Below are 56,585 nucleotides of genomic sequence, written 5' to 3'. Positions count from 1 at the left end.
GGATTGAAGGCGCGGATCAGTGCTCTCGACCCGAACAAGCTGGATGCCAGCCTGGGTGGCCATGACTTTGACGAGGCACTGCTGGCGGCGCTGCCGGAGGGGGTCGATCCGTGCGGCGAGAACGGCGAGTTTCACACCCTGGCCTATGATGGCCCCATGTTCTCCCGTCCGCTCGGCATTCGGGTCGGCGAGACAGTGCTGCGCGACGGCTTCGTCTTTACCGATCTGCTGCCAATCGAAGATTAATTATCGGGCGTCAAATGCTCCCTTTTGCAGGAGCATTCACAGATTTGAGAGGCGGGATGGGGGCACTATTGGCCCCCTCTTTTGATTGAAGATGACAACCTGCCTTATGAAACACCTCTCTCGTCCGGTGCTGCTTGCCTCCTTGCTGGCTGCCGCCCTCTCTCTGCCTGCGGTAGCAGGTCAAGCCGCTACCGTTCAGCCAATCCCTGCCGGTGTCACCACCGTCACCTTGGCCCAGCAGGCGCCGATCCACTGGGTGTCGGTGGAGCAGATTGCCAAGAGCCTTGATGGATTGCCGCCGATGGCGGTCGGGTTTGATATCGACGATACCCTGCTCTTCTCCAGCCCGGGCTTCTATCGCGGCAAACAGGAGTTCTCGCCCAACGACGAGAGCTATCTGAAGAACCCCGCCTTCTGGGAGAAGATGAATAACGGCTGGGATGCGTTCAGCATGCCGAAAGAGGTGGGCAAGGCGCTCATCGCCATGCATCTCAAGCGCGGTGACCACATCTATTTCGTCACCGGCCGCTCGGCCACCAAGACTGAAACCGTGAGCCAGACTCTGCAGCAAACCATGAATATTCCGGCCGACCAGCTCAATCCGGTGATTTTTGCCGGTGATCAGCCGGGCCAGAACACCAAGGTGCAGTGGCTCAAGGATAAGCAGATGAAGCTCTTCTACGGAGACGCCGACGGGGATATCAAGGCGGCGCAGGAGGTCGGCATTCGCGGCATTCGTCTGCTGCGTGCCGCCAACTCCAGCTATCGGCCACTGCCGTTGGCAGGGGCGCTGGGGGAAGAGGTGATCGTCAACTCCCAGTTCTGATCCGGAGCGGATCCATGCAACAAGGGCGGGGCCATTGGCACCCGCCCTTTTGCATCCGTCATCCTGCTCGGGTCAGTCGTCTGCCCACGGCATCTCGGGCAGGCTGTCGAGGAACTCGCCGTAACGGGTGAGATTGAAGGGGCCCTGATCGGCCTCCATCGCCATCAGCTCGGCCCCGAGGGCGCAGGCGATATATTGCAGCGCCTCTTCCCGCGGGGTGCCCTTCATTACCAGCCGCATCAGGGTCGCCTTCACATGGGGCGGGTGACCGTCGTTGAGCTGGTTCTCCACCATCTCCAGCAGCGCGTCTTCATCAAAAAATTCCTGAGTGTCGTTCATGGGATATCCGCAACAGTGAATGTGGCGGCCAGTATAGCCTGAATGTGACTAACACCTTGAATGACCAGCGAATAAACAATCCGATGGGGAGGCCATTTGTTACCCATAATTAGGAGGAGTTTGCCAAGGCAAACAGGTTGGAACACAGATAACATGGATGGACACGCCTATGCCCACGATAGATTCCCTGCTGGCCGAGCCCAAGCTACTGCCCCAGATCCCGGAAGTGATGCGCGATTTGATCCAGACCTTCAATGAAAAGGATCCGGATCTGCTCAAGATCAGCAAGTTGATCAACAAGGACCCTGTCATCTCCGCCAAGTTGCTGCGCTTGGCCAACTCGGCCAAATTCGGCAGCAGTCGTCAGATCGGCACCGTCAATGAGGCCGCGGTGCGGCTTGGATTGGCGATGGTGCGCAACATGGTGCTGGCCTGCGGGCTCACCGAATCGGTCACTGCGGTGCCCGGCATTGACCTCAAACATTTCTGGGGTTGCGTCTTCAACGTGGCTGAGCTGGCGCGTCGTCTGGCGGTGAAGAAGGGGATGAAGGGGGATGAGGTCTTTACCTGCGCGCTGCTCTACGATCTTGGCCGACTGGTGATGCACGTAGGCCTGCCGGAAAACACAGTCCACCACATTCACGATCTGGAGTTGCACAAGGGACGGGCCAAGGCGGAAGAGCTGGTGGTCGGCTTCAACTATGCCCAGGTCGGGGCGGCCATGGCACGTTACTGGAAGTTTCCCGAGACCATCAGCAATGCGGTGGAGTATCACTACAACCCCATGCTGGCCAAGGAGTTCTCCGCCGAGGCCGGGTTGATCCATCTGGCGATCGTGCTGGCTGCGCAATCCGATGTGGGGGAAGAGGCGCCACCCGAGTGGCCCCACAAGGTGGCAGATGCATTGGGGCTGAGCTGGGCCGATTGCGCTGCCCAGTTCACTGCGCTGCGCGAGCAGGGTAATGGCTACGCCGGATTACTGGCTGCCTGAGCCCGTTTATCCCATCTCATCAGGGGCCAACATGGCCCCTTTTCATGGCCGATGGTGCCACAGGCTTGCCAGCCCGGGAGTGACGGGGCACTCTTTGCCCTTCACTTTCCGTTTGAGAGCTCTTGCCATGATTACCTCCTCCCGCCTGATCCTGCGCGAAATGATCGTCACCGACGCCCCCTTCATCCTTGAGCTGCTCAATGACGGCGACTTTTATCGCTACATCGGTGATCGGGGCATTCGCACCCTGGAGCAGGCGCAGGAGTATATCCAGCAGGGACCGGCGGTCAGCTATGCCCGCTATGGTCACGGGCTCTATCTGGTGGAGCGCAAGGAGGACGGTGCCAGCCTCGGTATCTGCGGCCTGATCAAGCGCGACGCCCTGGAGCAGGTCGATATCGGTTATGCCTTCCTGCCGCAATATCGCGGTCAGGGCTACGCCATCGAAGCGGCGCAGGCCGTCCTCGTCGATGGAAAAAGCCGGTTGGGGATCGGGCAGGTAGTTGCCATCGTCACTCCGGGCAACGAGCGATCCATCGGCCTGCTGGCCAAGCTGGGGTTGGTGCGCAGCCGACTGGTCAAGTTGAGCGAAGATGCTGATGAGTGCCTGCTGCTGGAGCAGTGATCAGGGTCAGAGAGCTGGAAAGCGAATGGCGAGGTGGCTGTCAGGCTGAGTGACAAGCAAGAGGCCGGGTCTAGCTAAAGGCGTGAGAGAGAAGCAAAGAGGCCGCCGTGAGTTGCGGCCTGTCTGCATCGGGCGCTGCCGGAGGGCAGGCAGGATCAGTTGAGGTCTTCGATGGAGAACTCGCCAGCGATACCATCACAGGAGATGGCGAAACCGCCGCTGAAGCGGGTGCTGAACTGGATCAGAAACGCATCATTGTCGTGCTCTTGCACAGGCAGGTTGATGGGCTTGCTGCGACGCAGGGGCTTGTGTGTTTGTACTGCTTTCATCATGGTATTTCTCTATATAAATTAGGTGTTTGCTCCTTGTATTGGCAAATGTCAGGTCAATGGGCGCGGTCGATTGGGTGAACGACAAGCGCGCAGGAATACCCAGCCCGGTTAAGGGGCGTCTGCACTTTCAAGGAATATGCTGATGCATAAATCAAATTGGGTGGGCAGATCGGGTCTGCACCGTGAGAGCCGGGCAACGCAGGCAGACAGCCTGACGGTTCTCAAGGCGAGTAAATCAGAAGAAGGTTATGCGGGTACTGGCAGGATTCATCGTGAGGTGAAGCATTGCAGGGTAAACATAAACAGGGCTGATTAACTAGCCGACGCGCATTCTCTCCTCGAAATGAATAAAAAGCAAACAATAATTTGCCGATGTTGAAGTAAATACGCTTTTCCTCTGTGTAATCAAGGTGCTATCAGCAGCAAATATTCGCAACTATCCGCCATAAAAAGAGGGCTCCCGACGGGAGCCCTCTCTCATTCTGCAATCAGCACAGTGGGCCGACTCAGTAGTCGCCACAGGCCTTCTTGGCAGCCGTGATCATCGGGGTGATGGTCATGCCTTGCACCACGATGGAGAACATCACCACCGAGTAGGTCATCACCAGGATGACCTGACGCAGGTCGACGCCATGTTCCGGTATCATCATGACGCCGGAGGGGAGTGCCAGTGCCATCGCCATCGCCAGGCCACCGCGCAGGCCACCCCAGGTGAGGATCCGCACCGAGAAGGTGTTGTAATTGCGGAATCGGCGGAAAGCCACATAGGGCAGCGACACGCTGATAAAGCGGGCACCCAGGCAGAGCGGCACCGCGATGACCAGCAGGATCCAGTCACGCCAGGCGAGATCCAGCAGTACCAGCGCCAGACCGATCAGCAGGAACAGCAGGGCGTTGAGGAACTGGTCCATCAACTCCCAGAAGTGATCCAGGTGATGGCTGCTCTGCTCGGAGAAGCCGGAGTGACGGGTCCAGTTGCCGATCATGATGCCGGTGACCACCATGGCCAGTGCGCCGGAGACGCCGATCATGTTGGCAAAGGCAAAGCCGGCGGTCGGGATGCAGAGGGTCAGCAGCAGCTCCAATGAACCGTCATCGGTGGCGCTGATCATCACGTGGGCGATGAGGCCCAGCACGGCACCGAACAGGATGCCGCCGAGGGCTTCGTGCAGGAACAGACCGGCTACGCTACCGAAGGTGGGCTCGACACCGCCAAAGGCGACGGCAAACACGGTAGCGAAGATGACGAGGCCAACACCGTCGTTGAACAGGGATTCCCCTTCGATCTGGATGGCGATCTGGGGTGGCGCTTTCATCTTCTTGACGATGGCCAGTACGGCAATCGGGTCAGTGGGGGAGATCAGCGCGCCGAACAGCATGCAGTAGACCAGCGGCAATTCCCAGCCCAGCAGCTTGGCAATAAACCAGAAGCCGTAGCCGATGAGGAAGGTCGAGAGCAGGGTGGCAATGATGGCCAGAATGGTGATCTCCCACTTCTGGCTACGCAGCGCCTTGAGGTTGATGCCAAGGCCACCGGCGAACAGCAGGAAGCCCAGAATCCCCTTCAGCAGGAAGTTCTGGAAGTCGATGCTCTCCATGGTCTTGACGGCAAGAGGTTCCAGGTTGAACCAGCCCAGTTTGCCAAACAGCACCAGCAGTGCGGAGATCAGCATGGAGCCCGCAGTAATGGCGATGGTGGTCTGGATCTTCACAACATACTGGTTGGCAAAGGCGATAAAAATCGCCAACGCTGCCAGAAAACAGAGTGTGTAGTAGACGCTCATAGTTATTTTTTTCTCGTTGGTAGACAGCAAGCACGTATCCCTATGCAGGACGGGCATAGGTTACTCTCGGGCCCTATGTTACTCATTACCCATAAATGAGTATATGGTGGCGCATTTGGACTGATAGACGGCTAGATTTCCATTTCATTTGTTTGCTGTTAGGATGCTGTTTACGCAGTTGCATGGATGTAAGAGGAACACGCGGTGTCGAACGTAATGTCGAGCAGAGAGCCGAGCAAGCAGTCGGACGTAACAAAGAAGCTGGAAGCCTGCCTCAGGGAGCGGATCCTGATCATCGACGGGGCCATGGGCACCATGATCCAGGGCTACAAGCTGGGGGAGGCGGATTATCGGGGTGAGCGGTTTGCCGACTGGCATACCGACATCAAGGGCAACAACGATCTGCTGGTGCTGACTCGTCCGGCGGTGATCCGCGAGATCCACGAGCAGTATTGTGCTGCCGGGGCTGACATTCTCGAGACCAACACCTTCAACGCCACTCGCATCGCCATGGCCGATTACGAGATGGAAGAGTTCTCGGCCGAGATCAACCGTGAAGCCGCCCGTCTGGCCCGCGCCGTGGCCGACGAGTGGACGGCAAAAGATCCCGCCAAGCCGCGCTTCGTGGCTGGGGTGTTGGGTCCCACCAACCGCACCGCCTCCATCTCGCCGGATGTGAACGATCCCGGCAAGCGCAACGTCACCTATGACCAGCTGGTGGCCGCCTACACCGAATCGACCCATGCCCTGATCGAGGGCGGCGCCGACATCATTCTGATCGAGACCATCTTCGATACCCTCAACGCCAAGGCCGCCGCCTTCGCGGTGGAAGGGGTGTTCGAGGCGCTGGGCTACAGCCTGCCGGTGATGATCTCCGGCACCATTACCGATGCCTCCGGCCGAACCCTCTCCGGCCAGACCACCGAAGCTTTCTATCACTCGTTGCGCCACGTCAAACCGGTGTCGTTCGGCCTCAACTGTGCGTTGGGACCCGATGAGCTGCGCCAGTATGTGGAGGAGCTGTCGCGCATCAGCGAATCCTGCGTCAGCGCCCACCCCAACGCCGGTCTGCCCAATGCGTTCGGTGAGTACGACCTCGATGCGGGTGAGATGGCTGAGCATATCCGCGAGTGGGCCCAAAGCGGCTTTCTCAACATGGTCGGTGGCTGCTGCGGCACCACCCCGACCCATATCCGCGCCATGGCCGACGCCGTGGCGGGCATCAAGCCGCGTGTGCTGCCCGAGCTGCCGGTGGCCTGCCGCCTGTCGGGTCTCGAGCCGCTGATTATCACCCCTGAATCCATGTTCGTGAACGTGGGTGAGCGCACCAACGTTACCGGTTCGGCCAAGTTCAAGCGGCTGATCAAGGAGGGGCTCTACGACGAGGCGCTCGATGTTGCCAAGCAGCAGGTGGAGAACGGCGCCCAGATCATCGACATCAACATGGACGAGGGGATGCTGGACGCCGAAGCGGCCATGGTGCGCTTCCTGAACCTCATCGCCGGTGAGCCGGACATCGCCCGGGTGCCTGTGATGATCGACTCCTCCAAGTGGGAGGTGCTGGAAGCGGGCCTCAAGTGCGTGCAGGGCAAGCCGGTGGTCAACTCCATCTCCATGAAAGAGGGGGAGGAGAAGTTCATCCAGCAGGCCAGATTGCTGCGCCGCTACGGCGCCGCCGTCATCGTGATGGCGTTCGATGAAGCGGGTCAGGCCGACACCCGCGCCCGCAAGTTCGAGATCTGCCAGCGTGCCTACCGGATCCTGGTGGATCAGGTCGGTTTCCCGCCGGAAGACATCATCTTCGACCCCAATATCTTCGCGGTAGCGACCGGCATCGACGAGCACAACAACTACGCGGTGGACTTCATCGAGGCGGTGAAGGACATCAAGACGCACCTGCCTCACGCCATGATCTCTGGCGGCGTCTCCAACGTCTCGTTTTCGTTTCGCGGCAACGAGCCGGTGCGCGAAGCCATTCACGCCGTCTTCCTCTACCACGCCATCAAGAACGGCATGGACATGGGGATTGTCAATGCGGGCCAGCTCGCCATCTATGAAGACATTCCGGCCGAGCTGAAAGAGAAGGTCGAGGCGGTGGTGCTCAACCTCAATGACAATGCCACCGAGGAGCTGCTGGCCATCGCCGAGAAGTATCGCGGTGCCGGTGCCCAGGCTGAGGATCCGCGGGATCAGGAGTGGCGCAGCTGGCCGGTGGGCAAGCGGCTGGAGCACGCGCTGGTCAAGGGGATCACCGACTTTATCGAAGAGGATACCGAAGAGGCGCGCGCTGGCGCCGAGAAGCCGCTGCACGTCATCGAAGGGCCGTTGATGGATGGCATGAACGTGGTCGGCGACCTGTTCGGCGCGGGCAAGATGTTCCTGCCGCAGGTGGTGAAATCAGCGCGGGTGATGAAGCGGGCGGTGGCCTATCTGCAGCCCTATATCGAGGCGGAAAAGTCGGGTGGCTCCAGCAACGGCAAAATCGTGCTGGCGACCGTGAAGGGGGACGTGCACGACATCGGCAAGAACATCGTCGGGGTGGTGCTGCAGTGCAACAACTTCGAGATTGTCGACCTCGGGGTCATGGTCTCCTGCGAGACCATTCTTAAGACTGCGCGTGAGGTCGGCGCCGATATCATCGGGCTGTCGGGTCTTATCACCCCGTCGTTGGACGAGATGGTACACGTGGCCAAAGAGATGGAGCGTCAGGGCTTCAAGCTGCCGCTGCTGATCGGCGGTGCCACCACCTCCAAGGCGCACACTGCGGTGAAGATCGAGCAGAACTACTCGGAGCCTGTGGTCTATGTCTCCAACGCCTCCCGCGCGGTAGGGGTGGCCCAGAGCCTGCTTAGTCCGGATCTCAAGGAGGCATTTGTCGCCCGCATCGACAAGGAGTATGAGATTGCCCGGGATCAGCATGCCCGCAAGCAGCCGCGCTCCCGTCCGGTCAGTCTGGCTCATGCCCGCGCCAACCGGCACCAGCTGGACTGGGTTGGCTACCAGCCGCCGAAGCCCCGCGAGCTCGGGGTGCAGAAGTTCGAAAACGTGCCCGTTTCGGTGCTGCGCCCCTACATCGACTGGACCCCGTTCTTCCTCAGCTGGGAGCTGGCGGGCAAGTATCCGCGTATTCTCGAGGATGAGATTATCGGCGAGGAGGCGACCAAGCTGTTTGCCGATGCCAACGCCATGCTGGATCAGCTGGAACAGGATCAGAGCGTGCGCTGCGCCGGGGTGATCGGCCTGTTCCCGGCCAATGGGGTGGGGGACAGCATCGAGGTCTACAGCGACGAGTCGCGCACCGAGGTCATCAAGGTGCTGCATCACCTGCGCCAGCAGAGCGAGAAGCAGGGCTTCCCCAACTACTGTCTGGCGGACTATGTGGCGCCGAAAGAGAGCGGCAAACCCGACTGGATCGGCGCCTTCGCGGTGACCGGCGGTATCGGTGAGGAGGCCATCGCCAAGGCCTACAAGGCGCAGCACGATGACTACAACGCCATCCTCATTCAGGCGGTGTGCGACCGTCTGGCCGAGGCCTTCGCCGAGTACCTGCACGAGCAGGTGCGAAAGCGGCACTGGGGTTATGCTCCCGACGAGGCCCTCAGCAACGAGGAGCTGATCCGCGAGAACTATCAGGGCATCCGCCCGGCCCCCGGTTATCCGGCCTGTCCGGAGCATACCGAGAAGGGAAGCATCTGGGAGCTGCTGGAGGTGGAGCAGGCTATCGGCATGCAGCTTACCGAATCCTACGCCATGTGGCCGGGGGCTGCGGTGTCGGGCTGGTACTTCTCTCATCCCGAGAGCAAATACTTCGCGGTGGCGCAGATCCAGCAAGATCAGGTGGAAGATTACGCCGTTCGCAAGGGGATGACGCTGGCCGAGGCCGAGCGCTGGTTGGGGCCAAACCTGAACTGACTCCCGCGTGACACCGGTTGATCTTTAACGAGAAACGGCGGCATCCTTGCACGGGTTGAACAACCTGCGCAGAGCCGCCGTTTAACCTGTTGGTCACAGTGATGTGGTAGCGTGCGGTTTGGTGTGGTTTGTCTTGTTGTCAGGATAAACAATTGGCGTTGTCTTGGCGCTGTGGCACCTTATACTCTCCCGCCCCATCCTGCCCAGGCACAGCCTTCTAGCGGAATTGTCATGAAGATCGCCATTTTATCCCGTGAGCCGAAAAACTACTCCACCCGCCGTCTGGTCGAGGTGGCGCAGGCGCGCGGTCATCAGGTAGAGGTGCTCGACACCCTGCGCTGCTATATGAATATCGCTTCCCACAACCCCTCCATTCACTACGAGGGTGGGGAGCTGGGAAGTTATGACGCCGTGATCCCGCGGATCGGGGCCAGCATTACCGCCTACGGCACCGCCGTGCTGCGCCAGTTCGAGATGATGAACACCATGGCCCTCAACAGCTCGGTGGCCATCAGCCGTTCCCGCGACAAGCTGCGGGCGATGCAACTGCTCTCCCGCCATGGCATCGGCCTGCCCATCACCGGCTATGCCCACAGCACCCACGACGTGCCCGACCTCATCACCATGGTGGGCGGGGCGCCGCTGGTGGTGAAGCTGCTGGAGGGAACCCAGGGGATTGGCGTGGTGCTCTGCGAGACTCAGAAGGCCGCCGAGAGCGTGATCGAGGCCTTTATCCAGACCAACAACAACATTCTGGTGCAGGAGTATATTCGCGAGGCCAATGGCGCCGACATCCGCTGTCTGGTGGTCAACGGCAAGGTGGTGGCCGCCATGCGCCGTCAGGCCCAGCCGGGGGAATTTCGCTCCAACCTGCACCGTGGCGGCACCGCCGAGGCGATCAAGATCACCCCGGAAGAGCGAGCCACCGCCGTGCAGGCTGCCAAGATCATGGGGCTAGATGTGGCGGGGGTCGATATCCTGCGCAGCGCCCGTGGCCCGCTGGTGCTGGAGGTCAACTCCTCCCCCGGCCTGCAAGGGGTGGAAGCTGCCTCCGGCAAGGATGTGGCCGGCAAGATCATCGAGTTCCTCGAACTCAAGGCGAGCCGCAAGAACAAACCGGCGGAGTGAGCCTCAGGCTTGCATCCGTCAGATAGAAACAGGGCGCCCTCGGGCGCCTTGTTGCTATCTGGCTGGTGGGTTGGCGGTGCCACTTCGCCATCACCCTAACCCTCTCCCAAAGGGAGAGGGAACTGTTCGGCAGTGATCATCGCCAGCCGGGCGCTAAATACGCCATCCTCGAGCCGGGTGTCGATTTGCCAACCGAGTTTCTCGCAGATGCGCTGAATGATGGTGAGGCCACAGCCGTAGCCGAGGATCTGATCCGGCGCCGCTGCTGTCGGGTTGCTGATGGTGAGCATCGGGCCGCACAGCTCGATGTCGATATGTCCCTCGGCATAGCTCAGGGCATTTTTCAGCAGGTTGCCGAGGGCGATGGCGAGCAGGGAGAGGGGGGCGTTTACTTCGCTGCTCTCGTCCAGATTAAGCCGGATATCGAGGGCCTCCCGCTGCAACAGTGGGGCGAGGCGGGCCAGCTCCTGACGGATCAGCGGGGTCACCTGTTGCAGCGGTCGCTCCACAGCCTCCTTGCGGCCCAGCAGCAGGAAGGTCTCGGTGAGCAGCGCCATCTCGTCGGCGGCGGCGCGGATGCGGGTGGTGGCGCGGGCGGCCGGTGCGGGCAAGTCCGTCACCTTGCCGAGCAGCGCGGCCGAACCCTGGATCACCATGTTAGGGGTGCGCAGCTCGTGGCTGGCGAAGCGGCTGAACTCCTGCTCGCGGGCGAATACCGCGCTCACCTCCTGTTTACCGGCCAACAGTGCCAGTTCGATATCGCGCAGCTCTTGCCAGGGGGCGTCGGGCTCGAAATCCGCCTGATCCGGAGTGAGGTGGGCGACCCTCTGTTGCAGCCGTTGCAGCGGCCCCGTGATATGGCGCACCAGCCAGATGCCGAAGCCGAGGCAGCCCAGCAGCAGGGTCACCCCGATCAGTCGGGTCGCTAGATGCAGCTTGTCTTCGTAGGGGTCGAGGTAGTCGTCAGCGTCGTCATTGAACACCAGGTAGAGAAGTCCCTCGCCGGAGGGGTGACGGGCCACCAGAAAGTGTTTGTCCTCCTTGCCCAGCTGGTGCTCGAAAAAGCCGGGTGTCTGGTAGGGCTTCAGCCACTTCGGCAGGCGTCCCGCCTCGGTCCAGTAGCTGGAGAACTGTCTGGGGCTCGGGGCAGCGGCGGCCGGGCCGAGTCGCAGCCAGTCATCGCTGTAGCGGGTCACTTCCGCCTCCAGCCAGTGGCGCAGGCTCAGCTCCTCCATCTTGTCCTCGGCCACCAGCATCAAGCCGGAGAGCAGGATCAGCAGCACCACCCCGGCGCCGCCGAGCGCCATGATCAGGCGGCGCCGCAGGCTCGGCAGGCTCATGCGCTCACCAGTCGATAGCCCTGACCGTGCAGGGTCTCCAGCATGGGAGTGGGGAAGGGTTTGTCGAGCGCGTTGCGCAGGGCGTAGATATGGCTGCGCAGGGCATCGGAGTCGGGCTCCTCATCCCCCCAGACGGTGTCGAGTACCTCCTGACGACTGACGATGGCCGGGGCGCGGCGGGCCAGCAGGGCGAGGATTTGGAACGGGATCTTGCCGAGCTTGAGGGGCTCACCGGCGCGGGTGGCGCGGCCGCTGGCGACATCGACCGTCAGATCGCCAAAGCTGATGGCCCCCACATCGCCGCGCGGGCCACGCAGGCTCAGAGCTTGCAGCCGCACCTCCAGCTCCTCCATGGCGAACGGCTTGACCAGATAGTCATCCCCTCCAGCCTTGAAGCCTGCCAGCTTGTCCTCCAGGCTGTCGCGGGCGGTGAGAAACAGCACGGGAGTGGCAATCCCCTGCTCGCGCAGGCGTGCCACCGTGCTGAGGCCATCGAGGCGCGGCATCATCACATCCATGATGATGACGTCGAAACGCTGCTCCTCCAGCAGTTGCAGCGCCGCTTGACCGTGATAGGCACAATCGAGGCGGTGACCGGCCAGCTCCAGATAATCCATGATGGTTTCCGCCACCTGAGGATTGTCTTCCACTACCAAAATCTTCATGCTTTGCTCTCCTGGTTGGCGAGCGTTTCACGCTCTTTTCACACCGGATTCGGCATCCTGTTTGCCAGTGTAACCCCGAGGATCCCTGATGAAGAAGTCTCTCTGCGCCTTCCTGTTGCTGATCTTGTTGCCACTTGGCACCGCACAGGCGACCGAATTCAAACTGACCGGCCGCACCACCTGGCAGCTTGGCCAGTTGATGGTCAACGGCATGCCGTTCGTGATCGACGACCAGACCCGCTTCAAGGATTGGCTCAACGAGGATGATCTCGGCGGTACCTGGGTCGAGATGAAGGGGGTGGTGGAGAACGGCGTGCGCTATGTGCGCAAGGTCGAAGCCCTCGACGAAGATGACAAGGACGAAATGGATCTGGAGGGGCCGGTGGAAGGGGGGCGGATCTGGGGCTACACCACCTCGGATAACAGTCTGGCGCCGTTTGAAGGGCGCTGGCTCGAGCTGGAGTGCAAGTTTGACGGCATGCGCCTGAGCCGTTGCCGCGAGGATGACTGATCCGATCTCTGCGTTCCGATTAGAAATGCTCCCGAATGAAGCCCATGCTTGTCCTGCATGGGCTTTTTGTTCAGGGACGAACGAAGATGGAACAATCGAGAAAGTGGTGTGCATGGATGCTGGGTGTGCCGCTTTGGGCGGCGCAGGCGGGTGCCGATGAATTGTGGCTGGTGGAGCTGGAGCACAGCGACGGCATCCGCCTGCAATTTCAGGGGGCCGAAGTGGAACAGGGCAGTGCCGCCGTCTGGCGGCAGGGGGAGATTTGGTCGCAGCCACTCAAACCCGGCGACCAGCTCGCCCTGCTGGTGGCAGATGGCGTTGCCACCCGGATTGAGCTGCTGGCCGCCAGAGCCCCGCTGGTCAATCTGCCCTGGCAGCGGGCGCAAGATCGCCTGCAATCCTTCGATGAACGGCAGCTCACGCTGGCAACCCTGGGCACTGTGCCACTCAATCCGCTGGTGCGCTGGGTTAACGGTTCGGCCGCCGATCTGCATGCCGGGAGCGAGCTGGTATTGATCCGTTCGGCGGATGGAATATTGCAGGGAATTGAAGTGATCAATCCGGAAGAGTAATTCAGCATCTTCTTATTTAATATGGTTTCACCATATTGTGGCAGCCATTAAATAATGGCTGCCACAATATTTATGATTTATTCCTCAATAAAGTCATCGCTCTAATTATTTTCCTGTATCACCATTATTTTGTTTGTCATGGATGTTTTTTGGTGGTTTATTTTATTTGTGTCAGGTTTTGTCGGAGTCCATACCTGTCAAATGAAAAAGGATATTTCTACACAATAACAATTATCGTATGTCTGAAAGAGGGATAAATGATGAATAGAATAATTACCGCCAATCTGGCGTTTTGGGCGTCTTCATTGATGCTCGCTCAGGTGCAGGCGGCTGAACCTGTCTACCCTGATCAGGTCAAGTGGGCGGGTCTTGGCACGGGCGTCTGTGCCAGTGGTTATCGTCCTCTGACCCGCGATGAAGCCATGAGTATCAAGGGTAATCTGGTCAGCCGCATGGGGCAGTGGCAGATCACCGGGCTGGCTGATCGCTGGGTGATTATGGGGCCTGGATATAATGGCGAAATCAAACAGGGCACTGCCGGAGAAACCTGGTGTTATCCCAACTCACCGGTTTCCGGAGAAATACCAACACTCTCTGACTGGAATATTCCGGCAGGTGATGAGGTCGATGTGCAATGGCGGCTTGTCCACGACAATGATTATTTTATCAAGCCAGTAAGTTATCTCGCTCATTATTTGGGATACGCCTGGGTGGGTGGAAACCATAGCCCCTATGTCGGGGAAGATATGGATGTTACCCGGGTTGGCGATGGCTGGCTGATAAAGGGAAATAATGACGGCGGCTGCTCCGGATATCGTTGCGGGGAGAAGAGTTCCATCAAGGTAAGCAACTTCTCATATACCCTGGAACCCGACTCCTTCAGCCATGGTCAGGTCACCGAGAGCGGCAAGCAGCTGGTCAAGACCATCACGGCCAATGCGACCAACTACACCGACCTGCCCCAGCAGGTGGTGGTGACCCTGAAGTACGACAAGGCCACCAACTGGTCGAAGACCGACACCTACAGCCTGAGCGAGAAGGTGACCACCAAGAACAAGTTTCAGTGGCCGTTGGTGGGGGAAACCGAACTGGCCATCGAGATCGCTGCGAGCCAGAGTTGGGCCTCCCAGAAAGGGGGCTCGACGACCGAGACCGTCTCGGTTGAAGCGCGCCCCACGGTGCCGCCTCACTCCAGCCTGCCGGTGCGGGTTGCCCTCTACAAGTCCAACATCTCCTACCCCTACGAGTTCAAGGCCGAGGTCAATTATGACCTGACCATGAAGGGCTTCCTGCGTTGGGGCGGCAATGCCTGGTATACCCATCCTGAGAATCGTCCCACCTGGGAGCACACCTTTGCCGTCGGCCCGTTCCGCGACAAGGCAAGCAGCATTCGCTACCAGTGGGACAAGCGTTATATCCCGGGTGAAGTGAAGTGGTGGGACTGGAACTGGACCATCAGCGAGTATGGTTTGTCGACCATGCAGAATAACCTGGGTCGTGTGCTGCGCCCGATCCGTTCGGCAGTGACCGGTGACTTCTATGCCGAGAGCCAGTTTGCCGGCGATATCGAAATCGGTCAGCCCCAGACCCGTTCCGCGAAGGCTGCCCAGCTGCGCAGTGCCTCTGCCGATGAGGTGGCGCTTACCGGTGTGGATCTGGACAGCGAGGCCCTTGCCAACGAAGGCTTTGGCAACGTATCCCTGACCATAGTTCCGGTTCAATAACCTCCCTCGCAGGCCCCTTTCATAGGGGCCTGTTTCTGTTTGCCCTGCGCCCCTCGATTTTCCCTCTTTTTCTCCTCTTGTCCCTGCATGATCACAGCGGGAATCTGTGGCTTGCCAAGGGGATGCCAACGCAGGTTTGACCTCTGTTTGGGGTGGCCCCGTGAGCGAGGCATCGTTCACTCATTTGTTGAAAGAGGCGTGTTGGCCAGATTGTTAACGGCTTGTGCTTTAGATTTTCCCCCTTATACTGGCGCCATCTTGTCGGAGTGCTGACCGTCGAACGACGCGAAGCTGAGACCGTTAATTCGGGATCCGTGGAACCTGATCAGGTTAAAACCTGCGAAGGGAACAAGGGTAACTTGCGGGTTACCGCGCCGGAGGAGGAACAAGCCTCTTCTGCTCATCGAAGGGCTCACCCTTGATGGGTCAGGGCGCACAGGAGGGAGTCTGTCCCGTCCGGTTTTCCAGCACGTGGGGTGCCTTGCCCACAGCGTGCAGAGAGCGGGAAGCGGCAGTACAGTAGCGCTGAGATCCATCCCGCGCGCACTCCCTCCCGAGATAAACACCCCGCCGCAAGTTCATCTTCTCCTCGAACTCCAGACAAGCAAACACCCATAACTTCAACCAGTTAATGTGAGTTTTGCTATGTCTACTTCTGTATCTGATACCGCCAAATCCAGCCGCCGCGAGCAGCGCTCCAGCGCTCAGGCCTTTATCGACAGCCTCAAGGGGATGGCTCACCCCAACTCCCGCCGCATCTTTATCGAAGGCTCCCGTGCCGATATCCGTGTTCCCCTGCGGGAGATCCAGCTGGCCGATACCTTCGTCGGCGGCACCAAAGAAAATCCCCAATTCGAGCCCAACGAGCCGGTGCCGGTCTACGACACTTCTGGCCGTTACGGGGAGGAGGGGGTCGCCATCGACGTGCGCCGTGGCCTGCCGCGCCTGCGGGAGAACTGGGTGCTGGAGCGCGATGATACCGACGAACTGCCGGGGCTCAGCTCCACCTTCACTCAGGAGCGTCTGGCTGACGAGGGGCTGGATCACCTGCGCTTCGAACATCTGCCAAAGCCGCGCCGCGCCAAGCCGGGTCGCCGGGTCACCCAGCTCCACTACGCCCGGGCCGGTATCGTCACCCCCGAGATGGAATTTATCGCCATTCGCGAGAACATGGGTCGCGAGCGGGTGCGCTCTGAACTGTTGCGCACCCAGCATCCGGGCCGCGATTTTGGTGCCCGTTTGCCCCAGAACATCACCCCCGAATTCGTGCGCGATGAGGTGGCCGCCGGTCGTGCCATCATCCCCAGCAACATCAACCACCCGGAAGCGGAGCCGATGATCATCGGCCGCAATTTTCTGGTGAAGATCAACGCCAACATCGGCAACTCGGCGGTCACCTCCAGCATCGAAGAGGAGGTGGAGAAGCTGGTCTGGTCGACCCGCTGGGGCGCCGACACCGTGATGGATCTCTCCACCGGTCGCTACATCCACGAGACCCGCGAGTGGATCCTGCGCAACAGCCCGGTCCCCATTGGTACCGTGCCCATCTATCAGGCGCTGGAGAAGACCAACGGCATCGCCGAAGAGCTCACCTGGGAGCTGTTCCGCGATACCCTGCTGGAGCAGGCCGAGCAGGGGGTGGACTACTTCACCATCCATGCCGGCGTCCTGCTGCGCTTCGTGCCGATGACCGCCAAGCGCCTCACCGGCATCGTGTCGCGCGGCGGCAGCATCATGGCCAAGTGGTGCCTCTCCCACCACAAGGAGAACTTCCTCTACCAGCACTTTCGCGAAATCTGCGAGATCTGCGCGGCCTATGACGTGGCCCTGTCGCTGGGCGACGGTCTGCGCCCCGGCTCCGTCTATGACGCCAACGACGAGGCCCAGTTCGCCGAGCTGCGCACCTTGGGCGAGCTGACCAAGATCGCGTGGGAATACGACGTGCAGGTGATGATCGAGGGGCCGGGTCACGTGCCGATGCACATGATCGAGCGCAACATGACCGAGCAGCTGGAGCACTGCCACGAGGCGCCGTTCTATACGCTGGGCCCGCTCACCACCGACATTGCACCGGGTTACGATCACTTCACCTCCGGCATCGGTGCCGCGCTCATCGGCTGGTACGGCTGCGCCATGCTCTGCTACGTCACCCCCAAGGAGCATCTGGGGCTGCCCAATAAGGAGGATGTGAAGCAGGGGCTGATTACCTACAAGATCGCCGCCCACGCCGCCGATCTGGCCAAGGGTCACCCGGGGGCCCAGATCCGCGACAACGCCATGTCCAAGGCGCGCTTCGAGTTTCGCTGGGAGGATCAGTTCAATCTGGCCCTCGATCCCGACACCGCCCGTGCCTACCACGACGAGACCCTGCCCCAGGAGTCCGGCAAGGTGGCCCACTTCTGCTCCATGTGCGGGCCCAAGTTCTGCTCCATGAAGATCACTCAGGATGTGCGTGACTATGCCGCAAAGCTTGAAGCGGTGGAGATCAAGCTGGTCGGTATGGATGGCCAGCAGGAGCAGGTAGTGGCTCAGGTGGAGAGCGGCATGGCCCGCATGGCAGAGACCTTCAAGGAGACCGGTGGCGAGATCTACCATCAGGCTGCGGTGCTGAAACAGGCCGCAGGGGAGGAGGCGTGAGCAGCGCAAGCGGGGCTGTCAGCCCCGCCGACTTGTCGCCCGTGACCGACTCGCTGCCTGTGGTCTGGACCATCGCCGGTTCCGACTCCGGCGGCGGTGCCGGCATTCAGGCCGACTTGCACACATTGCACGACCTCGGCGTGCACGGCTGCTCGGTCATCTCCGCCATCACAGCCCAGAACTCGGTGGCGGTGAAGATGGTCGACCCCGTGCTGATGCAGACCTTCACCGCCCAGATCGACGCCCTCGGCGTCGATCTGCCACCTGCCGCCATCAAGATCGGCCTGCTGCCGACCCGGCTTCACGTTGAGGTGCTGGCCCGCCGACTGGCTGCCATCGAGGCTCCCTTCGTGGTCTACGACCCGGTGTCCATCGCCAGCACCGGCACCCCGATGGCGGAGCCCAATATGCTGGAGGCGGTGCGCGAGCAGCTGTTGCCACGTCTGTCGCTCATCACCCCCAACGGCCCCGAACTGGAAGCCCTGACCGGCATTCCCGCGACCAGCCCTGTGTTGGTGCGCCTCGCCGCCCGGCGGCTGCGCGAACTCGGCGCCCGCGCCGTGCTGGTCAAGGGCGGCCATTTGGGTTGGAGCGGCGATCTCTGCCTCGACTACTACCAGGACGAGACCCGCGAATTCTGGCTGGCGGCGCCGCGCCTGAATACCCGCCATGGCCACGGCACCGGCTGCTGCTACGCCAGCGCTATCGCCGCCGTGGTGGCGCAGGATTATCCGGTGGAAGACGCCATCACCCTGGCGCGTGCCTACCTGCAACAGGGGTTGGCGGCGGCGCAGGGGGTGGGGGCAGGCCCCGGCCCCATCGCCCATCTCGGCTGGCCTGCCGATCTTGCCCACTTCCCCCGCGCCGTGCTGGCAGGTTCAACCCTCGATCGCCGCTTCGGACTTTATGAAACAAGCAGCGCCCGTCTGCCGGATGGTCCCTTCGCGCCGACCGAACCCAACCTCGGTCTCTATCCGGTGGTGGACTCGGTCAAGTGGCTGCGCCGCCTGCTGGGGCAGGGGGTCAAGACCATCCAGCTGCGGATCAAGAATCTGCCTGCCGCAGAGGTAGCACCGGCCATTCGCGATGCGGTAGAGCTCGGTCGCCGCCATGGGGCGCGACTCTTTATCAACGACTACTGGCAGCAGGCCATCGAGGCGGGCGCCTGGGGCGTGCATCTGGGGCAGGAGGATATGGAGACAGCCGATCTCGCCGCCATTCAGGCGGCCGGGCTGCGCCTTGGCATCTCCACCCACGGCTACTTCGAGCTGATGCGGGCCCGCGAGTTGGCCCCCTCCTATATCGCGTTGGGGCATATCTTCCCGACCAACACCAAGGCGATGCCTTCGCGCCCGCAGGGGCTGGTGCGGCTGCACCGCTACCGCGCCCTGATGTGCGACTGGCCGACGGTGGCCATCGGCGGCATCAGCGAGGAGCGGGTGGCGGCGGTCAAGGCAAGCGGGGTCGGCAGTATCGCGCTGGTCTCGGCCATTACTGCCAGCGACGACTGGCAGGGGGCGACCGAGCGGCTGCTCGCCGCCGTGGGGGCGGGGGATGAGCCGCGTTCGGCCACTGTTATACGGGAGGCAGAACATGCTCTCTGATGCCGCTTCTCTTAGTGACAAAGAGTATTTGCGCTACGGCCGCCAGCTGATGCTGGCGGAAGTGGGGGAGGCGGGTCAGGCGCGGCTGAAAGATAAGTCCGTGCTGATCGTCGGCCTCGGCGGGCTTGGCTCGCCGCTCGCCCTATATCTCGCCGGGGCCGGGGTGGGCACCTTGTGGCTGGCCGATGGCGATACGGTGGATTCCAGCAACTTGCCGCGCCAGATCCTGTTCGATGTTGATGCGGTCAACCACTCCAAGGCGGAGCTGGCCCGCGAGCGGTTGGCTGCCCACAACCCGCTGGTGGAGCTGATTGCCATCAACCAGCGGCTCGATGCCGCCAGCCTGCCGGAGTTTGTGGCCGAGGTAGATCTGGTGATCGACTGCTGCGACAACCTCGCCACCCGCCATGCCATCAACGCCGCCTGCGTGGCTCAGGGCAAGCCCTGGATCTCCGCCGCCGCAGTGGGGTGGCAGGGGCAGCTGATGGCGCGCCCCAGCAGCGATCACGCCTGCTATGCCTGCCTCTATCCGCTTGATACCAAAATCGCCCAGAGCTGCGAGACCAGCGGCGTCACCGGCCCGCTGGTCGGGGTAATGGGCTCTTTGCAGGCGCTGGAGGCACTGAAACTGCTGTTAGGGATGCCAAGCCCGGTCGCCGGCACACTGCGCCGCTTCGATGCCCTGACCCATCAGTGGCAGACCCTCACTCTGGCCCCCGACCCCGATTGCCCGGTTTGCGGGCAGCGCCGATGCCCGACACACGATAAGGAGATCACCCCATGACCCTCACCATTCGACTCAACGATAAAGCCCAGTCGCTGGCGGCAGGGCAGAGCGTGGCCGACCTGCTGGCGGCGCAAGACGTTAATCCACAGGGGGTGGCGGTGGCCCTTAACGGCGCCGTGCTGCCCCGTGGCCGCTGGGCCGAGACCCGTCTCAATGACGGGGACGAAATTCACCTCTTTACCGCCATAGCGGGAGGCTGACATGCTCAAGATTGCCGATCACACCTTCTCATCGCGCCTCTTTACCGGCACCGGCAAGTTTGCCCGCCCGGAACTGATGGCCGCCGCCATCGAGGCGAGTGGCTCCCAACTGGTCACCATGGCCATCAAGCGGCTTGAACCGGGCAAGGCCCACGACGATATCCTCAGCCCCTTGTTGCAACTCGGGGTCAAGCTGCTGCCCAACACCTCCGGCGCCAAGACCGCCGCCGAGGCGGTGTTTGCCGCCCACCTCGCCCGCGAGGCGCTGGGGACGAACTGGCTCAAGCTGGAGATCCACCCCGATCCCCGTTACCTCTTGCCCGATCCCATCGAGACGCTGAAAGCCGCCGAGCAGCTGGTGAAAGAGGGCTTTGTGGTGCTGCCCTACTGCGGCGCCGACCCCGTGCTCTGCAAACGGCTCGAAGAGGTGGGCTGTGCCGCCGTGATGCCGCTCGGTGCGCCCATCGGTTCCAATCAGGGGTTGGTGACCCGGGAGTTTCTCTCCATCATCGTCGAGCAGGCCAATGTGCCTGTGGTGGTGGACGCGGGCATCGGCGCACCGAGCCACGCCGCCGCCGCCTTTGAGCTGGGCGCCGATGCCGTGCTGGTCAACACCGCCATCGCGGTGAGCGGCGACCCGGTCGCCATGGGCCGCGCCTTTGCGCTGGCCTGCACCGCCGGTCGCAGCGCCTATGAGGCAGGCCTTGGCGCCCGCGCCCTGCAGGCGCAAGCCTCCAGCCCTCTCACCGATTTTCTGGGGGCGTTATGAGTCATGATGCTGGTGCGATGAGTGACTTCGAGCCCTTTGCACAACCCCAAGTGCGTCCGAGTGATAGCCCCCCTCTCCTTCTGGGAGAGGGGCTGGGGGTGAGGGCGCTGGGGGTGAGGGCTAAGGAGTCTACCTTTCTCGACCGATGGCAGGAGCTGGATTGGGACGATATCGGCATGCAGATCCGCGCCAAGACAGCCGCCGATGTAGCGCGAGCCCTGAGCGCACCACGCCGCACCCTGAGCGATTTTATGGCGCTGATCTCGCCAGCCGCCGAGGCGTATCTGCCGCAGATGGCAGCCGAGGCCGAGCGGCTGACCCGCCAGCGTTTTGGCAACACCATCGGCTTCTATGTGCCGCTCTATCTGTCGAATCTTTGCGCCAACGACTGCACCTACTGCGGCTTCTCCATGAGCAACCGCCTCAAGCGCAAGACCTTGAATAGCGAGGAGATTGAGCGCGAGTGTCTGGCCATCAAGGCGCGCGGCTTTGATAGCGTGCTGCTGGTGACCGGCGAGCACGAGCACAAGGTGGGGCTCGCCTATTTTCGAGAGGTGATGCCCATCATACGCCGCCACTTCAGCACGGTGGGGATGGAGGTGCAGCCCCTCTCGCAGGCCGAATATGCCGAGCTGAAAAGCCTCGGCCTCGACGCCGTCATGGTCTATCAGGAGACCTACCACGCCCCCACCTATGCCCGCCACCACCTGCGCGGCAACAAGCGGGACATCGCATGGCGCCTCGCCACCCCGGATCGGCTCGGCCGCGCCGGTATCGACAAAATCGGGTTGGGGGCGCTCATCGGTCTCTCCTCGGACTGGCGCGCCGACAGCTACTTTGTCGCCGAGCATCTGAGCTGGCTTGAGCGCCACCACTGGCAGAGCCGCTATTCGCTCTCCTTCCCGCGCCTGCGCCCCTGCACCGGTGGGCTGGAGCCTGCCGTGGTCATGTCGGATCGCCAGCTGGCCCAGCTGATCTGCGCCTGGCGTCTTTTCTCGCCCACGCTGGATTTGTCGCTCTCGACCCGCGAGTCTGCCACCTTTCGCAACGGCGCGGTGCGCCTTGGCATCACCCAGATGTCGGCCGAGTCGCGCACCCAGCCGGGGGGCTATGCCGAGGGGGATAAAGAGGAGCTGGAGCAGTTCGCCATCCACGACGACCGCCCGGTGGGGGAAGTGGCCGCCGCCGTGCGGCAGGCAGGGTTGCAGCCGGTGTTCAAGGACTGGGAACCCTTCTTGGGCCGATAGGGGCGGCCACGCCCCCCTTTGCCGGTGGCATCCCGGCGTACAGCCAGACTCCGTGCCTGTGGCAAGCAGGCACGGCTGCGCCGTGCAATCGTAGGGTCGATTAGCCGTCAGGCGTAATCGTCCGAGGAGATTGTCGATGGCACGGCTTCGCCGTGCAGGACGCGAGGCCGCTGGCCTCGACGGGGTTTCGCCCGCCCTTCGGGCCGGGGCGAGTGACTTTGGAAAGACCCAAAGTCACCAAAGGTCTTCTCCCCCGCTTATTCGCCCGACTTCGTCGGGTTCCTTCGGCTCACCCGCTTGTCCGACGGCACGCGCCGACGGGCCATCCATGGCCCGGCGCCGCTCGCTCGACATCCTGTCTCGCGGCCTGGACAAGCGGACTCGCCTCAGCGAATAAGAGGGGGAACCAAAACCGTGCCCGCCATAACCTCAGGGAGTGGTCGTAGGGTGCAATAAGCGAAGCGCATTGCACCGCGATTGTGACGAGAGGTGCAATTCACTTCGTTCATTACACCCTACGTTTTGCTTCGTTTGAACCACATTTAACAACATGTTTGATTGTGGGTTGGGCAAGGCATGGCAAATTACAAACGGGCATGGCAACCGGGGGGAACCTGGTTTTTTACGGTCGTGCTGGCTGAGCGTCAGAACAACCATTTACTGGTCGAGCGGATCGATCTGCTGAGGTCGGTTGTCAGAGAGGTGCAAGAGCGTCATCCATTCCGGATCCATGGCTGGGTTGTCTTGCCCGAACATCTGCATGCCTTGCTGGAGTTGCCGGAAGGGGATACCAATTTTCCGTTGCGCTGGCGCCAAATCAAAAGCAAGTTTTCACGAGCAATCCCCAATTCGGAGACTCGCTCAGAATCTCGTTGGCAGCGTGGCGAGCGGGGTATTTGGCAGCGACGTTATTGGGATCATCTGATCCGTAATCAGGAAGATTTCAATCACCATCTTGATTACATCCATATCAATCCCGTCAAACATGGATTGGTAACAGCCCCGAAAGATTGGCCATATTCCACTTTCCATCGTTGGGTACAACAGGGCCGGTATCCACTATCTTGGGGAGATACCGCCACGTCAGAATATGAAGTGCCACACGACAAAAAATAAACGGCATTAACGTGGTTAACGTAGGGTTAATTAAGCGGAGCACATTGCACCACTTTCGTTATGATCGTTATGATCGTTATGAAGGTAGAGGTGCAATTCACTTCGTTCATTGCACCCTACGCCTACTACGTCTACGTTGTTGAGCATGAGTGGTAGGTTTCTTCAAAAATCAAGGCGAATTGATGCTTGCTTAAACTAGCTTGATAACAAGGTATTCTATTAAATAATGTATTTTCGCAAGCTACTTCACGTAGCGTTGACTTGTCTGATTCCGTTAATCTACAGCCTAAAAATATTCCAGTGATACATTCTATTGGTATATCAAAAAGAAAAATGGAGGTTGGTGTTGCTGCGATAAAAGAAAGTAGTTCGTTTAATATAGTATTGCTTGGAGAAAATCGCATCTCTTCCATATCGTCAGTGGAGCTGCCATCTTTTTCTTGCTGATCCATTAAGTGGCATGCTTGATGATTGATGGAGATCTTTATCATCCCTTTGTATTTCTCGACATTAAGCAGTTCAAGGTAGCTTTCATTATAGAAATCAAGAATATATTCATAGGCTTCTTTATTAATGACAAAGTAATCTGCATTCGATACTTTAGTTATTACTCGATGTTCTTTTTCATAAATCCAATCATCACTCTTAGTTAATAAGTTTCTTTTGGGTGAAGTGGTACATGGTAGTACCTCATGTCTTTCTCTATTATATAATACACGTTCAATAGAGTTGCTCACGGATAGTATTTTATTGAAGTGAGTCTTCAAAGCATGGTAGTCAAACTCAATAACAATACCCTTATGCTCGTCAGCGTAGTGAGACCACATCAATAAGTTATTATAACTTTCCGTGAAAGAGATGATCCCTGTATCATCAAATCCTTCATCACTTGCATATTCAGAAATTTGCAGGAAGAAATCCTCTCGATGAGCATCTTCTAATATTTTATCTAGTGTATCTTGGTCCGGGCTGAGCTCAAAAGGGTCATTCAATGCACAGCGTTGACTTAACCTAAGGCTAGGTTTTTTAAAAAAATCAGGTCTGAATTTCATGTATTTGTAAATTTTATTCATTACAAATGCCTTGCTTCTTCAAAAAATAACTCACATGCCCCGGCGGCATATCGGGCAGCTGGCCAAAGACCTCGTAACCCTGCTTCTGGTAGAAGGGGAGGGCCTGAAAACTGGTGGTTTCCAAGTGGTAGTTGGTGATGCCCTTGCTTTGGGCGTACTGCTCCATGGCGCCGAGCAGGCGGCCGCCCCAGCCATCACGGCGAATGCTTTCGTCGATCCAGAGCCAGTCGACGTGCAGCCAGCCCCACTTGATGTCGGCGATGATGCCGCCGTGTACCTTGCCCTCTTTATCCTTGATAAAGCTGGCGATCCGCTCGCGCCGAAGTTCGTACAGTTGAGGGCCTGCCTGGCTGACGTTGTAGCCCGTCAGGCCAATGCGCAGCGCTTCAACATCATCGTCCTGAGGCGGTTGGGGTGGGGTGAGTTGCATATGGGCTCCTGCGGTATGGGTTGTGGCGGCGTCAAAGAGTTAAAGCAATACCCGTTTGGACTCTGTTTGGTCAAGTCTTCTGGTCGCTCGCCACCAAGCGTGCATGGCATGGCGGTCAGTCAATGGCCCTTGCAACTTCCACCCCCCTTGCATCACCCCAGAGTGAGGCGCAGACTGTTTGGCCTTGTTTTTATGCGATTCGATTCAAGGCAACCATCATGACTCCTGCCATCAACCTGCTGAAGAAGCTCAAGATCCCCCACAAGCTCTACCCCTACGAGTGCGAAGCCCACGACGATTTCGGCAAGCATGCCGCGACCCAGCTCGGGCTGCCGGAGGCGCAGGTGTTCAAGACCCTGGTCGCCCATCACGACAAGCAGGCGGTGGTGGCCATCGTTCCCTCATCCGGCATGTGCAGTCTGAAGCAGCTGGCCAAGGCGACTGGCCTCAAGAAGGTGGAGATGATGAAACCGGCGGAAGCGGAGAAGCTGACCGGTTACAAGGTGGGTGGCATCAGCCCGCTGGCCCAGAAGAAACTGCTGCCCACCGTGCTCGACGAGTCGGCGCTGCAGTTTGACGAGATCCTGGTGAGCGGCGGCAAGCGCGGTCTCTCGGTAGGGGTGGCGCCGCAGGATATGCTGACGTTGATGAAGTGGATCGCTGCTCCCATCGGCGAAGAGTAGTGCCGGGCACGGTGTGAACCTGCTCTCCGGGCCTGTGTTGGTCCGGAGGCGATGTGACCCGTGAGGATATCTGCCCGCATCCTCTTGTTTGTCGTGTTGCTTATCCTCGCACAGGCCGCGCCACGGTGGGGCACCCACGCTCAGGGCTACACTGAAAGTACCCCTTCAGCCAAGGCGCGGTTTATGTCACCCCTGCATCTGCTTGCTGCCGCTCTGCTCTGCATGTTGTCGCTGACCGGACAGGCGGCCACCCGGTTTACCCATATCAGCCCGGAGAGCGAGCGGGATCCGCGTACCACTTATGATCGGGAGCTGCTGCGGCTCGCCCTCGACAAGACCCGCGACCAGTTTGGCGACTATCTGCTGGAGCCTGCACCGCCCATGACCAAGGCGCGTGAGCGACTCAGCATGCAGCTCGACAGCTATCCCAACCTCTTTGTAATGGACAGCTACAGCAGCACCCGCGAGGATCTGGGGCTCGCCTATGTCCGTTTTCCCATCCATCTGGGGATCGTCAGCTACCGCATCTGTTTTGTCAGCCCGCAGCAAAAGGCGGCGGTGAGCAAAGTGACCGACCTCAAGGGGCTGCGCCAGTTTACCTTCGGTCAGGGCAAGGGGTGGCTGGATGTGGATATCCTGCGTTACGCCGGGATGGAGGTGGTGGAGGTTGAGGGGGACGAGAAGTTGTTCAAGATGGTGGCGCGGGGCCGCTTCGATCTCTTCTGCCGCGGGGTGAGCGAGCAGCTTACCCACAAGGAGATGACGGATCTGCTGGTGGATGACGCACTGTTGATCTACTACCCGCTGCCCCGGGTTTTCTACACCAATCCCAACAATCGCGAGGCGCTCAAGCGGGTCGAGCGGGGGTTGCAGCTGGCGTGGCAGGATGGCTCGCTACAGGCGCTGTGGCGCAAGAGCTTTGGCCCGGCCATCGCCTTTGCCAAGCTCTCCCAACGCCGGCTGTTGCGACTGGATAACCCCTTCCTCGACGGGATCAGCTTCGATTACCGCCCCTACTTCTACAATCCGCAGACCGATCGCTTCGGCGATTATTGAGGTGCCTGCCGCTGGCGGCAGAGGGCCAGCCAGGCTTCGGCGGTGCGCGACAGATAGCGCTCGCTCGGCCAGATCACCCCGAGTCGCCAGCTCAATTCGGGCTCCAGCGGCCGCAGCACCAGACCATCCGGGGTCAGCCGGTTGCAGACCGGCTCCGGCAAGAAGGCGACCCCCATGCCGCTGCGTACCATGGCGGTGAGAAAATCCCACTGGCTGCTGCGCGCCGCCACCTGCGGCACAAAGCCCGCTTCCTGACATGCCTGCTCCAGCCGTTCACTCAGGGTAAACGCCTGGGTATAGAGTAGGAAGGGCTCTTCCTGCAGAGACTCCAGCCGCAGCGGCGCCTCGCCATGCCAGCGGGGTTGCTCAGGCAGCACTACCCGGATCGGGTATTGATCCAGCTCCAGCGCGCTGAGGGCGCCCCCCTCTTTGGTCGGCAGCATGGTGATAGCGAGATCCAGCTCCCCCTCCAGCACCGCCTGTTCAATGCGGCGACCGCCGTACTCCACCAAGGTCAGTTCCACTTTGGGATAGCGGGTTCGGTAGGCGCGGATCAGATCCGCATAGACGTGACCCACCATGGGGGGAATGCCAAGGGTGAGGCGACCGTGTTGCAGGCTCTGCAGATCCGCCAGTTCGGCCTCCAGCTGCTGCATCTCCGCCAAGATGGTCTGGGCCCGGTTGAATAGCACCTGGCCGCTGTCGGTCAGGGTGAAGCGGCGCCCTTCCCGGTTGAGCAGGGGTTGGCCCAGCTCCTCTTCGATATTGCGGATCATCTTGCTGATGGTGGGCTGGGTGACGAACAGCTTTTCAGAGGCGCGGGTGAAGCTTTTTTCCCGCACCAGTTCGACAAAATAGCGCAGGGCGCGAATATCCATGGACTCTCTCGACTCGTGTTGGCGGGTGCGGGATGAAGTATGCCTATGCGGCATGAATTTGATAATTTTAATTCATTTCTGGCAGGTTTTGCTCAACTCTATACTGTGAGCCGGTTCACAGAAAGACGATGATCATGAAAGCCCTCTGCTTGCGCTGGTTACAGACTCCCTTCCAGATTGTGTTGCTGGCAGCCATCTGGCTGCTGGCCGATATCGCGGTTCGAACTCTCCATCTGCCGCTGCCCGCCAACCTCACCGGCATGTTGCTGCTGCTGGCCTGCATCCTGCTCGGAGTGGTTAAGGCCGAGTGGTTCAGCGCGGGTGCTCGCTGGCTGCTGGCCGAGATGCTGCTCTTCTTCGTGCCCGCCGTGGTGGCGGTGGTCAACTATCAGGAGCTGCTGCTGCAAGAGGGGTGGCGCATCATGGTGGTGCTGCTGGTGAGCACCACGCTGGTGCTCGGCACTACCGCGCTGGTGGTGGATCGGGTTTACCGCCTCGAACTGAAACTGGCCCGTCGGAGTCGCCGTCATGTCTGATACCCTGCTCGGGCTGATCTGCTTCGCCCTCACCCTGCTCTTCTACTACGCCAGCAAATGGCTCTATGGCAAAAAGCGCATTCTGCCGCTGATGCCCCTGCTGCTGGCGCCGACCCTGCTGGTGGCCGTGGTGCTGCTGTTCCACATCCCCTATCAGGATTACATGGCGGAATCCCACTGGCTGCTCTGGCTGCTGGGCCCCGCTACCGTCGCCTTCGCGGTGCCGGTCTACGAGAACCGCCAGCTCATACGTCGCCACTGGTTGTCGCTGTCGGTGGGGGTGGTCGCATCGGTCATCATGGCGGTGGGGAGTACTGTGCTGCTGGCCCGCTGGCTGGATCTCTCCGACATGCTGCAACGCAGTCTGGCGATGCGATCCATCACTACGCCGTTTGCGGTGGAGGCGACCCGCGCCATCGGCGGTCAGAGCGATCTCACTGCGCTGTTTGTGGTGCTGACCGGGGTGATTGGTATGGCGGTGGGGGAGAGCGTGCTCACCGTGCTGGCCATTCGCAGTCGCCTCGGCAAGGGGGCGGGCTTTGGCGCCTCGGCCCACGGCGCCGGCACTGCCAGGGCCTATCAGATGGGTAATGAGGAGGGAGTGGTCTCCAGCATGGTGATGATGATCGCCGGTATGGTGACCGTGCTGCTGGCGCCCCTGCTGGGCCGGATGTTCTGGTAGGCCTGGCTTCCCTTTAGAAGGCGGCTCGTCCCGGCGCTACACTCTAGTGAGCCTGTATTTCCGGGATGAGCAGTATGACCTTTCATCGCCTCGCTTCCTGCTTGCTGCTGTGCAGTCTTTCCCTCCTTGCCACTCCCCTACGGGCGAGCGACGTCATCACTCACATCAGCCCCGAGAGCGATCGGGACTTGCGTACCCTCTATTTTCGCGATCTGTTGCAGCTGGCGCTGGAGAAGACCCGCGATAGCTTCGGTGACTACGAGCTGCGGACCGCGCCGCCGATGAACCGTATCCGGATGCGACAGATTGTGCAGACTCAGCAATACCCCAATCTGTTTGTGGCCGACAGTCTGCGTCCGGCCGCAGAGAGCGGAGCGCTGGATTACGTCCGTTTTCCGGTGGAGTTGGGCATCCTCGGTTATCGCATCTGTTTTGTCAGTCCGCAGCAGGCCGACGCAGTGGCAAGGGTCAATACCCTGACCGAGCTGCAACAATTTCTGCACGGGCAGGGGCGTGGCTGGCAGGATGCGGAGATCCTGCGTCATGGGGGATTCAAGGTGCAGGAGATCGACGGTTACGAGCGGCTGTTCAAGCTGGTGGCTCGCGGTCGCATCGACCTCTTCTGCCGCGGTGCCAACGAGCTCTTTATCGAGCAGGAGCAGCACAGTGATCTGCCCGGCCTCACCGTGGATCGGCGAGTGGCGCTGCACTATCCCTTCCTCCACCTCTTCTACACCCACAAGGATAATCAGGCCGCCATCCGCCGCCTTTCGGTAGGGCTCAAGCTGGCGTGGCGGGATGGCTCGCTGCAACAGCTCTGGCTGCGCCACTTCAAACCTTCCCTCGATCAGGCGCAGCTCCCCAGACGCCTGTTGTTCGAGTTGGCCAATCCACGCCTTGATAAGGTGGATTTTGATTATCGGGCGTACCACTACAACCCCGTCGACGGGACGTTCGGGCCCGGGCTGCCTTGATCCTGATGGTGCTGTTACCGGATAAAGGGACGTCTCTGCCGATGTGCTAAATCATGCCAATAAGGCATGTTTTTTATTATTTAAATTCATTTTTTGAAGGTTGTTGCGCTGCATATACTGGTGGTCGCTTCATGGTTCAGGTTTGCCCTTGCACTGCTTCTGGTTTGCGCGAGTGGCTTGAATCGTCCTGCTGCGGCGTCTTGATGTTCTGCATGAAGGCGTCCATCACTGGGCCGGGATCGATCCCGGCAGGTATTACAGCTGACGGAGCCTTGTTATGTTTAATCCCCACTCTTGCGCCCTGATTGTCGAAGGGGGCGCGATGCGCGGCATCTTTGCCAGCGGCGTGCTCGATGCGTTTGTCGAAAGTCACCACTACCCGTTCGATTTCGTCATGGGCGTCTCGGCCGGTGCCACCAATCTGGTCTCTTATCTGAGCGAGCAGCCGCGCCGCAGCCACCACATCATCACCGAGCTGGCTTGCAGCTCCCGGTTTCTCGATCCCCTGCGTTTCGTCAAAGGGGGCGATCTGGTGGACATCGGCTGGCTATGGCAGGCCAGTCGCCATCGCTTCCCGCTCGATCTCGACACTTTCTGCGCCCGCGACATTCCCTTCTACGCGGTGGCGACCGATGTGGCGAGCGGCAAGGCCATCTATCTGCCGGTGCGGCCCGACAACATGGATGAGGTGCTGACCGCCACCTGCGCTCTGCCGGTGGTGCAGCACGATACCCCCTGCGTCGATGGTCGCCCCATGGCCGATGGCGGCATCAGCGACTCCATTCCGGTGATCGAGGCCTATCGGCGCGGGGCGCGGCGGATGACGGTGGTGCTCTCGGAACCCTGGGGCTATCGCAAGAAGCCGGCCCGTTTCTGCTGGATGGTCAAAGCCTTGCTGAAAACCCAGCCTGCGCTGGCGCAAGCCATGCTGGAGCGGGATCGCGCCTACAACCGGGCACTCGATTTCATCGCCAATCCCCCTGCCGATTGCGAGATCGAAGTGATCGCGCCACCGGCCGATTTCATGGTCTCCCGTTTTACCCAGGACCCGGTCAAGCTGGAGTCCGGCTATCTGCAGGGTTACTGGCAGGGGCGCCAGAGCCTGCTGCGGGCCCGTGGAGAGGTGCGGGCGGTGGCCTGACTGGTTTGCCGGGTGCTGAATATAGAAAGGGGAACCTCGCGGTTCCCCTTTTGCATGCTTGTGCGGCAGTCGCTGATTACAGCATCTGTTTGAGGCGATAGAGCAGATCCAGCGCCTGCCGCGGGGTGAGCTCGTCCGGGCGCACCGCTTCCAGCTCATCGACTACCGGATGGCTCTGGGGTGCTATGGCCACCGGGGCAGGGCGGGTTTCACCGGCGGCCACCGGGGTGGCGCTCTCCAGCTCGTACAGTTTGTGACGGGCCTGCTGGATCACCGATTTCGGCACCCCTGCCAACGCTGCCACTTGCAGACCGTAAGAGCGGCTGGCCGCCCCCTCCTGTACCGCGTGCATAAAGGCGATGGTGTCGCCGTGCTCCACCGCATCCAGGTGGACGTTGGCCAGCCCGCTCATCAGCTCGGGCAGGCGGGTCAGCTCGAAGTAGTGGGTAGCGAACAGGGTGTAGGCGCCAATCTTGCTCGCCAGCTGTTCGGCACAGGCCCACGCCAGCGAGAGGCCGTCGTAGGTGCTGGTGCCGCGGCCAATTTCGTCCATCAGCACCAGACTGCGGGCGGTGGCGTTGTTGAGGATGTTGGCGGTCTCGGTCATCTCCACCATAAAGGTGGAGCGGCCGGAGGCGAGATCGTCCGATGCCCCGATGCGGGTGAAGATGCGGTCGATGGGGCCGATGCGGGCGCTGTCGGCCGGCACGAAGGCGCCGATATGGGCCAGTAGCACGATCAGCGCGGTCTGGCGCATGTAGGTCGATTTACCGCCCATGTTGGGACCCGTGATGATCAGCATCCGCCGCTCCCGCTCCAGCCGGATGGGGTTGGCGATAAAGGGATCTGTCATTACCTGCTCAACCACAGGATGGCGGCCCGCTTCGATCAGGATCTGATCCTCATCGATGAGGGTCGGGCAGCGGTAGTCGAGGGTCTCGGCCCGCTCGGCCAGATTGGCCAGCACGTCCAGCTCCGCCAGTGCGGCGGCGGAATCCTGCAGATCGCCCAGATGCGGCAGCAGGGCATCGAGCAGCTCTTCGTAGAGCCGTTTCTCCAGCGCCAGCGCCTGGGACTGGGCGGTGAGTACCTTGTCCTCGTATTTCTTCAGCTCATCGATGATGTAGCGTTCGTTGTTCTTGAGGGTCTGGCGGCGGATGTAGTGGGCCGGCACCAGATGGCTGTTGGCGCGGCTCACCTCTATATAGAAGCCGTGCACCTTGTTGTAACCCACCTTGAGGGTGTTGATGCCGGTCAGCAGTTTTTCCCGCTCTTCGATGCGGGCGAGGCTGGCGGTGGCACCGTTGGCCAGATCCCGCAGCTCGTCCAGCTCCTGATTGAAGCCGTCACGGATGACGCCACCATCGCGGATCAGCACCGGCGGCACCTCCATCACCGCGCGCTCCAGCAGGTCGAGCAGCTCGGGGAAGGTGCTGGCCCGCTCGGCCAGCTGTTGCACCGCTTCGTGCTCGTTGTCCGCCAGCAGGCGCTGTAGCTCGGGCAACTGGGCGAAGGCCTGACGCAGGCGGGTGAGGTCGCGCGGACGGGCCGAGCGCAGGGCGAGACGGGCCAGCACTCGCTCCACATCCCCCACCTGACGCAGCAGGCTGCCCAGTTCATCGTAGAGGTTCTGCTCAATGAGCTCCTTGATGGTGCTCTGGCGACCTTTCAGGATCACCCGATCGCGGATCGGCTGGTGGATCCAGCGCTTGAGCAGGCGGCTGCCCATGGGAGTGGCGGTGCGATCCAGCACCTCGGCCAGGGTATTTTCATAGCCACCGGCCAGATTCTGGGTCAGCTCCAGATTGCGGCGGGTGGCGGCATCCATGATGACCGCGTGATCCGGCTGCTCGAGGCGCACGTTGCGGATGTGAGGCAGGGCGGTGCGCTGGGTGTCCTTGACGTACTGCATCAGGCAGCCAGCGGCGCACAGGGCGGTCTCGCTCTTGTCGACGCCAAAGCCTACCAGATCCTGGGTGCCGAACTGTTGGCAGAGCAGCTTGCGGGCGGTGCCCAGCTCAAATTCCCACTCCGGGCGGCGACGCAGGCCGCGGCGGCCCTCGATGTGGTGCAGGAACTCGAAGGATTCGGGATAGAGCAGTTCGGCCGGATTGGTGCGCTGCAGCTCCGCCAGCAGGGTCTCTTCCTTCTCGAACTGGTTGATAAAAAAGCGGCCGGAGCCGATGTCCATGGTGCCATAGCCGAAGCGGCGGCCATCGTGGTAGACGGCGGCGATCAGGTTGTCCTGCCGCTCGCTGAGCAGCGCCTCGTCGGAGACGGTACCCGGGGTGATGATGCGAATGACCTTGCGCTCCACTGGCCCCTTGCTGGTGGCGGGATCCCCCACCTGTTCGCAGATGGCGGCCGACTCGCCGAGCTGTACCAGCTTGGCCAGATAACCCTCGATGGCGTGATAGGGAACACCCGCCATCGGGATGGGGCTGCCGGCCGACTGGCCGCGCTTGGTCAGGGAGATATCGAGCAGCTGGGAGGCCTTGCGGGCATCGTCATAGAACAGCTCGTAGAAGTCGCCCATCCGGTAGAACAGCAGGATCTCCGGGTTCTCGGCCTTGAGGCCAAGGTATTGCTGCATCATGGGCGTGTGGGCGCTCAGATTTGCGCCGGGAGCGGAGCTTGTGGCGCCGCTGGCTTGGTGTTGTGCGGTCATGTTCTGTTCCAGAAGGGGCCTCTGCGGGCCAGTGTCTGCGGTGATGAGCCTTGAGCTTGATGACGCCATTCTACACATAAGCGCCACGGCGGGGGAGCGGGTGTTCCGGGCGCGGTTGTTCTGCACTATTGAAGGCATGACACCGGTGCGGCACCTCACATTGCGGCAGGCAAGGGCGGTCTGCCGTGGTTGCGGGCGGTGGTAGCGGGATCGCATAATGTGCCTCTTGAGCGGATCAGAAGGAGTCGTGATGAAACTGGATGCAGAGATAGAGCACCTTGCCATCGAGCTGGGACGGGCCCTTGGCCAGCGGGGCTGGCTGGCGGCGACCGCCGAATCCTGTACCGGCGGCGGGGTGGCCAGCGCCATCACCGACATCGCGGGCAGCTCCGGCTGGTTCGATCGCGGTTTTGTCACCTACACCAACGAGGCCAAGCAGCAGATGTTGGGGGTGAGCAGCGATAGCCTTGAACAGCACGGTGCAGTGAGCGAAGCCGTGGTGCTGGAGATGGCCCGCGGCGCGCTGGCGCACTCGTCTGCCTCCATCAGCGTTGCTATCAGTGGCATCGCCGGCCCCGGCGGCGCCACCGAAGGCAAGCCGGTCGGCACCGTCTGGTTCGCCTGGGCCGACCGCAATGGCCATCACCACTCCCTGCTGGCCCGCTTCGATGGGGATCGCCGACAGGTGCGCCAGCAGGCGGTGAGACAGGCCTTGTCGGGTCTGTTGGCGCTGCTCAGATAAATTGGGCTTGATACTGTATGAATAGACAGTATACTTAGCCCAACTTCACTTCTTACTCACGATTTCCAGCGGAGATTGGCATGGATCAGAACAAACAGAAGGCACTGGCGGCTGCGCTGGGTCAGATTGAAAAGCAGTTCGGCAAAGGTTCCATCATGCGTCTGGGCGACAGCAAGACCATGGATATCGAAGCCATCTCTACCGGTTCCCTCTCGCTGGACGTAGCGCTTGGCATTGGCGGTCTGCCGTGTGGCCGTATCGTCGAAATCTACGGCCCGGAATCTTCCGGTAAAACTACCCTCACCCTGCAGGTGATCGCCGAAGCCCAGAAGAAGGGCAAGACCTGTGCCTTCGTCGATGCAGAACACGCCCTCGACCCTATCTACGCTGCCAAGCTGGGCGTCAACGTCGACGACCTGCTTATCTCCCAGCCGGATACTGGCGAACAGGCGCTGGAGATCTGCGACATGCTGGTTCGCTCCAACGCCGTTGACGTCATCATCGTCGACTCCGTGGCGGCCCTGACGCCGAAAGCGGAAATCGAAGGGGAGATGGGTGACTCCCACGTTGGTCTGCAGGCCCGTCTGATGTCCCAGGCGCTGCGCAAGCTGACTGCCAACATCAAGAACGCCAACTGCCTGTGCATCTTCATCAACCAGATCCGGATGAAGATCGGCGTCATGTTCGGTAGCCCGGAGACCACCACCGGTGGTAACGCGCTCAAGTTCTACGCCTCCGTGCGTCTGGATATCCGTCGTATCGGCGCCATCAAGGAAGGTGATGAAGTGGTCGGTAACGAGACCCGCGTCAAAGTGGTCAAGAACAAGGTGGCCCCGCCCTTCAAGCAGGCCGAATTCCAGATCTTCTACGGTGCCGGTATCTCCAAAGAGGGTGAGCTGGTGGATCTCGGCGTCAAGCACAAGCTGATCGACAAGGCCGGAGCCTGGTACAGCTACAACGGTGAGAAGATCGGTCAGGGCAAGGCCAACGTCATGAAGTTGTTCGCCGAGAACAAGGTGATGGCTGGCGAAGTGGAAGCCCGCCTGCGCGAGCTGCTGCTCTCCGGTGCCGTGCCAGTCGATGACAAGGCTGCTCCGGTTGAGGCAGACGAGTTCGATGCCGAAAGCGAACAAGAGTTCGAGTAAGGAACAAAGGAAGGCCGGGTAGATACCCGGCCTTGTTATTTATGGTTGATGAATCCGTTACCGAACCGGTCGAGCCTGCCGAACCGACCTTTGCAGAGCAGCTTACCGCCGCCCGCGCCTTTGCCATGCGCAGTCTGGCCCGCCGCGAGAGTGCCGAGTCGGAGCTGGCCAACCGGCTGCGCCAGCAGGGTTTCAATGAAGAGGTGATCGAGGCGGTGGTCGACTACTGCCGCGGTTACAACTGGGTCAATGACGAACGTTACGGCGGTATGGCTGTACGTGCCGGAGCCGCCAAGGGCCATGGCCCCATCAAGATCCGCTTCGATCTGCGCCGCAAGGGGCTCGACGATATGCAGATTGATGCCGCCTTCGATCAGCCGGAGCTGGACTGGTTCGAACTGGCGTTTGCCTTGCTCGAACGGCGCGCCAGAGTGGCCGATCTGGCGGATTTCAAGCTGCGAATGAAGTGGCTCAAATATCTGCTGGGGCGCGGCTTTACCCAGGATCAGGCCCGTTACGCCATCTCGGCCTTTCAGGAGCGGGAGGAGTAACGCCACTGCGTGGCAAACATCGTTTCACCTCTCCTTGTGGCAGGTTTTTCCTGCCCGTTCAGTAGCTTGCGCGCATAATCCCGAAAAAGCGGCCTTTTGTTCATCTCATCCCTCTTTATGCGCTGCGTTTTTGCCTCTCGACAGTGAAAAAAGCCACTGTGGGTGGTGCCGCTCTTTTCTGGCCCGTTTATGTGCGCTTTTTCGCCCGTGGCGGCCCTGTCCGTTTTACTTTACCCCGCAGAAAACTTACATTAATGCGGTTAAAAGTCCGTATTCGAATCAAGCAGGATTTTCCATGTATATGTCCACGTCAGAGATTCGCGCTGCGTTTCTCGAGTATTTCCGTTCCCAGGGGCACCAGGTTGTCTCCTCCAGCTCGCTGGTACCGCATAACGACCCGACCCTGTTGTTTACCAACGCGGGTATGAACCAGTTCAAGGACGTGTTCCTTGGCGCAGACAAGCGTGCCTACAATCGCGCGACGACTTCCCAGCGTTGCGTGCGTGCCGGTGGTAAGCACAACGATCTGGAAAACGTCGGCTATACCGCTCGTCACCACACCTTCTTCGAAATGCTGGGCAACTTCAGCTTCGGTGACTACTTCAAACAGGATGCCATCAAGTTTGCATGGGGTTTCCTGACCGAGGTGCTGCAGCTGCCGAAAGATCGCCTGCTGGTGACCGTCTACGCGACTGACGATGAAGCTTTCGACATCTGGGAAAAAGAGGTCGGTGTCCCGGCCGATCGCATCGTGCGCATCGGTGACAACAAGGGTGCCCCTTACGCTTCCGACAACTTCTGGGCGATGGGCGATACCGGCCCGTGTGGTCCCTGCACCGAGATCTTCTATGACCACGGCGATCACATCTGGGGCGGCCGTCCCGGCTCACCGGAAGAGGATGGCGACCGTTTCATCGAGATCTGGAACGTGGTGTTCATGCAGTTCAACCGTCAGGCTGACGGCACCATGGAGCCGCTGCCGCGTCCGTCCGTGGATACCGGCATGGGGCTGGAGCGTATCTCCGCCATCATGCAGGGTGTCCACTCCAACTACGAAATCGACATCTTCCAGGCGCTGATCAAGAAAGCGGCCGAGATTGTCGGCACCACCGATCTGAGCAACCAGTCCCTGCGCGTCATCGCTGACCACATCCGCTCCTGCGCCTTCCTGGTGGCAGATGGCGTGATGCCGTCCAACGAAGGCCGTGGCTATGTGCTGCGCCGCATCATCCGCCGCGCCGTGCGTCACGGTCGCAAGCTGGGCGCTACCGATGTCTTCTTCTACAAACTGGCTGCCGAGCTTGCAGAGCAGATGAAGGATGTCGCTGCCGAGCTGATCGCCCAGCTGCCGCTGGTCGAGCGCGTGCTGCGCATCGAAGAGGAGCAGTTTGTCCGCACCCTGGATCGCGGTCTGCTGCTGCTGGAAGACGCTCTGGCCAACCTGGGTGATGCCAAGGTTATTCCGGGCGAGGTGGTGTTCAAGCTCTATGACACTTACGGCTTCCCGGCCGACCTGACTGCCGACGTGGTGCGCGAGCGCGAGATCGGCATCGATGAAGAGGGCTTCAAGGCCGAGATGGAGAAGCAGCGTGCTCGCGCCAAAGAGGCCTCCAGCTTCGGTGTGAACTACAACGAAATGCTCAAGCTCGACTTCGAGACCCCCTTCACCGGTTACAAGACCCTCACCGAGCGCACTCGCGTGGTCGGTATCTACAAGGGTGTGGAAGAGGTGAGCGGTCTTATCGCCGGTGACGAAGCGGTCATCGTGCTGGAGGAGACCCCCTTCTACGCCGAGTCCGGCGGCCAGATTGGCGACAGCGGTACCCTGAAAGTGGACGACGGCATCTTTGCCGTGACCGACACCCTGAAAGCGGGCAAGGCGATCATCCACAAGGGCTACATGGAGCTGGGCACTCTGGAGAAGGGCGCCGAAGTGGAAGCCGTGGTTGATGGCGATCGTCGTCAGGCCATCGCCCTGAACCACTCCGTGACTCACCTGCTGCACGCTGCCCTGCGTCAGGCACTGGGCGAGCATGTTACCCAGAAAGGTTCTCTGGTTGGGGCCGAGCGCATGCGCTTTGACTTCTCCCACTTCGAGGGGCTGACCATGGCGACCATTCGCCGGGTCGAGGAGCTGGTCAACAACCAGATCCGCGCTAACCACGAAATCACCACCCAGTTGATGGATCTGGAAGCAGCCAAGTCCGCCGGTGCCATGGCGCTGTTTGGTGAGAAATATGAAGACGACGTGCGTGTGGTGCGCATGGGCGACTACTCCACCGAACTGTGCGGCGGTACTCACGCCAAGCGCACCGGTGATATCGGCTTCTTCAAGATCATCGCCGAGAGCGGTATCGCAGCTGGCGTGCGCCGTATCGAAGCGGTGACCGGCAAAGCGGCCATCGACTTCATGCATCAGGTTGGCGAGCAGATCGAAGAGGCTGCCGCACTGGTGAAAGGTGATCAGTTCTGCATCGCCGACAAGGTTCGCCAGATGCTGGACAAGGCCAAGATGATGGAGCGCGAGCTGGAGCAGCTCAAGGCCAAGCTGGCCGCTCAGGCGGGTAACGATCTGCTGGGTCAGGTGATCGAGATCAACGGTCAGAAGGTGCTGGTTGCAGCGCTGGAAGGGGCCGATCCGAAATCCCTGCGCGGCATGCTGGACGAGCTGAAGAACCAGATGAAGTCCGGTGTTGTGCTGCTGGCCACCTGTGCCGACGGCAAGGTCAACCTGATCGCGGGCGTCACCAACGACCTGACCGGCAAGGTCAAGGCCGGTGAGCTGGTCAATCTGGTTGCCCAGCAGGTGGGTGGCAAGGGCGGTGGCCGTCCGGACATGGCACAGGCGGGTGGTACCCAGCCTGAGGCGGTGCCGGCAGCACTGCAATCCGTTCACTCCTGGCTGGAAGAGCGCCTGTAATCGGGCGAGGTGATCTGTGGCACTCTATGTACAGAAGTACGGCGGCACCTCGGTCGGCACACTGGAGCGGATCGAGGCGGTAGCTGAGCGGGTCGAGCAGACCCGCGCCCAGGGACACGACGTGGTGGTGGTTGTCTCCGCCATGTCGGGCGAAACCAACCGGCTGCTGGGCATGGCCCAGCAGCTGGATCCTGATGCCAACCGGCGGGAGATGGATGTACTGGTCTCCACCGGTGAGCAGGTCACCATAGCGCTGCTGGCGATCGCGTTGAACAAACGCGGTTGCCCGGCGGTCTCAATGACCGGTGATCAGGTACGGATTCACACCGATTCCGCCTATGGCAAGGCGCGCATCACCCACATCGACACCGAGCTGGTTCATGCCGAACTGGCTGCGGGCAAGGTGGTGGTGATCGCCGGTTTCCAGGGCCGTGACGAGCATAACGCCATCACGACGCTGGGCCGCGGCGGTTCGGATACCACGGCGGTTGCCGTGGCGGCGGCCATCAAGGCCGATGAGTGCCAGATCTTTACTGATGTGGATGGGGTATACACCACGGATCCGCGCATCGAGCCCAAGGCGCGTCGTCTCGACACCATCACCTTCGAGGAGATGCTGGAGATGGCCAGTCTCGGCGCCAAGGTGCTGCAGATCCGCTCGGTGGAGTTTGCGGGCAAGTACCGCGTCCCGCTGCGGGTGCTGTCGAGCTTTATCGATGGAGAGGGAACCTTAATCACATATGGAGGTGATAGGATGGAAGCTCCCCTGGTATCCGGGATCGCTTTTAACCGCAACGAGGCCAGCCTGACCATTCTGGGCGTGCCGGACAGACCAACCGTTGCCGCGCAGATCCTGAATCCGATCAGCGACGCCAACATTGATGTCGACATGATTGTGCAGAACACCCTGGGAGATGGCACCGCCGACTTCACCTTCACGGTGAATCGTGACGACTATCGCCGTGCCCGGGCACTGCTGGAGGAGACCGCCACCGAACTTGGCGCCTCCTGCGTGCAGGGAAATGGCGAAATTGCCAAGGTCTCCATTGTCGGTGTCGGCATGTGGAACCATCCCGGTGTTGCGCGCACCATGTTCAAGGTATTGGGCGAGGAGGGGATCAACATGCAGTTGATCTCGACCTCTGAAATCAAAATCTCTGTGGTGATTGACGAGAAGTATCTGGAGCTGGCGGTGCGAGCCCTGCACGCGGCTTTCGGGTTGGATCAGGCACCGCAAGAGCAGCCCTTGGGCTAACAATCTCTGATTGATTTAGTTTCAACCATTTACCATATCGGTATCTTTGTTAGATAATGTCGCATATCGATATAAAAACAAAACAGGATACAGGAGCAAGCGAATGCTTATTTTGACTCGTCGTGTTGGGGAAACCCTGATGATTGGTGATGAAGTGACTGTCACCGTACTGGGCGTTAAAGGCAACCAGGTCCGTATCGGTGTTAACGCGCCGAAAGAGGTCTCCGTACACCGCGAAGAGATCTACCAGCGCATCCAGGCCGAGAAAGTTCCGGGCCAACCGGGCTTCTAAGCCACTTTCATGGCTGTGACAAGGCGACACCTCATGTGTCGCCTTTTGTTTTTCCGGCCCCCTGAAATCGCCCTGCAGGGCGCGAAACTGCGGGATAAGTGCCGATATTGTTTGAATATTCCACGCTTTGACCAAATGCTGAGCGAACGCACTTTTTTCTCCAAAAAAGTGTTTGACTAAAAATCCCTGTGAAGTATTATCAGCCCCGCAAACGGAGAGGTGGCCGAGAGGCTGAAGGCGCTCCCCTGCTAAGGGAGTATGCGGCTTATACCCGCATCGGGGGTTCGAATCCCCCCTTCTCCGCCATTTGCGCCCGTAGCTCAGCTGGATAGAGTACCTGGCTACGAACCAGGTGGTCAGAGGTTCGAATCCTCTCGGGCGCACCATATTACGACTCAAGCAAGAGTCATGTGTTGACCATCAGCAAGTCGACACTTTGGAAAAGGCTTACTGATAAGTAAGCTTTTTTTATCGTTTTAAAACAGGGCGCCCGTAGCTCAGCTGGATAGAGTACCTGGCTACGAACCAGGTGGTCAGAGGTTCGAATCCTCTCGGGCGCACCATTTAAAACGACACAACGATTTATGAGCGCCCGTAGCTCAGCTGGATAGAGTACCTGGCTACGAACCAGGTGGTCAGAGGTTCGAATCCTCTCGGGCGCACCATTTTTCAAGCAGTACACAAAAGTTTGTGAGCGCCCGTAGCTCAGCTGGATAGAGTACCTGGCTACGAACCAGGTGGTCAGAGGTTCGAATCCTCTCGGGCGCACCATATTTCAAGCAGTACCAAAAGTTTATGAGCGCCCGTAGCTCAGCTGGATAGAGTACCTGGCTACGAACCAGGTGGTCAGAGGTTCGAATCCTCTCGGGCGCACCATATAGACAGCCTCGACTTCGGTCGGGGCTGTTTTTTTATGGGCGATATTTAGCTTTTTGGTGCGGATCCCCGTGCGCTGTTGCGGGTAGATCGCCCGTTTACCTGGCTGTTCTTGTCCTTATTTCTTCCCCTTTCTGTGATTGCGCACAGTTCTTCTGATCGTTGCCCCGCCTCACCACCCTTTGCCTCATCTATAGGCGCCCTGTATGCCTGCTGTTGCAACGGCAGATGCTGCGCAGACATCACTAAGGGTTCGCTCATCAACATCCTGCAAGGCCTGCTGAGGCGTTCTGCGGGCAATAAAAAAGGATGCCGCAGCATCCTTTTGTGTTGAAATATTTACTCAGCTTTTCAGCCATTTGCGAATGCGGTTGGCATCGCCGATCGGGGTGCGTTTGCCCACCGAGTTGAGCAGCACGATGGCGAGCTCGCGGCTGTCCGGTTTGGCGCGCATCACCAGACAGCGTCCTGCCTCGTCAGTGAAGCCGGTCTTGGAGAGGCGCACGTCCCAATCCGGGTTTTTCACCAGCGGGTTGGTGTTGTTGAACATCAGGCTGTAGGCGGGGGCGCTGAAGCGCATCTCCCGGTTCTCATCCTGAGTGAACTGACGGATCAGCGGCTGGCGATAGGCGGCGGCGGCCAGCTTGCCGAGATCCTGGGCGGTGGAAACGTTGCGGGTGGAGAGGCCGGTGGAGTCGTAGAAGTGGGTATTACGCATACCCAGCTGTCTGGCCTTGTTGTTCATGGCTCGCACGAAGGCGCTGCGACCGCCCGGATAGTGACGCGCCAGTGCCGAGGCCATCCGGTTTTCGGAGGACATCAGCGCCAGATGCAGGGCGTCGCGGCGGGTCACCTTGGTGCCCATGCGGATGCGGGAATGAGTGTGTTTGACCCGATCCAGATCGTTCTTGTCGACCGTAATGGTCTGGTTGAGATTCTGTTTGGCATCCAGCACCACCAGCGCTGTCATCAGCTTGGTGAGGGAGGCGATAGGACGTACCTTGGTGGCATTCTTCTGGTAGAGCGTCTTGCCCGTTTTTACATCCACGACCAGGGCGCTGCTTGAGCGTACTTCCAGTTTGGCAGGGTTGGGTGCCGCGCTGACCGCAGGCAATCCCAGCATTCCCATCAACCCGACAACCAGCGCTGCTGCGCGAATCCGACACCACATACAACCGACTCCATTCCCATCCAAAAAAAGGCGCTAGATTCACTCATTTTTACCCCGGCTTTACAAGGGCCGAGCGGGACTATTTCTGCTATTTGCGCAAAATTGGCGATCAAAAAAGCCCTCTGGCGAGGGCTTTCGGGTCGGGCGTTGGGCGAGGGGTCAATCCCGCGGCTGCGCGGCCCTGCGTTTGCTGATCCAGCGCCAGACCAGCGCCACCATGCCACCCACCAGCAGGGCCACCGGCAGATAGATGATGATGTTGAAGAACTGGGTCTGGTATTCGGCAGCCAGCTTGGTGTGGCTCAGGTAGTAGCCAAACCCGACCAGCGGGCAGATCCACATGATGGAGCTGATCAGATTGACGATGAGGAAGCGCCCCTGGGGCAGCTCGGTGGCACCGACTATATAGGGGTAGGCGGTGCGCACGAAGGCGATATAGCGCGCGGTGATCAGGGTGATGATCCCGTACTTGTCCAGCAGGTGGTAGACCTTCTGCTGGTGTCGCTCTTCCACATGGGACATCAGCCGATGGTAGAGCTGGGTGTGGCCAAGGAAGCGCCCCTGCATGTAACCGAGCCAGGTGCCGACAAAGGTAGCCATGATCAACAGCGGGATCACCCCGAGAGACAATACATCCTGATAGATGAGTACGCCGGTGAGGATCAGCAGGCTGTCTCCGGGCAGAAAGGCGGTAGGGATGAATCCGTTTTCCAGTACCAGAAACGTCAGAATCACACCACAGATCATGAAGGCCATCTTGGGATCGGAAAGTGTGTTCAGATCGTGATTCATAAAGGCGTGAGCCAGTTGGTAAAACTGCTCCATACTTGCAAACTCCGCAGGTTAGCTGGGTTGATCGGTCAAGGGCATGGCGAGCACCTTGTCGATGCGCAGGCCATCCATGTCAACAATTTCCAGTTGCCACTGTTCCAGTGTCACCAGGTCTCCGGTTTGTGGAACACGACCAAGGAGCAGCATGATAAGCCCTCCGAGGGTGTGATAGTGATGTTTTTCTTCTTCTGGCAGACGAACCAGCTCCAGACAGTCCTTTAATTCCGGCAACGGGATCAGGCCGTCGAGCAGCCAGCTGCCATCGGCGCGCCGGAAGGCCCAGTTGTCTTCACCATCCTCCTGCTGGAAATCCCCCGCCAGCGCCTCCAGCAGATCCTGCTGGGTGACCAGTCCCTGCAACTCGCCATATTCGTCAACCACCAGCGCCATCTGTTCGCTGTGGGTGCGGAAGTGGTTGAGCAGCTCGACGCCGTTGAGGGTCTCGGGCAGCAGGCTGCCCTCCTGGGTCAGGGCAGCCAGATCGATGGGCTCCCCCTTGATATAGGCGTGCAGCACCTTGCTGACATTGATGATACCCACCAATTCTGACAAGTTGCCGTCGCAGACCGGAAAATAGCTGTGTCGATACTCCACCAGCCGCTGCAGGTTGGTCTCCAGCGGCAGCGCCAGATCCAGATAGCGGATATCGCTGCGCGGCACCATCAGGGAGGAGAGGCTGCGCTCGTCAAGACGGAAGACGTTGCGCAGCATGGTGTGTTCATGATCCTCGATCACCCCGGCTTCAGAGCCCTCCACCAGCATGGCGTGGATCTCCTCCTCGGTAACGTTGGCGCTGCCGTTCTGGTTGACCCGCAGCAGCCGCAGGCTGGCATTGGTGGAGGCCGACAGCAGCCAGACGAAGGGGCGGGTCAGGGTCGCGAGCCAGTGCATGGGGCGGGCCACCAGACAGGCGATGCGCTCGGCATTGAGCTGGCCAAGCCGTTTGGGCACCAGCTCCCCCACCACGATGGAGAGATAAGTAACCACCACCACCACGATGACGGTGGCGATCAGGCCACTGCTCTTGGCGGGGAGCCCCCACTCCTGCAACCAGAGGGAGAAGGGCTGGGCCAGCAGGGATTCGCCGTAGATACCGTTGAGCAGACCTATGCTGGTAATGCCGATCTGGACGGCAGAGAGAAAATGGGTCGGGTCTTCGCCCAGTTTAAGGGCAATGGCGGCGGAGCGGTTGCCTTCAGAGGCAAGCTTGCCGAGGCGAGCCTTGCGTGCGGTGACGATGGCGATTTCTGACATGGCGAAGACGCCATTAAGCAAAATCAATCCCAGCAGGATCAATATTTCCATACAGCAACAGCACTCCTTGAGTGGATAAGATCGCTGGCAGTGTAATGAATTTGGCGGCGATGCGCTTGTGAAAGCGGGTGATCCGGCTCGCTAATTTGATGACAGCGCTCTGGGATGGCTGAAAAAGATGGCCGGAAAAGGGAGGGGGGGGCCCGCCAAACGGCGTAATGGGCGAGGCAGCATTGCAGGAGGGAAAAGGGCGGGAAGTCCCGCCCTTGCTTATCACTTGTCAGACAACCGTTATCAGAACTGCTGGAACCAGCGCTGGATCTGGGCCGGATCCTTGCTCTGGGTCAGGGAGAGCATCAGCAGCACCCGCGCCTTCTGCGGGTTGAGAGTGCCGGAGGCCACGAAGCCGTACTTGGCATCATCGATCTCGGCATCCAGGGTGGTGGCGCCGGTCGGCACGCGGGCGGAGCGTACGACGCGGATGCCATCCTTGCTCGCCTTGGCCAGGGTGTCGAACAGGGTGTGATAGAGGTTGCCGTTGCCCACCCCGGCGCTGACGATGCCGTCGAACTTGGCATCCACCATCGCCTTGGCCGGCAAGTCGGTGGCGTTGGCGTAGCTGTAGACGATGCCCACTTGCGGCAGCTTGTCGAGCTTGCTCACGTCAAACGGCGTCTTGCTGGTGTGCAGACGGGCCGGGCTGCGCTGATAGTCGATCTTGCCGTTGTGGATGTAACCGAGCGGGCCAAAGTTGGGGGAGGCAAAGGTCTGCACGCCTGTGGTGTTGGTCTTGGTGACGTCGCGGGCATCGAGCACTGTGTCGTTCATCGCCACCATGACGCCACGGCCCTTGGAGGCGGGGTCGGAGGCGGTCACCACGGCGTTGTAGAGGTTGAGCGGGCCATCAGCACTCATGGCGGTGGAGGGGCGCATGGCGCCAACCAGTACCACCGGCTTGTCGCTCTTGACGGTCAGATTGAGGAAGTAGGCGGTCTCTTCCATGGTGTCGGTGCCGTGGGTAATGACAATGCCATCCACGTCATCCTTGGCCAGCAGCTCGTTGACCCGCTTGGCCAGCTTGAGCCACACCTCGTCGTTCATGTCCTGGGAGCCGATCTTCACCACCTGCTCACCCTGCACGTCAGCGACGTTCTTCATCTCGGGCACGGCGGCGATCAGCGTCTCGATGGCTACCTTGCCAGCCTCGTAGTTGGACTGGGTAGCCGACTGGCCTGCCCCAGCAATGGTGCCGCCGGTTGCCAGAATATGGACGTTGGGCAGGGCCATTGCCATGGGGGAGAGGGTCAGGCCAACGACGGCGGCGAGCAGGGTCTTGCGGATCGGTAGGGTCATGCTGCAAATCCTTATGGTTGGAATAATTGCAGCAAGTTTGCCCGTTTAATAACCCGGGTCTGTGATAAAACTCACCAAAAGACAGGTGAGTACAGATTTTTAACCTGTTTTATACCTCTATGGAGATAATTTAACTCGCAGAGAAACCCTTGGCTTCGATCAGGGCGATCAGCTCGGCCTTGCTCAGATCGCTCTCGATGACGGCCTTGCTGCTGGCGAAATCGACGGTTGCGGTGGTGACCGCAGGCTGGGCCAGCAGCACTTTTTGCAGACTGGCGGCGCAGCCACCGCAGGACATGCCGGACACGGTGAGTTCGATGGTCATGGGATATCTCCTCTGTTGATGAGCGCCAGCCTAAAGCTGCCGCCTCCGGCAAGGTCAAGCCGTCAGTACATAAGACCCAGATAGTTCATCAGGGTTGCCCCAAGGCTGGTAGTGACCAGCGAACCTAGGGTGGTGGTGGCGATGATGTTCGCTGCCAGCACGCTGTCGCCCCCCATGGCACGGGTCATCACATAGCTGGCGGCGGCAGTCGGGGTAGCGCTGATGAGAAACAGAATGCCCAGCTCCAGATGGCTGAAGCCGAGCAGGGCCGCCCCCAGAGTGAACGCAGCCGGAATGAGACAGAGCCGCATGATGCTGGCCCAGCCCGCAATGGCTGCACCACCACGCAGGGCATCGAGGCTGAGAGAGGCGCCGGTGCAGAGCAGCGCCAGCGGCAACGTCATGTTGGCGAAGTAGCTGCCGGTGGTGAGCAGCAGTTGCGGCATCTTGATACCGAGCAGGGTAAAGGGCAGCGCCGCCACAATGGCGATGATCAACGGATTCTTGATGATGCCGAGCAGAATGGGGCGAATGCCGGTGGCACCGCCGAGACTGCGGGTGAGGGTGATCACCGCGAGAATGTTGTAGAGCACGGTCACCGCGCCGACATAGAAGGCCGCCGCCCCCAACCCCTCGTGGCCGTAGGCGTTTTGCACATAGGCGAGCCCGATAATGGCGCTGTTGCCGCGAAAGCTCCCCTGCACGAAGATGCCGCGCAGCCGCTGCTCCCCGATAAAACGTCCGGCCAGCAGCTCCAGCACCAGATAGCTGATAACGGTGGCGAGCAGGCCATAGCCGATAAACCAGAGGCTCGGCATGGTGGCGAAGTTGGTACCCAGAATACTGAGAAAGAGCAGAGCGGGCAGGGTGACCTGAAACACCAGTCGCGAGGCGGATTCGGTAAAGGGATCCGGCAGCAGCCCCAGCCGCTTGAGCAAGATGCCGAGCAGCAGCACCACGCAGATGGGGCCTGTGATGGAGAGGGAGAAGAGCAGACTGGCCAGCAGATCCATGATGGGCATCCTGTGCAGTGCCCACACACCCTGACGGCGGGGCAAAAAGGGCATTCTAACGCCATGGGCTTGTATTCACAGGGGTTAATCACAACAATGTGGGCAATTCAACCGCCTAGCCTCCTGTGAGCCAATTCATGGACAAGAAACTGACCATCCTCGATATCGCCAGACTGAGCGGCGTCGGCAAGTCGACCGTCTCCCGGGTGCTCAATCAGGATCCCAAGGTGAAGCAGGAGACCCGCGAGCGGGTGGAGCAGATCATCGCCGAGCACGGCTTCGTGCCGAGCAAGTCGGCGCGGGCCATGCGCAGCCAGAGCCAGCAGGTGGTGGGGATCATCGTCTCGCGGCTCGACTCCAGCTCGGAGAATCAGGCGGTGCGCGGCATGCTGGAGACCCTCTACCAGCGTGGCTACGATGCTGTGCTGATGGAGAGCAAGTTCTCCCCCGCCAAGGTACAGGAGCATCTGGCGGTGCTGGAGCGGCGCGGGGTGGATGGCATTATCCTGTTCGCCTTCAATGACTTGGACTATGCCGCCATGGCGCCGCAGAAAGAGAAGCTGGTGCTGGTCGCCCGTGAATATCCCGGTTTCTCCTCGGTCTGCTTTGACGACGCCGGTGCGGTGCGCACCATGCTGGCGCAGCTGGCCAGCCGTGGCGCCCGCGACATCGCCTATCTGGGGGTGGATGCCTCGGATCTCACCACCGGCCAGCGCCGCCTAGATGCTTATCTCGCTTACTGCGCAGAGCAGGGGTTGCGCCCGCGCAGTGCCCTCGGTGATCTCAGCCTGCAGAGCGGCTACCGGCTGGCGGCCGAGCTGCTGACGCCCTCCACCCAGGCGCTGGTCTGCGCCAGCGACACCCTCGCCATCGGTGCGGCAAAATATCTGCAAGAACAAGGGCGTAGCGAGGTGCTGGTGACCGGCCTTGGCAACAACCCCATGCTCAGCTTCCTCTTCCCAAACGCCCTCAGTCTCGATCTTGGTTACAAAGGGGCGGGGGAGCAGGCGGCGCGTCAGCTGCTCGGCCAGATTGAGCAGGATCAGCCTCCGCTGGTGACAATCGCCCCCTGTCGAACCCTGTGAGCCCCATCACTCCGGACTGAACAAAAAGTACGCTTTTTGTGATGCTGGCCACGAATTGGGAACGTTCCCATTTCGATCTGGCAAGATTGTCGGCATGCTAAATGGGAACGATACCAAAAACGCTCCGGCCGACAGACTGGCTCAAAAGGGCGATACAGACCACTATTCAATGGCGTCACAGAGGGAAGACCCATGTCCAAGATCAACGCACAGCAGCTTGCCACCCTGATCGACAAGATCGGCGGCAAGGAGAACATCGCCACTGTCAGCCACTGCCTGACCCGGTTGCGCTTCGTCCTGAACGATCCGGCCAAGGCCGACAGCAAGGCCATCGAAACCATCCCGGCGGTGAAGGGAAGCTTCACCCAGGGCGGTCAGTTCCAGGTGGTGATCGGCAACGAGGTAGAGCAGTGGTACAAGGCGCTGACCGAGCAGCTCGGCGTCAGCGGTGGCAGCAAGGAGACCGCCAAGCAGGCGGCTCGCCAGAACATGAACCCGCTGGAGCGGGGCATCTCCCATCTGGCGGAGATCTTCGTACCGTTGCTGCCTGCCATCATCACCGGCGGTCTGATCCTGGGCTTTCGCAACGTCATCGGCGACATCAAGATGTTTGACGATGGCACTCACACCCTCACCGAGATCAGCCAGTTCTGGGCTCAGGTACACGCCTTCCTTTGGCTGCTGGGCGAGGCGATTTTCCACTTCCTGCCGGTAGGTGTCTGCTGGTCTGCAGTTAAGAAGATGGGCGGCTCCGAGATCTTGGGTATCGTGCTGGGGGTGACGCTGGTGTCGCCGCAGTTGATGAACGCCTACGGCATCGGTCAGCAGACCCCGGAGGTGTGGGACTTCGGCCTGTTCGTGATCCAGAAGGTGGGTTATCAGGCCCAGGTCATTCCGGCGCTGCTGGCGGGTGTCTTCCTCGCCTGGGTTGAGACCAACCTCAAGCGGATCATTCCGGCTTACCTCTATCTGGTGATTGTGCCGTTTGTCTCGCTGCTGCTGGCAGTGATCGTGGCCCACGCCTTTATCGGCCCGTTCGGCCGCTGGATTGGTGATGGCGTTGGTTTCGCTGCCAAGGCCGCCATGACCGGCTCCTTTGCTCCCATCGGCGCAGCCCTGTTCGGTTTCCTCTACGCACCGCTGGTCATCACCGGTATCCACCACACCACCAACGCAGTGGATCTGCAGCTGATGCAGAGCATGGGGGGCACCCCGATCTGGCCGCTGATCGCCCTCTCCAACATCGCTCAGGCGTCTGCGGTCGTCGGCATCATTCTGATTAGCCGCAAGGAGAACGAACGGGAGATCTCGGTACCTGCCGCCATCTCCGCCTACCTCGGGGTGACCGAACCGGCCATGTACGGTATCAACCTCAAGTACAAGTTCCCCATGCTGTGCGCCATGGTGGGCTCCAGCCTTGCCGCCCTCATCTGCGGTTTCGCCGGGGTGATGGCCAACGGCATCGGGGTAGGCGGCCTGCCGGGCATCCTCTCCATCCAGCCGCAATACTGGGCGGTGTTCGCCATCGCCATGCTGGTCGCCATCGTGGTGCCTGTGGTGCTGACCCTGCTGGTCTACAAGCGCCAGCAAGCCGCTGGCAAGTTGGCCCAAGCCAGCGCCTGACACTGATTATCAGGGCGACCCGCGGGTCGCCCTCTCCATTTTCTATTCGAGACAAGAGAAAGACCCATGAGCCAAACACCCTGGTGGCAGAGTGCCGTGATTTACCAGATTTACCCCAAGAGCTTTCAGGATTCCGCTGCCCGTGGCACCGGCGACCTCAAGGGGATCATGGCCCGCCTCGACTATCTCAAGACCTTGGGCGTCGATGCCCTCTGGCTGACCCCGGTTTATGTTTCTCCGCAGGTGGACAACGGCTACGACATCGCCGACTACCTTGCCATCGACCCCGCCTACGGCACCATGGATGATTTCGAGGCGCTGCTGGCCGCCGCCCACGCGCGCGACATCCGCATCGTGATGGATATCGTGGTCAACCACACTTCCACTGAGCACGCCTGGTTCAAGTCGGCGCTGGGGGATAAAAACAGCCCCTACCGCGACTACTACATCTGGCGCGATCCGGTGGATGGCGGTGTGCCCAACAACTGGCAATCCAAGTTTGGTGGCAGCGCCTGGGAGCTGGACTCAGCAACCGGTCAGTACTACCTGCACCTGTTTGCCCGCGAGCAGGCGGATCTCAACTGGGAAAATCCGGCGGTGCGCGCCGAGGTCAAAAACATCATCCACTTCTGGGCGAAGAAGGGGGTGGACGGGTTCCGACTCGACGTCATCAACCTTATCTCCAAGGATCAGGCGTTCCCGAACGACGAGATTGGCGATGGCCGCTGCTTCTATACCGACGGGCCGCGCATCCACGAATTCCTGCAGGATGTTAGCCGCGACGTCTTCGCCCCGGTGGGGGCCATGACGGTGGGGGAGATGTCCTCTACTTCGCTGGAGCACTGCCAGCGCTATGGCGCCCTCGATGGCTCCGAGCTCTCCATGGTGTTCAACTTCCATCACCTCAAGGTGGATTACCCCAACGGCGACAAGTGGACCAAGGCACCGTTCGATTTCCTCGAACTCAAGCGCATCTTCAACCACTGGCAGTGCGGCATGCACGGCAAGGGGTGGTCGGCGCTGTTCTGGTGCAACCACGACCAGCCGCGCATCGTCTCCCGCTTCGGTGACGAGGGCGAGCATAGAGTCGTGGCCGCCAAGATGCTGGCCAGCACTCTGCACGGTTTGCAAGGTACCCCCTACATCTATCAGGGGGAGGAGATCGGCATGACCAACCCCGGCTATCAGCGCATCGATGACTATCAGGATGTGGAGAGCCGCAACATCTTCGCCATCAAGCAGGCGGAAGGGATGAACGAGGCCGAGATCCTCGCCATTCTCGGCACCAAGTCCCGTGACAACTCGCGCACGCCGATGCAGTGGAGTGCCGCCCCCAACGCCGGTTTCACCAGCGGGACGCCCTGGCTCAAGCCTGCCGCCAACTACCCCGAGATCAATGCCGAGGCGGCGCTGGCCGACCAGAACTCGGTGTTCTGGCACTATCGGGATCTTATCGCCCTTCGTAAGGCGCACCCCATCTTCACTCTGGGGGATTATCAGGAGCTGCTGACCGGGCACCCGCAGATCTGGGCCTATGCCCGTCGCGCCAACGGTCAGACCCTGCTGGTGGTGAGCAACTTCTATGGCGAGCCGGTGGAGTTTGCCTTGCCTGCCGAGCTGCAAAGCGCTCAAGGTCGCCTGCTGCTCGGCAACTACCCCGATAGCCCGGCCCAACCGCAATCGGGTATGTTGCGCCCTTATGAATCCCTGATCTGGCTGATGGAGTAGGCGATGACGAAAGTGGTGCGCGGTACCGAGTGGCAGAAGATGGTGGCGGGGGAGCCCTATGACGCGGGCGCTCCCGAGCTCAAAGCGGCACGTGAGCGCTGCCGAAGGCTCTATCACTCCTTCAACACCAGCTGGCAGGAGAAACCGGCGCGGGATGCTTTGCTTCATGAGCTGCTCGGTGGCCGCGGCCAGGAGTGTGCCATCAATCCGCCGTTCTTCTGCGACTATGGCGCCAATATCTTCGTCGGCGAGAACTTCTACGCCAACGTGGGCTGCACCATCCTCGACGTCTGCGAGGTGCACATCGGCGACAACGTGCTGCTGGCGCCCGGGGTGCAGATCTACACCGCCGCTCACCCGGTGGCGGTGGCGCCACGCATTAAGGGGGTGGAGTTTGGCAAGCCGGTGCGGATCGGTCACAACGTCTGGATTGGCGGCAGCGTCGTCATCTGCCCCGGCGTCACCATCGGTGACAACAGCGTCATCGGTGCCGGTTCGGTGGTGACCAAAAATGTGCCCGCCAACGTGGTGGCGGCTGGCAACCCCTGCAAGGTGCTTCGGCCGATGACGGCACAGGAGCTTGAAGGCGTCATCCAGCGGTGAACAGGGACCATGAATGCTATTGCTATCTGATTGATAGAAAAGCGACTTTCAGATTGTTTTGCATTCAGTGCTTATGTTCGGGGCCGCTTGGTCGATACTGTTGAGTGCAGGAGGAACCCTATGGATATATCAAGTTCTGCAAATGCGTCGTTTGGTTCTGCTCTGATGACGGCCAGTCTGGCCAAGAAACAGCAGACCCAAGAGGGCGAAGCTGCGCTGAAGCTGCTGCAAAACGCAGCGCAATCAGCGCCGGTTGCACCGACATCGGCCAGCGCTTCTCTGGGAAGCAAGATCGATATTCGCGTCTGACCCTAATGAAAAAGCCCCCATCTTGCGATGGGGGCTTTTTTATCTCTGCGATTTGCGGGATCAGACCGGGAAAGGAGCCGGCGCCTCGAAGGTCATCCGCTCGCCACTGCGGGGGTGACTGATGGTCAGCATGGCCGCATGCAGGTAGAGATGGGGCGCCGCCGCCAGCGCATCCGGATGGGCGTAGAGGTTGTCACCCAGGATCGGGTGCCCCAGCTCCAGCATATGGACGCGCAGCTGGTGCGAGCGACCTGTGATGGGGGTCAGCTTGATCAGGCTGTTGCCGTTCTCCACTTTCAGTTTTTCCCACAGGGTCAGGGCGTGACGCCCCTCTTCGTGGTCAACTTTCTGTTTCGGGCGGTTGGGCCAGTCGACGCAGAGCGGCAGGTCAACCTGACCCGACTCTGCCTCCGGCTCACCCCACACCCAGGCGAGGTAGTGCTTCTCGGTCTCTCGCTCGCGAAATTGCCGGCTCAGCTCCCGATGAGAGTTGGGATTGAGGGGAATGACAATGACGCCAGTGGTGGACATGTCGAGGCGATGAGCTGCCGCCGCCTTGGGGTGTTGCTGTTTTACCCGATGCAGGACGCTGTCTTCATTCTCGGGGCCGCGCCCGGGGACGCTTAGCAGGCCAGTGGGCTTGTTGACCACCATGATGTCCTTGTCCTTGAACAGGATATCGAGCCAGGGTTCCAGAGGCGGTGAGTATTTAAACATAAATGTCTCGCATCAGAAGGTGGGGGCAAGCCCCCATCAGTTATGGGTGACCACGATAAAGCGGATGGCATCCAGCTTGAGTTGGGTCTGATCGATCAGGTGGTGCAATTCTGCCTGCAGATTGCGCAGATAATCCAGCTCGCTGTCGCGCACGTTCGGGTTGACTGCCTTGAGCGCTTCCAGACGATCCAGATCCTGCTGCAGGGTCTGCGCCATCTGGGCACGGGCCTTGTCGACAATCCCGGCTTTCAGCTCTTCGGCAATTGCCTGGCCCTTGCCGATCAGACCGTGGATCACCGGCTGGGATGCAGTCACGAGCTTGCTGCCGAGGTGGCGATTGACCGGCGTCAGCTGGCGGTTGAAGGCATCGAACGCCACTTTCTCACCCAGATTCTGGCCGTTCTTGTCCATCAGCAGACGGATCGGCGTCGGCGGCATGAAGCGGTAGAGCTGGGGATGGGCCGCAGACTCGGCAACGAAGATCAGCTCAAGCAGGATGGAGCCGATGGGCAGTGCCTTGTTCTTGAGCAGTGCGACCGAGGTGGCACCGATCTCGGAGCCCAAGATCAGGTCGATACCGCCGCGCATCATGGGGTGATCCCAGGAGAGCAGCGACATGTCATCACGCGACAGGGCAGTGTTGCGATCGAAGGTGATGGTCATGCCATCTTGCGGCAAGCCCGGGAAGCTGGAGACCAGCATGTGATCCCCGGGGGTCAGCACCAGCGCGTTCTCGCCACGGTCATCCTGATTGACGCCGATCTCGTCGAACATCTTGAGAGCGAAGGAGATCATGCCAGTGTCGTCATCTTCGGCGGCCAGCTTGTCGACCAGCTGCTGGGCGGCGGCGCCACCGCTGGAGTGGATCTCCAGCAGGCGATCGCGGCCCTGCTCCAGCCGGGCCTTGAGCGGCTCGTGCAGTTCGCGGGTCTTGACCAGCAGGGCGTCGAGGGCTGCCTGATCGCCGGTGTTGGCGGCCAGCAGCTCGAAAAGCTCTTCACGTACCGCTTCGAATACCGGGCGGGCAGTAGGGCAAGTCTGCTCGAACGCGTCCAGACCATCGTGATACCAGAGCTGCAGGGCGCGCTGGGCAGTCCCTTCCAGATAGGGAACGTGGATCTCGACGGTATTCTGCTGACCGATACGATCCAGTCGGCCGATCCGCTGTTCCAGCAGATCCGGGTTGAGGGGCAGATCGAACAGCACCAGATGGCTGGCAAACTGGAAGTTGCGCCCTTCTGAACCGATCTCGGAGCAGAGCAGCACCTGGGCGCCACCCTCTTGCTGAGCGAAATAGGCGGAGGCCTTGTCCCGCTCGAGGATCGACATCCCTTCGTGGAACACGGCACCACGGATCCCTTCACGGGTACGCAGCGCCTCTTCCAGTGCGATGGCGGTCGCCGCTTCGGAGCAGATCACCAGCACCTTCTGCTGGCGAGCTGAGAGCAGTAGCTCCAGCAACCATTCGACACGGGGGTCGAACTGGGTCCAGGTGGCGTTGTCGCCTTCGAACTGCTGGAAGATCTTCTCGGGGTAGAGGTAGCGCAGGGCGCGGGTCTGCAGATCGCCACCATTGCCACCCATCATGCCCATCACCTTGATGGCGGTCTTGTACTGCTCCGGCAGCGGCATGGGGTAGACGTTGAGGTGACGCTCGGGGAAGCCCTGAATATTGGCGCGGCTGTTGCGGAACAGCACCCTGCCGGTGCCATGCTGATCCAGCAGCTTGGCGACTGCCTGCTGGCGGGCAGTCGCATCGCTCAAATCCAGCCCTTCCAGCTGGCTGGCGAGGATCTGTCTGGCTTCATCGCTCAGGGTCTCGCCATCCAGCAGCTCCTGCGCTGCGCTGGCGACCTGACCATAGGCCTGCTCCTCGGCGAGGAAAGCCTCATAGTCGTAGAAACGCTCCGGGTCGAGCAGGCGCAGACGGGCAAAGTGGCTCTGGTGGCCCAGCTGATCCGGAGTCGCGGTCAGCAGCAGTACGCCCGGCACCTGTTCGGCCAGCGCTTCCACCATTTCGTAGGCGCGGCTCGGCGCCTCTTCACTCCACTCCAGATGGTGGGCTTCGTCGACAACCAGCAGATCCCACTCGGCCTCCAGCACCTGCTCGAAGCGACGACGCTTCTTGCGCAGGAAGTCGAGGCTGCAGATCACCAGCTGTTCGGTCTCGAAGGGGTTCTCCGCATCGGCAAACGCCTCGATGCAGCGCTCCTCGTCAAACAGGGAGAAGTGCAGGTTGAAGCGGCGCAGCATCTCGACCAGCCACTGGTGCTGGAGCGTTTCGGGCAGCAGGATCAGCACCCGATGAGCACGGCCGGAGAGCAGCTGCTGATGAATGACCATGCCCGCTTCGATGGTTTTGCCCAGACCTACCTCATCGGCCAGCAGTACGCGCGGAGCGTAGCGGTGACCTACTTCATGGGCGATATAGAGCTGGTGCGGGATCAGGCTGACACGGCCACCGGCCAGACCGCGAGTCGGGTTGCGACGACGCTGGTGCTGGTTGATCAACGCCTCGTAGCGCAGGGTAAAGCGGGACATCCGGTCAATCTGACCGGCGAACAGGCGATCCTGCGGCTTGTTGAACTTGATAAAGTTGTTGAGAAACACTTCCTTGAGGGCAACGGGCTCATCATTGTCGGTGCGAACACCTACATATATAAGCAGGCCGTTTTTCTCCTGCACTTCTTCGACCGTCATGGTCCAGTCTTCGTGACTGGTGATCTGATCGCCCACATTGAAGCTGACCCGGGTGACCGGCGCCTCTTCTTTGGCATACATACGGTTTTCACCGGTAGCCGGAAACAACAGGGTAACCATGCGTCCTTCAACAGCAACGACAGTCCCCAACCCCAGATCCGTCTCTGTATCACTAATCCAACGCTGGCCAAGTGCAAAAGGCATTAAACTCTCCAAAGCCCAAGAGTGTGTGAATCGCAAAGGGGCGCTATGTTACCCGAAGGCGTGACCTCGATCACCATGCATATAGATGTAGAGAGACCAAATCGCCACAACCTTGATCTGCTCCCGCCGCCACGCCATCTAGAGGATAGCGAGCTCGTCAAACGGGTGTGTTATTGCAGGATAAATGCACTTTTTGGGTGATTAGTGAACGGTTGAACCAAAAATGCGAATTTAATTCGAAAACACCCTTGCAAGCGTGATCCAGATCCCTATAATGCGCCTCCATCGACAGGGCAAGCGGCAACGCAGAAAGCCAAGTCGGTAACCTCGAAAAGCCTTCGAAAATAAGGCTTGACTCGAGAAGGCGGTTGAGTAGAATTCCACTCCCGCAGCAACACACTGTTGCGTCGCT

At 60.4% G+C, this 56,585-nt stretch carries 50 protein-coding genes, 6 tRNA genes and 1 riboswitch (1 of these 57 running past the window's edge); of the genes, 39 read left to right on the top strand and 17 right to left on the bottom strand.

Translation table 11 applies throughout. The features are described from left to right. On the top strand, positions 1-246 hold the end of the coding sequence (locus AB5Y67_RS12830) for an ATPase (protein WP_019446503.1). Its footprint begins 429 nt before the window's first position; 246 of the gene's 675 nt are visible here — the last part of the coding sequence; its start codon lies off the left edge, out of view; the stop codon is at positions 244-246. Positions 247-352: 106 nt separating this feature from the next. Continuing rightward, positions 353-1,072 carry an acid phosphatase AphA gene (gene aphA / locus AB5Y67_RS12825; RefSeq protein ID WP_199428134.1) on the top strand — a complete coding sequence of 240 codons (720 nt, stop codon included), beginning with the start codon at positions 353-355 and terminating at the stop codon, positions 1,070-1,072. 72 nt (positions 1,073-1,144) lie between these two features. Here aphA and AB5Y67_RS12820 read toward each other — a convergent pair whose 3' ends face one another. Then, positions 1,145-1,411 carry a hypothetical protein gene (locus AB5Y67_RS12820; protein WP_005348674.1) on the bottom strand — a complete coding sequence of 89 codons (267 nt, stop codon included), beginning with the start codon at positions 1,409-1,411 and terminating at the stop codon, positions 1,145-1,147. A 169-nt stretch (positions 1,412-1,580) separates the two neighbouring features. On the opposite strand from AB5Y67_RS12820, the gene AB5Y67_RS12815 reads away from it, so the two are divergent. Together AB5Y67_RS12815 and AB5Y67_RS12810 are read left to right on the top strand one after the other, a co-directional pair. Then, the gene (locus AB5Y67_RS12815) at positions 1,581-2,402 is read left to right on the top strand and encodes an HDOD domain-containing protein (protein ID WP_005357745.1); all 822 of its coding nucleotides are present in this window, start codon (positions 1,581-1,583) and stop codon (positions 2,400-2,402) included. A 127-nt stretch (positions 2,403-2,529) separates the two neighbouring features. After that, positions 2,530-3,027, top strand: coding sequence for a GNAT family N-acetyltransferase (locus AB5Y67_RS12810; RefSeq protein ID WP_199428133.1), 498 nt, complete (start codon positions 2,530-2,532; stop codon positions 3,025-3,027). Positions 3,028-3,182: 155 nt separating this feature from the next. Here the strand turns inward: AB5Y67_RS12810 and AB5Y67_RS12805 are convergent, their stop codons facing one another. Continuing rightward, positions 3,183-3,359 (bottom strand): hypothetical protein, encoded by a 177-nt coding sequence (locus tag AB5Y67_RS12805; RefSeq protein WP_005340085.1) that lies wholly within the window; start codon positions 3,357-3,359, stop codon positions 3,183-3,185. Between the two features lie 506 nt (positions 3,360-3,865). Further along, the gene (locus AB5Y67_RS12800; protein ID WP_021231596.1) at positions 3,866-5,143 is read right to left on the bottom strand and encodes a sodium:proton antiporter; all 1,278 of its coding nucleotides are present in this window, start codon (positions 5,141-5,143) and stop codon (positions 3,866-3,868) included. Positions 5,144-5,359: 216 nt separating this feature from the next. Here AB5Y67_RS12800 and metH point away from each other — a divergent pair, with 216 nt between their 5' ends. After that, entirely contained in the window at positions 5,360-9,055 is a 3,696-nt protein-coding gene (metH, locus tag AB5Y67_RS12795) for a methionine synthase (protein ID WP_199428131.1), read from the top strand. Between the two features lie 231 nt (positions 9,056-9,286). After that, positions 9,287-10,183, top strand: coding sequence for a 30S ribosomal protein S6--L-glutamate ligase (rimK, locus tag AB5Y67_RS12790; RefSeq protein ID WP_005340088.1), 897 nt, complete (start codon positions 9,287-9,289; stop codon positions 10,181-10,183). 95 nt (positions 10,184-10,278) lie between these two features. Here rimK and AB5Y67_RS12785 read toward each other — a convergent pair whose 3' ends face one another. Together AB5Y67_RS12785 and AB5Y67_RS12780 are read right to left on the bottom strand one after the other, a co-directional pair. Beyond that, positions 10,279-11,523: a HAMP domain-containing sensor histidine kinase gene (locus AB5Y67_RS12785; protein ID WP_019446510.1), complete on the bottom strand. Its 1,245-nt coding sequence runs from the start codon at positions 11,521-11,523 to the stop codon at positions 10,279-10,281. After that, the gene (locus AB5Y67_RS12780) at positions 11,520-12,188 is read right to left on the bottom strand and encodes a response regulator transcription factor (protein WP_019446511.1); all 669 of its coding nucleotides are present in this window, start codon (positions 12,186-12,188) and stop codon (positions 11,520-11,522) included. The genes AB5Y67_RS12785 and AB5Y67_RS12780 overlap by 4 nt, the downstream gene beginning before the upstream one ends. An 88-nt stretch (positions 12,189-12,276) precedes the next feature. On the opposite strand from AB5Y67_RS12780, the gene AB5Y67_RS12775 reads away from it, so the two are divergent. From AB5Y67_RS12775 to AB5Y67_RS12730, 10 genes are all read left to right on the top strand, one after another. Beyond that, entirely contained in the window at positions 12,277-12,699 is a 423-nt protein-coding gene (locus AB5Y67_RS12775) for a hypothetical protein (RefSeq protein ID WP_129504835.1), read from the top strand. Between the two features lie 86 nt (positions 12,700-12,785). After that, a complete protein-coding gene (locus AB5Y67_RS12770) occupies positions 12,786-13,271 on the top strand; it encodes a hypothetical protein (protein ID WP_157161537.1) in 486 nt (161 codons plus the stop codon). A gap of 260 nt (positions 13,272-13,531) precedes the next feature. Next, positions 13,532-14,995, top strand: a complete 1,464-nt coding sequence (gene aerA / locus AB5Y67_RS12765) for an aerolysin AerA (RefSeq protein WP_193558119.1) — start codon at positions 13,532-13,534, stop codon at positions 14,993-14,995. Positions 14,996-15,247: 252 nt separating this feature from the next. Beyond that, a riboswitch (TPP riboswitch) is annotated at positions 15,248-15,360 on the top strand. A gap of 280 nt (positions 15,361-15,640) precedes the next feature. After that, on the top strand, positions 15,641-17,632 hold the full coding sequence (thiC, locus tag AB5Y67_RS12760) for a phosphomethylpyrimidine synthase ThiC (protein WP_325794081.1): 1,992 nt from the start codon (positions 15,641-15,643) through the stop codon (positions 17,630-17,632). Further along, positions 17,629-19,236 (top strand): thiamine phosphate synthase, encoded by a 1,608-nt coding sequence (thiE, locus tag AB5Y67_RS12755; RefSeq protein WP_199428130.1) that lies wholly within the window; start codon positions 17,629-17,631, stop codon positions 19,234-19,236. Before thiC ends, thiE begins: the two co-directional genes overlap by 4 nt. Then, positions 19,226-20,020 (top strand): HesA/MoeB/ThiF family protein, encoded by a 795-nt coding sequence (locus tag AB5Y67_RS12750; protein ID WP_199428129.1) that lies wholly within the window; start codon positions 19,226-19,228, stop codon positions 20,018-20,020. The genes thiE and AB5Y67_RS12750 overlap by 11 nt, the downstream gene beginning before the upstream one ends. Continuing rightward, positions 20,017-20,223 carry a sulfur carrier protein ThiS gene (thiS, locus tag AB5Y67_RS12745; RefSeq protein ID WP_101323398.1) on the top strand — a complete coding sequence of 69 codons (207 nt, stop codon included), beginning with the start codon at positions 20,017-20,019 and terminating at the stop codon, positions 20,221-20,223. Before AB5Y67_RS12750 ends, thiS begins: the two co-directional genes overlap by 4 nt. Before the next feature lies 1 nt (position 20,224). After that, positions 20,225-20,992, top strand: coding sequence for a thiazole synthase (locus AB5Y67_RS12740; RefSeq protein ID WP_042081355.1), 768 nt, complete (start codon positions 20,225-20,227; stop codon positions 20,990-20,992). A gap of 17 nt (positions 20,993-21,009) precedes the next feature. Further along, complete coding sequence (gene thiH, locus AB5Y67_RS12735; protein WP_199428139.1) at positions 21,010-22,239, top strand: 2-iminoacetate synthase ThiH; 1,230 nt, start codon at positions 21,010-21,012, stop codon at positions 22,237-22,239. A gap of 576 nt (positions 22,240-22,815) precedes the next feature. Beyond that, positions 22,816-23,355: a transposase gene (locus tag AB5Y67_RS12730; protein WP_199428127.1), complete on the top strand. Its 540-nt coding sequence runs from the start codon at positions 22,816-22,818 to the stop codon at positions 23,353-23,355. Between the two features lie 131 nt (positions 23,356-23,486). On the opposite strand, the gene AB5Y67_RS12725 is transcribed toward AB5Y67_RS12730, so the two are convergent. Further along, entirely contained in the window at positions 23,487-24,428 is a 942-nt protein-coding gene (locus tag AB5Y67_RS12725) for a DUF2971 domain-containing protein (RefSeq protein ID WP_368207824.1), read from the bottom strand. Then, positions 24,421-24,858: a GNAT family N-acetyltransferase gene (locus AB5Y67_RS12720; protein ID WP_199428125.1), complete on the bottom strand. Its 438-nt coding sequence runs from the start codon at positions 24,856-24,858 to the stop codon at positions 24,421-24,423. The genes AB5Y67_RS12725 and AB5Y67_RS12720 overlap by 8 nt, the downstream gene beginning before the upstream one ends. 218 nt (positions 24,859-25,076) lie before the next feature. Between AB5Y67_RS12720 and ybaK the strand changes: the two genes are divergently transcribed. Next, entirely contained in the window at positions 25,077-25,541 is a 465-nt protein-coding gene (gene ybaK, locus AB5Y67_RS12715) for a Cys-tRNA(Pro) deacylase (RefSeq protein ID WP_005336092.1), read from the top strand. A 183-nt stretch (positions 25,542-25,724) separates the two neighbouring features. Further along, a complete protein-coding gene (locus AB5Y67_RS12710; RefSeq protein WP_325794080.1) occupies positions 25,725-26,597 on the top strand; it encodes a hypothetical protein in 873 nt (290 codons plus the stop codon). Here the strand turns inward: AB5Y67_RS12710 and AB5Y67_RS12705 are convergent. After that, a complete protein-coding gene (locus tag AB5Y67_RS12705) occupies positions 26,591-27,475 on the bottom strand; it encodes a LysR substrate-binding domain-containing protein (protein WP_325794078.1) in 885 nt (294 codons plus the stop codon). The genes AB5Y67_RS12710 and AB5Y67_RS12705 overlap by 7 nt on opposite strands. 134 nt (positions 27,476-27,609) lie before the next feature. Here AB5Y67_RS12705 and AB5Y67_RS12700 point away from each other — a divergent pair, with 134 nt between their 5' ends. The 4 genes from AB5Y67_RS12700 to AB5Y67_RS12685 all read left to right on the top strand — a co-directional run bounded on the left by AB5Y67_RS12700 (position 27,610) and on the right by AB5Y67_RS12685 (position 30,808). Beyond that, entirely contained in the window at positions 27,610-28,011 is a 402-nt protein-coding gene (locus tag AB5Y67_RS12700) for a CidA/LrgA family protein (protein ID WP_252656666.1), read from the top strand. After that, on the top strand, positions 28,004-28,693 hold the full coding sequence (locus AB5Y67_RS12695) for an LrgB family protein (protein WP_005341581.1): 690 nt from the start codon (positions 28,004-28,006) through the stop codon (positions 28,691-28,693). The genes AB5Y67_RS12700 and AB5Y67_RS12695 overlap by 8 nt, the downstream gene beginning before the upstream one ends. Positions 28,694-28,767: 74 nt before the next feature. Continuing rightward, on the top strand, positions 28,768-29,667 hold the full coding sequence (locus AB5Y67_RS12690; protein WP_139400430.1) for a hypothetical protein: 900 nt from the start codon (positions 28,768-28,770) through the stop codon (positions 29,665-29,667). Between the two features lie 277 nt (positions 29,668-29,944). After that, a complete protein-coding gene (locus tag AB5Y67_RS12685; protein WP_201905187.1) occupies positions 29,945-30,808 on the top strand; it encodes a patatin family protein in 864 nt (287 codons plus the stop codon). A gap of 76 nt (positions 30,809-30,884) precedes the next feature. Here the strand turns inward: AB5Y67_RS12685 and mutS are convergent, their stop codons facing one another. Continuing rightward, positions 30,885-33,404 carry a DNA mismatch repair protein MutS gene (gene mutS / locus AB5Y67_RS12680; protein ID WP_325794098.1) on the bottom strand — a complete coding sequence of 840 codons (2,520 nt, stop codon included), beginning with the start codon at positions 33,402-33,404 and terminating at the stop codon, positions 30,885-30,887. A 322-nt stretch (positions 33,405-33,726) separates the two neighbouring features. Here mutS and pncC point away from each other — a divergent pair, with 322 nt between their 5' ends. From pncC to AB5Y67_RS12620, 12 genes are all read left to right on the top strand, one after another. Further along, complete coding sequence (gene pncC, locus AB5Y67_RS12675; RefSeq protein WP_325794077.1) at positions 33,727-34,218, top strand: nicotinamide-nucleotide amidase; 492 nt, start codon at positions 33,727-33,729, stop codon at positions 34,216-34,218. 80 nt (positions 34,219-34,298) lie between these two features. Further along, complete coding sequence (gene recA, locus AB5Y67_RS12670; protein WP_005348744.1) at positions 34,299-35,363, top strand: recombinase RecA; 1,065 nt, start codon at positions 34,299-34,301, stop codon at positions 35,361-35,363. Positions 35,364-35,404: 41 nt separating this feature from the next. Then, entirely contained in the window at positions 35,405-35,914 is a 510-nt protein-coding gene (locus tag AB5Y67_RS12665) for a regulatory protein RecX (protein WP_150390186.1), read from the top strand. Between the two features lie 295 nt (positions 35,915-36,209). Next, positions 36,210-38,834, top strand: coding sequence for an alanine--tRNA ligase (gene alaS / locus AB5Y67_RS12660; RefSeq protein WP_199428120.1), 2,625 nt, complete (start codon positions 36,210-36,212; stop codon positions 38,832-38,834). Between the two features lie 16 nt (positions 38,835-38,850). Beyond that, complete coding sequence (locus AB5Y67_RS12655) at positions 38,851-40,089, top strand: aspartate kinase (RefSeq protein WP_005336054.1); 1,239 nt, start codon at positions 38,851-38,853, stop codon at positions 40,087-40,089. A gap of 103 nt (positions 40,090-40,192) precedes the next feature. Next, on the top strand, positions 40,193-40,381 hold the full coding sequence (csrA, locus tag AB5Y67_RS12650; protein ID WP_005336053.1) for a carbon storage regulator CsrA: 189 nt from the start codon (positions 40,193-40,195) through the stop codon (positions 40,379-40,381). A 213-nt stretch (positions 40,382-40,594) separates the two neighbouring features. Then, positions 40,595-40,687, top strand: a tRNA-Ser gene (locus AB5Y67_RS12645). Positions 40,688-40,690: 3 nt separating this feature from the next. Then, a tRNA-Arg gene (locus AB5Y67_RS12640) sits at positions 40,691-40,767 on the top strand. 100 nt (positions 40,768-40,867) lie between these two features. Beyond that, a tRNA-Arg gene (locus AB5Y67_RS12635) sits at positions 40,868-40,944 on the top strand. Between the two features lie 25 nt (positions 40,945-40,969). Beyond that, positions 40,970-41,046, top strand: a tRNA-Arg gene (locus AB5Y67_RS12630). A 29-nt stretch (positions 41,047-41,075) separates the two neighbouring features. Further along, positions 41,076-41,152: transfer RNA gene (locus AB5Y67_RS12625), tRNA-Arg, on the top strand. A 28-nt stretch (positions 41,153-41,180) separates the two neighbouring features. Beyond that, positions 41,181-41,257: transfer RNA gene (locus AB5Y67_RS12620), tRNA-Arg, on the top strand. Positions 41,258-41,600: 343 nt separating this feature from the next. Here the strand turns inward: AB5Y67_RS12620 and pbpG are convergent. The 6 genes from pbpG to AB5Y67_RS12590 form a co-directional block, all read right to left on the bottom strand. Beyond that, entirely contained in the window at positions 41,601-42,428 is an 828-nt protein-coding gene (gene pbpG / locus AB5Y67_RS12615) for a D-alanyl-D-alanine endopeptidase (RefSeq protein ID WP_005348750.1), read from the bottom strand. Between the two features lie 159 nt (positions 42,429-42,587). Further along, on the bottom strand, positions 42,588-43,253 hold the full coding sequence (locus tag AB5Y67_RS12610; protein WP_005343012.1) for a DedA family protein: 666 nt from the start codon (positions 43,251-43,253) through the stop codon (positions 42,588-42,590). An 18-nt stretch (positions 43,254-43,271) separates the two neighbouring features. Then, entirely contained in the window at positions 43,272-44,564 is a 1,293-nt protein-coding gene (locus AB5Y67_RS12605) for a hemolysin family protein (protein ID WP_040069001.1), read from the bottom strand. Positions 44,565-44,807: 243 nt separating this feature from the next. Next, positions 44,808-45,866, bottom strand: coding sequence for an L-asparaginase 2 (gene ansB, locus AB5Y67_RS12600; protein WP_005348754.1), 1,059 nt, complete (start codon positions 45,864-45,866; stop codon positions 44,808-44,810). A gap of 130 nt (positions 45,867-45,996) precedes the next feature. Then, positions 45,997-46,191 carry a heavy-metal-associated domain-containing protein gene (locus AB5Y67_RS12595; protein WP_120416408.1) on the bottom strand — a complete coding sequence of 65 codons (195 nt, stop codon included), beginning with the start codon at positions 46,189-46,191 and terminating at the stop codon, positions 45,997-45,999. A 62-nt stretch (positions 46,192-46,253) separates the two neighbouring features. Beyond that, the gene (locus AB5Y67_RS12590) at positions 46,254-47,204 is read right to left on the bottom strand and encodes an AEC family transporter (protein ID WP_005336047.1); all 951 of its coding nucleotides are present in this window, start codon (positions 47,202-47,204) and stop codon (positions 46,254-46,256) included. Positions 47,205-47,341: 137 nt separating this feature from the next. Between AB5Y67_RS12590 and treR the strand changes: the two genes are divergently transcribed. The 5 genes from treR (at position 47,342) to AB5Y67_RS12565 (ending at position 52,552) form a co-directional block, all read left to right on the top strand. Then, positions 47,342-48,289: a trehalose operon repressor TreR gene (gene treR / locus AB5Y67_RS12585; RefSeq protein ID WP_199428119.1), complete on the top strand. Its 948-nt coding sequence runs from the start codon at positions 47,342-47,344 to the stop codon at positions 48,287-48,289. 192 nt (positions 48,290-48,481) lie between these two features. Further along, positions 48,482-49,912 (top strand): PTS trehalose transporter subunit IIBC, encoded by a 1,431-nt coding sequence (gene treB, locus AB5Y67_RS12580; protein WP_005336043.1) that lies wholly within the window; start codon positions 48,482-48,484, stop codon positions 49,910-49,912. Positions 49,913-49,978: 66 nt separating this feature from the next. Next, complete coding sequence (gene treC / locus AB5Y67_RS12575; protein ID WP_064338865.1) at positions 49,979-51,640, top strand: alpha,alpha-phosphotrehalase; 1,662 nt, start codon at positions 49,979-49,981, stop codon at positions 51,638-51,640. A 3-nt stretch (positions 51,641-51,643) separates the two neighbouring features. Beyond that, positions 51,644-52,243: a sugar O-acetyltransferase gene (locus AB5Y67_RS12570; RefSeq protein ID WP_064338864.1), complete on the top strand. Its 600-nt coding sequence runs from the start codon at positions 51,644-51,646 to the stop codon at positions 52,241-52,243. A 120-nt stretch (positions 52,244-52,363) separates the two neighbouring features. Continuing rightward, on the top strand, positions 52,364-52,552 hold the full coding sequence (locus AB5Y67_RS12565; RefSeq protein ID WP_005336040.1) for a hypothetical protein: 189 nt from the start codon (positions 52,364-52,366) through the stop codon (positions 52,550-52,552). Between the two features lie 60 nt (positions 52,553-52,612). Here the strand turns inward: AB5Y67_RS12565 and rluA are convergent, their stop codons facing one another. Together rluA and rapA are read right to left on the bottom strand one after the other, a co-directional pair. After that, positions 52,613-53,269: a bifunctional tRNA pseudouridine(32) synthase/23S rRNA pseudouridine(746) synthase RluA gene (gene rluA / locus AB5Y67_RS12560; RefSeq protein WP_150390191.1), complete on the bottom strand. Its 657-nt coding sequence runs from the start codon at positions 53,267-53,269 to the stop codon at positions 52,613-52,615. A gap of 36 nt (positions 53,270-53,305) precedes the next feature. Further along, complete coding sequence (rapA, locus tag AB5Y67_RS12555; protein ID WP_150390192.1) at positions 53,306-56,173, bottom strand: RNA polymerase-associated protein RapA; 2,868 nt, start codon at positions 56,171-56,173, stop codon at positions 53,306-53,308. Positions 56,174-56,585 lie beyond the last annotated feature (412 nt).

The sequence above is a fragment of the Aeromonas sp. s12 genome (genome assembly GCF_040907925.1).
Taxonomy (GTDB): Bacteria; Pseudomonadota; Gammaproteobacteria; order Enterobacterales; family Aeromonadaceae; genus Aeromonas; species Aeromonas veronii.
Note: the sequence above shows the minus strand (reverse complement) of the source record. Positions and strands in the feature narration are given on the sequence as shown.

Bases quoted from the DNA above. Each gene is read 5' to 3' on its own strand.
- aphA (WP_199428134.1), top strand. From the start codon at position 353: ATGAAACACCTCTCTCGTCCGGTGCTGCTTGCCTCCTTGCTGGCTGCC.
- AB5Y67_RS12820 (WP_005348674.1), bottom strand. From the start codon at position 1,411: ATGAACGACACTCAGGAATTTTTTGATGAAGACGCGCTGCTGGAGATG.
- AB5Y67_RS12815 (WP_005357745.1), top strand. From the start codon at position 1,581: ATGCCCACGATAGATTCCCTGCTGGCCGAGCCCAAGCTACTGCCCCAG.
- AB5Y67_RS12810 (WP_199428133.1), top strand. From the start codon at position 2,530: ATGATTACCTCCTCCCGCCTGATCCTGCGCGAAATGATCGTCACCGAC.
- AB5Y67_RS12805 (WP_005340085.1), bottom strand. From the start codon at position 3,359: ATGATGAAAGCAGTACAAACACACAAGCCCCTGCGTCGCAGCAAGCCC.
- AB5Y67_RS12800 (WP_021231596.1), bottom strand. From the start codon at position 5,143: ATGAGCGTCTACTACACACTCTGTTTTCTGGCAGCGTTGGCGATTTTT.
- metH (WP_199428131.1), top strand. From the start codon at position 5,360: ATGTCGAGCAGAGAGCCGAGCAAGCAGTCGGACGTAACAAAGAAGCTG.
- rimK (WP_005340088.1), top strand. From the start codon at position 9,287: ATGAAGATCGCCATTTTATCCCGTGAGCCGAAAAACTACTCCACCCGC.
- AB5Y67_RS12785 (WP_019446510.1), bottom strand. From the start codon at position 11,523: ATGAGCCTGCCGAGCCTGCGGCGCCGCCTGATCATGGCGCTCGGCGGC.
- AB5Y67_RS12780 (WP_019446511.1), bottom strand. From the start codon at position 12,188: ATGAAGATTTTGGTAGTGGAAGACAATCCTCAGGTGGCGGAAACCATC.
- AB5Y67_RS12775 (WP_129504835.1), top strand. From the start codon at position 12,277: ATGAAGAAGTCTCTCTGCGCCTTCCTGTTGCTGATCTTGTTGCCACTT.
- AB5Y67_RS12770 (WP_157161537.1), top strand. From the start codon at position 12,786: ATGGAACAATCGAGAAAGTGGTGTGCATGGATGCTGGGTGTGCCGCTT.
- aerA (WP_193558119.1), top strand. From the start codon at position 13,532: ATGAATAGAATAATTACCGCCAATCTGGCGTTTTGGGCGTCTTCATTG.
- thiC (WP_325794081.1), top strand. From the start codon at position 15,641: ATGTCTACTTCTGTATCTGATACCGCCAAATCCAGCCGCCGCGAGCAG.
- AB5Y67_RS12750 (WP_199428129.1), top strand. From the start codon at position 19,226: ATGCTCTCTGATGCCGCTTCTCTTAGTGACAAAGAGTATTTGCGCTAC.
- thiS (WP_101323398.1), top strand. From the start codon at position 20,017: ATGACCCTCACCATTCGACTCAACGATAAAGCCCAGTCGCTGGCGGCA.
- AB5Y67_RS12740 (WP_042081355.1), top strand. From the start codon at position 20,225: ATGCTCAAGATTGCCGATCACACCTTCTCATCGCGCCTCTTTACCGGC.
- thiH (WP_199428139.1), top strand. From the start codon at position 21,010: ATGAGTGACTTCGAGCCCTTTGCACAACCCCAAGTGCGTCCGAGTGAT.
- AB5Y67_RS12730 (WP_199428127.1), top strand. From the start codon at position 22,816: ATGGCAAATTACAAACGGGCATGGCAACCGGGGGGAACCTGGTTTTTT.
- AB5Y67_RS12725 (WP_368207824.1), bottom strand. From the start codon at position 24,428: ATGAATAAAATTTACAAATACATGAAATTCAGACCTGATTTTTTTAAA.
- AB5Y67_RS12720 (WP_199428125.1), bottom strand. From the start codon at position 24,858: ATGCAACTCACCCCACCCCAACCGCCTCAGGACGATGATGTTGAAGCG.
- ybaK (WP_005336092.1), top strand. From the start codon at position 25,077: ATGACTCCTGCCATCAACCTGCTGAAGAAGCTCAAGATCCCCCACAAG.
- AB5Y67_RS12710 (WP_325794080.1), top strand. From the start codon at position 25,725: ATGTCACCCCTGCATCTGCTTGCTGCCGCTCTGCTCTGCATGTTGTCG.
- AB5Y67_RS12705 (WP_325794078.1), bottom strand. From the start codon at position 27,475: ATGGATATTCGCGCCCTGCGCTATTTTGTCGAACTGGTGCGGGAAAAA.
- AB5Y67_RS12700 (WP_252656666.1), top strand. From the start codon at position 27,610: ATGAAAGCCCTCTGCTTGCGCTGGTTACAGACTCCCTTCCAGATTGTG.
- AB5Y67_RS12695 (WP_005341581.1), top strand. From the start codon at position 28,004: ATGTCTGATACCCTGCTCGGGCTGATCTGCTTCGCCCTCACCCTGCTC.
- AB5Y67_RS12690 (WP_139400430.1), top strand. From the start codon at position 28,768: ATGACCTTTCATCGCCTCGCTTCCTGCTTGCTGCTGTGCAGTCTTTCC.
- AB5Y67_RS12685 (WP_201905187.1), top strand. From the start codon at position 29,945: ATGTTTAATCCCCACTCTTGCGCCCTGATTGTCGAAGGGGGCGCGATG.
- mutS (WP_325794098.1), bottom strand. From the start codon at position 33,404: ATGATGCAGCAATACCTTGGCCTCAAGGCCGAGAACCCGGAGATCCTG.
- pncC (WP_325794077.1), top strand. From the start codon at position 33,727: ATGAAACTGGATGCAGAGATAGAGCACCTTGCCATCGAGCTGGGACGG.
- recA (WP_005348744.1), top strand. From the start codon at position 34,299: ATGGATCAGAACAAACAGAAGGCACTGGCGGCTGCGCTGGGTCAGATT.
- AB5Y67_RS12665 (WP_150390186.1), top strand. From the start codon at position 35,405: ATGGTTGATGAATCCGTTACCGAACCGGTCGAGCCTGCCGAACCGACC.
- alaS (WP_199428120.1), top strand. From the start codon at position 36,210: ATGTATATGTCCACGTCAGAGATTCGCGCTGCGTTTCTCGAGTATTTC.
- csrA (WP_005336053.1), top strand. From the start codon at position 40,193: ATGCTTATTTTGACTCGTCGTGTTGGGGAAACCCTGATGATTGGTGAT.
- pbpG (WP_005348750.1), bottom strand. From the start codon at position 42,428: ATGTGGTGTCGGATTCGCGCAGCAGCGCTGGTTGTCGGGTTGATGGGA.
- AB5Y67_RS12610 (WP_005343012.1), bottom strand. From the start codon at position 43,253: ATGGAGCAGTTTTACCAACTGGCTCACGCCTTTATGAATCACGATCTG.
- AB5Y67_RS12605 (WP_040069001.1), bottom strand. From the start codon at position 44,564: ATGGAAATATTGATCCTGCTGGGATTGATTTTGCTTAATGGCGTCTTC.
- ansB (WP_005348754.1), bottom strand. From the start codon at position 45,866: ATGACCCTACCGATCCGCAAGACCCTGCTCGCCGCCGTCGTTGGCCTG.
- AB5Y67_RS12595 (WP_120416408.1), bottom strand. From the start codon at position 46,191: ATGACCATCGAACTCACCGTGTCCGGCATGTCCTGCGGTGGCTGCGCC.
- AB5Y67_RS12590 (WP_005336047.1), bottom strand. From the start codon at position 47,204: ATGGATCTGCTGGCCAGTCTGCTCTTCTCCCTCTCCATCACAGGCCCC.
- treR (WP_199428119.1), top strand. From the start codon at position 47,342: ATGGACAAGAAACTGACCATCCTCGATATCGCCAGACTGAGCGGCGTC.
- treB (WP_005336043.1), top strand. From the start codon at position 48,482: ATGTCCAAGATCAACGCACAGCAGCTTGCCACCCTGATCGACAAGATC.
- treC (WP_064338865.1), top strand. From the start codon at position 49,979: ATGAGCCAAACACCCTGGTGGCAGAGTGCCGTGATTTACCAGATTTAC.
- AB5Y67_RS12570 (WP_064338864.1), top strand. From the start codon at position 51,644: ATGACGAAAGTGGTGCGCGGTACCGAGTGGCAGAAGATGGTGGCGGGG.
- AB5Y67_RS12565 (WP_005336040.1), top strand. From the start codon at position 52,364: ATGGATATATCAAGTTCTGCAAATGCGTCGTTTGGTTCTGCTCTGATG.
- rluA (WP_150390191.1), bottom strand. From the start codon at position 53,269: ATGTTTAAATACTCACCGCCTCTGGAACCCTGGCTCGATATCCTGTTC.
- rapA (WP_150390192.1), bottom strand. From the start codon at position 56,173: ATGCCTTTTGCACTTGGCCAGCGTTGGATTAGTGATACAGAGACGGAT.